Genomic DNA, 41,177 nt, shown 5'->3' with positions numbered 1-41,177 from the left:
GTAGAAGACGTTGTGAACATTGGTGATCAAATTACGGTTAAAGTTACAGAGATTGATCAACAAGGAAGAGTAAATCTTTCACGCAAAGCAACGTTAACTTCACAGGTCTCTGCACAAAGCTAGAGAATCGTAGATCGTGAGTGCGTTTCATTCATAGTTCAGGATAAAGAGTCAGATCTATCTGTCTCTTTTTTGCTTTTCACACTTGCGAGGACATGCAGAGGTTCTACTCTTGTCCCAACCTTCATACAATCAGGAGATGAAGAAAGGGGACCTGTGTATGCTCCACAAAAAATGGATGTTGCTTGGGAGTTTTTTTGCTATGGTTCTATTCAGTGTGAATGCGATCCCAAGTGTAGAAACCTACATACAAAGTGTGAAAATTAATCAGCTTCAAGATGTTAGTGCGCATGTTGGAACAAGGAATGACGTACGTCCAGTTTTTGCTTCTTCCCAAAAATCTACCTTACTAGATACGATAACCAAAGAGGCAGAAAACCGTAAGGTCGCTCCAATTAATGCAAAAGTAGATTCCGTATGGAAAGCTATCCCTGGTTATAATGGTCTTGAAGTGGACATTGAGGAGACTCTGAAGTTGGCAGAGCATCAATTGACACCAAATCAAATTAATTATGTGATGAAGGAAATAGAGCCGCAAATTCAATTAGACGACCTTGGTCCCAATCCAGTATTTAAAGGTAATTCGAAGAAACCAATGGTTTCATTTATGATTAATGTCGCATGGGGCAATGAATACTTGCCTAGCATGTTAGAAACGTTACGTAAGGAAAATGTCCATGCGACATTCTTTTTTGATGGTTCTTGGTTAAAGAAAAATACTGAAATGGCTAAACTTATTCTAAGCGAAGGTCACGAAGTATCGAATCACGCTTACTCACATAAAGACATGCGCACGATCTCACGGAGTAAAGCGGTAGAGGAGATTTCGAAAACAGAAGATTTGCTGAAGCAACTCGGTGTTAGAAACTCATTATTTGCTCCACCATCCGGATACTTCAATCAAGAAACGATTCAAGTTGCTTCAGAATTTAAGCTGCAAACGGTGTTGTGGACTTTTGATACGATAGATTGGAAAAATCCTGGAGCAGGTCGTATTCTCGAACGACTCTCCAGCAATGTTGAACCTGGCACACTTATCTTGATGCACCCAACCGTTTCGTCACGTGATGCGCTGCCAGGAATGATTAATCTGATTAAGAAAAAAGGGTTGGTATTAGGTACCGTATCTGACCTTCTTTCCTCAAAAAGGATCACCGGACAGGGGCAAATCACGAATTAGTCATGATTTACTGCTGCTAATTTGAGTCCTAGGCACATTTTTGTTAGACTGAGGAAGTATAATAGGAGAATTGGACTTTTAGGTGTACCATTTCGAGGAGGAACCTTGGTGATCAAATATCGCTTACATAATGGCTTGAGAGTGGTTATGGAACAAATCCCCACATTTCGATCAGTAACATTCGGGATTTGGGTAAAAACAGGCTCACGCAATGAGTCGCAAACGAACAATGGTATTTCACACTTTATCGAGCACATGTTGTTCAAAGGTACGGAACGTCATTCGGCGAAAGATATCGCAGAAATCTTTGATGGCATCGGCGGGAATGTGAATGCCTTCACGTCCAAAGAATATACGTGCTATTATGCCAAAGTACTCGATGAACATTTACCTTTAGCGATGGATGTACTTTCGGACATGTTCTTTCATTCAACCTTTGACGAAGGTGAGCTTGAAAAAGAGAAGAACGTTATTTACGAAGAAATTTCCATGTATGAAGATACACCGGATGATCTCGTTCATGACTTGTTAGCCAAAGCTTCATATGGCAACCATGCTCTGGGGTATACAATTCTAGGCACGCAAGACAATTTGTCCAAAATGAAGTCAGATGATCTTCGTTCTTATCTCAAACAAAATTACAATACAGAGAATACCGTGCTGAGTATCGCTGGTAATATTGATGATAGTGTAAAGGAATTAATTGAAAAGCATTTCGGCGACTTCTCCCAGTCAGGAGTTGAAACAAGCTATGATGCGCCAGATTTCCTAAGCGAGCTGATTTTCCATGCGAAGAAAACAGAACAAAACCATATTTGTTTGTCGTTACCTGGATTGTCGTTGCAAGAGGAGAATTTGTATCCGATGGTTTTATTGAATAATGCCATTGGTGGCGGTATGAGTTCAAGACTGTTCCAAGAAATTCGGGAGAAACGTGGCTTAGCCTATTCCGTATATTCCTATCACTCTTCTCATATTGATAGCGGGATGTTTACCATTTATACAGGAACGGCGCCTAAGCAAACGGAAGAAGTATTGAAAGTGACGATGGAGCTGCTTCATGATATTGCCGTAAACGGAATGACAGATAATGAACTTAAGAAGGGGAAAGAGCAGCTGAAAGGCAGCCTTATTCTGAGTTTAGAAAGCACGAGCAGCAGGATGAACCGTTTTGGTAAAAATGAATTGATGACAGGTAAGCATTATAGTTTGGATGAAATGATTGAGCGTATTGAAAGTGTGAACATGGATCATATTCGCCAACTGACGAAAACTTTATTTGCAACTCCGTTTGCTCTGTCCATGGTCGGAAATGCGGATGATGTCATTAGCGGTTTCAGGAGGGATCAGCTTGTCTCTCTTTGATTATGAAGTACAAATGAAAAGAATCGAAGGTCAAGAAGATATTCTCTTACCTCAGAAAATGTCTGAAGCAGCTAGCGGCTATGATTTGCATGCTGCAGTTAAAGAGCCAATTGTACTCGCACCTGGTGAGCGTCAATTGATTCCAACTGGTTTCGCGCTAAGCATGCCGCCTGAGCTAGAAGCACAGATTCGCCCTAGAAGCGGGCTTGCTTATAAACACGGTATTACAACGCTTAATTCACCGGGAACCATTGATGCAGATTATCGCGGTGAGGTTAAAGTATTGCTGATTAATCTTGGTCAAGAGCCATTCGTTATTCAGCGGAATGAACGCATCGCTCAGATGGTATTCCAGCGTGTACCACAAATTCATTTGACCGTTGTCAATGAGTTGTCAGAAACGGTACGTGGTTCAGGTGGCTTCGGCCATACAGGGCGCTAATACTGCTGGCTACATAAGGCGAATAAGAAAGAACCTCTTCTTAGGAAGGGGTTCTTTCTTGTTTCAGCGGATGCAAAGTCGGAAGTCACCCATCCTTAGGCGAACGCATACTATAACGTATCGAAACGGACCGAGGAAGGGGTGTAAGCAAGAATGCTTACTGGGATTTCGGTTGCTATTATGGGGGGAGACGCCCGGCAACTTGAAGTAATTCAGAAATTTACTGAGTTAGACGCTACCGTTATATTACTCGGATTTGACAATCTCGGCAGGCAATTTCACGGTGTTACGAATGTGAAGTTAGATCCGGAGTTGTTTGGGCATGTGGATGCACTTATATTGCCAGTTGTAGGTACGGATGAGACAGGACAAGTGGAATCTATTTTCTCAAGTGAAGAGATGATTTTGACAGATGAGCATATAGCTTCATTGCCGAAACATGCCAAGGTATATACAGGTATGGCGAAGAGCTATTTGAAGAAGCTCGTTTCAACACATGACATTGGGCTTGTAGAGTTATTAGATCGTGATGACATAGCCATTTATAACTCGATTCCAACTGCAGAGGGTGCGCTTATGATGGCCATCCAGAACACCGATATTACAATTCATGGATCCGTTTGTATGGTTTTGGGTTTTGGTCGAACAGGGTTCACAATGGCCAAAACTTTGCAAKGATTAGGGGCAACCGTCAAGGTTGGCGTCAGGAAACCGGAGCATTATGCAAGGGCGTGGGAGATGGGTTTTCAGCCTTTTTATACGAAGGATCTGTACCCGGAAGTGGGGAATATTGACTTGCTTTTTAACACAATTCCGACTATGATAGTCACAGCGCAAGTTATTACCAATATCCCACATCGCGCGCTTATTATCGATTTAGCTTCAAAACCCGGTGGAACGGATTTTCGATTTGCCGAGAAGAGAGGCATTAAAGCGATGCTAGCGCCCGGTTTACCTGGAATCGTCGCCCCCAAAACAGCTGGCCGTATTATGGCTAACACCTTAAGTCAGCTGATCGAGGAAGACTTCAAAGACAGGAGCGATGTGGAATGAATTGGCAAGGGAAAACAGTCGGTTATGCATTAACCGGTTCTCACTGTACACTTGAAGAGGTCATGCCTCAAATTAAGAGATTTGTAGATGCGGGTGCTCGTGTCATTCCGATTGTATCGAATACAATTATGACGACAGACACACGTTTTGGTAAGTCTGCTGACTGGCAGCAAATGCTGAAAGATATTACGGGGAATGAAATTATTTCTACCATTGTTGATGCAGAACCGCTAGGTCCATCCAAGTTATTGGATGTGATGGTGATTGCTCCTTGTACGGGTAATACAACTAGTAAACTAGCAAATGCGATGACAGAAAGTCCCGTTCTTATGGCAGCTAAAGCACAAATGAGAAACTTGAGACCGCTCGTATTAGCGATTTCAACGAATGATGGATTGGGTTTAAATGCAATGAATATTGCGAAACTTTTGATTACCAAGAATATTTACTTTGTGCCTTACGGTCAAGATGCACCAGGAGCTAAACCAAATTCGTTGGTGGCCCGGATGGACTTGATTATGGAAGCTTGTGAAGCTGCGCTGGAAGGTAAACAATTGCAGCCCATGATTATTGAGAGATTTCAATACTAACAGATAGATGTCAACTTGAGGGGGAGAAACCAGCATATGTCCAACCAGAAGCTTTTCAACGTTGCAGTTGTAGGCGCTACAGGCGCTGTCGGCGAGCAAATCATCCGTCTACTAGAAGCACGGAATTTCCCCATCAAGGAATTGAAATTACTCTCTTCTGCTCGTTCTGCAGGTGTAAAGATTGCCTTTAAAGGCCAAGAAGTAGTTGTGCAAGAAGCAATTCCGGATAGCTTTCAAGGTGTTGATCTTGCGCTCTTTAGTGCAGGTGGCGATGTTACGAAAGCATTGGCTCCGCATGCAGTAGAAGCGGGCGCGATTTGTATTGACAATACAAGTGCATACCGAATGGACCCAGACACACCACTTGTTGTTCCTGAAGTGAATGTTGAGAAAATCAATGAACATAAAGGGATTATTGCGAACCCGAATTGTTCTACGATCCAAATGGTTGCAGCGCTTAAGCCTCTATATGACCGTTATGGGATTTCACGTATTATCGTTTCCACGTACCAAGCTGTTTCTGGTGCTGGAGCTAAAGCCATTAATGAATTGCTTAGACAGTCCAAAGAAGTACTAGCAGGTAATGAGGCAAAACCAGATATTTTACCAGTTGGCTCCTTGCCAGTAAAGCATCAGATTGCTTTCAATGCTATTCCGCAAATTGACAAATTTCTAGATAATGGATTTACAAATGAAGAAATGAAAATGATTCTTGAAACGAAAAAAATTATGGGCGATGAGTCCATTGAGGTCACAGCTACATGCGTGCGCATTCCAGTAGTTTACGGGCATTCTGAATCCGTCTATGTAGAATTGAAAGAAGATTTCGACATGGAAGACGTGAGAACACTACTCGCAAATGCTCCTGGAATTGTACTCGTTGATAATCCGGCAGAACAACAATATCCACTTGCTACTGATGCTGCAGGTAAGCTTGAAACTTTCGTAGGGCGTGTGCGCCGTGATTTAAGCAACCCTAAAGCGCTTAACATGTGGATTGTTTCAGATAATTTGTTAAAAGGTGCTGCTTGGAATGCCGTGCAAATTGCTGAATATATTGCTATAGAGCAACAATAATCAGCAAACTGCTTATTTGAGCAGTGAAAATGGGGGGAACTCATGCGAATTCTTGTCCAGAAATTCGGAGGTACTTCACTTTCCACCGCACAAGCTAGAGAACACGTTATTGGACATATTCAAGACGCACTAATTCAACATTATAAACTAGTTGTTGTTGTTTCTGCGATGGGAAGAAAAGGGGAACCCTATGCGACTGACACGCTCTTAGACCTCGTTCGGAAGAATGGGGAGGGGCTGCCCGCACGGGAACTCGATATGTTAATGGGATGCGGAGAATTAATATCTGCCGTACTTTTGTGTAGTTTATTGAACAAAACAGGAATTCGATCTACAGTTTTGACGGGTGGGCAAGCTGGTCTGATCACGAATGAGAATCATGGTAATGCTCAGATCATTGCGATGAAGCCTAATCGGATTCTTGAATTGTTAGAGCAAGATCAGGTTGTCATTGTCACTGGGTTTCAAGGGAAAACAAGCAATGATGAGATGACTACATTAGGCCGCGGKGGCAGTGACACATCAGCAACAGCACTTGGTGCCGCTCTCAAAGCAGAAATTGTGGATATCTTCACAGATGTTAATGGTATTTTGACAGCGGATCCAAGAATCGTTGAAGATGCTAAACCGTTACAACGTGTGAGCTTTAGTGAAATTTGTAATATGGCACACAATGGTGCCAAAGTCATTCATCCACGAGCTGTAGAAGTTGCCATGCAAGCGAATATTCCTATTCGTGTGAGATCAACTTTCACCAAGGAAGAAGGAACGCTAGTCACCGCTTCTGACAACACCTCGACAGATATTAACCATGTTAAAGATCGCTTTGTTACGGGGATTGCTCATTTTACGAATATTACACAGATCCAGGTTGCTGCCGTTGATGGCGAATTTGATCTTCAGCTTCGTGTATTCAAAACGATGGCTCAGCATCAGATTAGTGTTGATTTTATTAATGTGAACCCTTCAGGCGTTGTATATACGGTCTTTGATCATGAAGCTGAACGTGCAGTTCAATTACTTAAAGCGCAGGGTTACGAGCCCAAGTTTACGAGTGGCTGTGCGAAAGTGTCCGTGATTGGTGGCGGAATGAATGGCGTACCAGGTATTATGGCGCATATTGTTGAAGCATTAACCGTGGAAGATATCCGAATTTTGCAATCAGCTGATTCGAATACAACCATTTGGGTGCTTGTCCAAGGTGTCGATATGATCAAGTCAGTGCGTGCACTTCATCGGAAATTTAATTTGTTTAAATAAATCAAGAAAGTCAGGAGGCGTACCAAGTGAGTTTTGGAAGAGTAGTCACGGCAATGGTTACTCCATTTGATGATCAGTTGCAGGTCAACTGGGATCAAGTAGAGCCATTAATTAATTATTTAATTGAAGAACAACATTCGGATAGCCTTGTGATTTGTGGTACGACAGGGGAGTCGCCAACGTTATCAGAAGATGAAAAGTTGCGACTTATTGAACTTTCCGTTCGTGTAGCGGCTGGGCGTTGCAAAATCATTGCAGGTACAGGAAGCAACGACACTATCCATACAATTGCTTTTTCGCGTAAAGTAGAGAAGATTGGCGTAGATGCTTTACTTCTAGTTGCTCCTTATTACAACCGTCCTTCACAGGAGGGTTTGTATCAACATTTCAAAGCAATAGCAGAGGCTGTTCATACACCTGTCGTGCTTTATAATGTGCCTGGCCGTACAGGTGTGAACCTGGATGCGGATACAACGATTCGTCTTTCCCAAATACCGAATATCGTGGCGACCAAAGATTGCTCGAATACGGATCAAATGACACGTATACTTACACATGCTGCCCCTAATTTCCTCGTATATAGTGGAGATGATAGTAATACTTTGCCTTCTTTAGCTATTGGATGTGAAGGGATTATCAGCGTAGCGAGTCATGTGATTGGAAAAGAAATGCAAACTATGATAAAGTATTATCTAGAAGGCAACATTCAGCAAGCTGCTGAGCTTCATCGTAAGCTTCATCCTGTATTCACTGGTATCTTTTGTGCACCGAGCCCTGCGCCAATTAAGCATGCTTTGGCACTTAAGGGGATTGAAACAGGCGGCGTTCGACTTCCGTTAGTTCGTGTATCCGAGCAAGAAGGACAATTCATTCAATCACTTTTTGTATGATCATGCCTAATGAATCGGTGCTTCCGGCATCGGTTTTCTTTTTTTGGGAAATCTAAACGTATTCAGTATTAACTTGTATTTGCTGTTTTTTTTCATGTATAATGGTTGCAAGTGACTAGTTCGGTTTTTTCATTTAAAATTCGTCGTCCAATCTATGAAGGAGGTATATTCTTGTCCAAAAAAAATATTGATAAACTTTTGATCTTCGCTCTTGGCGGCGTGGGCGAAATCGGAAAAAATATGTATTGCGTTCAGTATGCGAACGACATTATTGTCATTGACAGTGGTTTGAAATTTCCAGAGGAGGACATGCTCGGAATTGACATTGTCATCCCAGATATCGGGTACTTAACAGAGAATCGGGATAAAGTACGCGGCATCATCATCACTCACGGCCATGAGGATCACATTGGTGGCTTACCTTACGTGCTTAAACACCTTAATGTTCCTCTTTATGCTACGAAGTTAACGATGGGACTTATTGAAGCTAAGCTGAAGGAAGYGAACTTGCTCGGAACGACGAATCGAATTCTAATCAATTCGGAATCTGTTCTTCCCCTTGGCGTTCTTACGGCCACTTTCTTCAAGACCAATCATAGTATTCCGGATTCTGTGGGTGTCGCACTTGATACGCCAGAAGGTGTTGTTGTTCATACGGGAGATTTTAAGTTTGATCAGACTCCAGTTAATGAGCAATACGCAGATTTGCATCGTATGGCTGAGATCGGAAAGAAAGGCGTTCTTGCCTTGCTTTCAGACAGTACGAATGCAGAACGTCCTGGCTACACGGGCTCTGAGCGCGGTGTAGGGATTGAGATTGAAGAAGTGTTTCGTAAAGCGAAGCAAAGAGTTATCATTGCGACATTTGCATCGAATATTCACCGTGTCCAACAGGTGTTTGATGCAGCTGCTGCAACGAATCGCAAAGTGACAGTAATTGGTCGCAGTATGGTCAACGTGGTTTCGATTGCTAGCGAATTAGGCTACTTGCACATTCCAGATGGCATGTTGATTGAGCCAGAGGAAGTTAATAAGCTTGCAGCTGATCGTGTAGTTATCCTTTCTACGGGTAGCCAAGGCGAACCGATGTCTGCACTAACAAGAATGGCACGTTCAACCCATCGTAAAATTGATATTTTACCAGGGGATACGGTTATTATTGCGGCAACTCCGATTCCAGGAAATGAGCGTTACGTTGGCAGAACGGTTGATGAGCTTATGCGCATCGGTGCCCACGTGATTTATGGACCAGGATCAGTAACTGGTGTTCACGTTTCAGGTCACGGTAGTCAGGAAGAATTAAAGTTAATGCTTAACCTGATGAAGCCTAAATACTTTATTCCAATTCATGGCGAATATCGCATGCTGCGTCAACACGCTATCCTTGCCGAAACTGTCGGCATTCCTAAAGAAGACATTTTCATGTGCGATATTGGTGATACGGTAGAAATTCAAAATGGGGCTGCACGCAAAGGATCGAAAGTTCAAAGCGGCAACATCCTAATTGATGGACTAGGTGTAGGGGATGTAGGCAATATCGTGTTGCGTGACCGTAAATTACTGTCGCAAGATGGAATTCTTGTTGTCGTGGTTACACTTAGTAAGCAAGATGGCAAAATTTTGTCCGGCCCAGATATTATTTCACGCKGATTTGTTTATGTTCGTGAATCCGAAGGACTTCTTGAAGAAGCCAATCGAATCGTTACAAATACGTTAACAAAACTTATGAATGAAAATGTAAATGAATGGGCATCTTTAAAAACAAATGTGAAAGATGTTCTCGGACGCTTTTTATATGAACAAACCAGAAGAAGACCAATGATTCTTCCTATCATTATGGAAGTTTAGGTACTCGAACAAGTCACTTGAGCCTATGCAAATAGTAAAGCTCTCTCCAATTGGAGGGAGCTTTTTCTTGTTGCAGCACAGTGAAGTATGCATGAAAGTATACAAGTTTATTCATACTATGGGAGATCTTGAACAACTTGTCTTTGTAGCTTAATTTGAAAGGGGATTATGAAGTGGCATCAGCACCAGGCTCGAAAGAACAGGAACAAGAACCGGTAACAGAGGAAGTCAAGAAAAATGCCGTTCTCGAAAATATCCAGCAATTAGGACAAACGAACACAGTTTCTGGTGAATCCAATATTTTTTGTCTAACGATAATAGGACAGATAGAGGGACATATAGTGCTCCCACCTCAGAATAAAACGACCAAGTATGAACATCTGATTCCTCAACTTGTAGCCGCCGAGCAGAATTCCAAAATTGAAGGTGTCATGATCATATTAAACACTGTAGGGGGCGATGTGGAGGCTGGTTTAGCTATTGCTGAAATGGTCGCGACGTTATCGAAACCAACGATTGCATTAGTCTTAGGTGGCGGACATAGTATTGGCGTTCCAATCGCCGTATCTGCTGACTATTCGATCATCGCAGAAACAGCGACCATGACAATTCATCCGATTCGAATGAATGGCTTGGTGATCGGAGTACCTCAGACCTTTGAATATTTAGATAAAATGCAAGAACGTGTTGTAAGGTTCGTAACGAAACATTCTAACGTAACGGAAGAGAAGTTTAAAGAGTTGATGTTTAAGACAGGTGAACTTACGAGAGATATCGGCACAACGGTAATTGGTATTGATGCTGTTAAATATGGATTAATCAATCAAGTAGGTGGCATCGGCGATGCCATTCGTGAACTGAACAGCCGGATCGAAGCGAAGAAAGTGGCGAACTCTGGGGGGCTTGTTCAGTGATCCATTATTCCGTGATTCCGATGGAGGTTATATTTGAAGGTTTCGATGCGTTTAGCCCACAATACTTAGAGGTTGAAGTAGATGGTTTCATGATGCAAATTGAGCCGTTAAGTGGCTATCAAGCACGTATTGTAAGGTTGTATAGCTGTAATCCACAAGATTATTTGAATGAACTTTATACGCCTGGCAGCATCATTTCCTATCAACCTCAGCTGGCAGTCAATTCAGCTCGTTAGGACTTGTTCCCGTATCATCCCTCGAGTCAAATATGGTATAATGTGGACTTGGGGGTGACAATCTTGGCGAAACGCAGGAAAAAGACGAAGGCTGTAAAAACCAGCTTATTATTCGAGCTGTATGGAATCCTCATCTTGATTTTCTCGGTCATTGCCCTTGCACATCAAGGTCATGTCGGAAATTCTTTGATTTATTTGTTTCGTTTTTTTGTGGGGACTTGGTATTCACTTATACCACTTATTTTCATTTACGTGGCCTTATACGCAATGATCAAACGAGCTTGGCCACAAATGGTTACTCCCAAGAAAGCGGGCATTTTGTTGTTCATTCTTGGCTTATTAATCAAGAATCATATTGATTTATTTGCTCAGCTGTATCCAAACAACGATTTTACATCGGGTAAAGTCATTTCTTCGACATGGTCTGCCATGCTGGAGGGATTGCACCCTACAGAAGCTGGAAGAGCAGCCTTAGAACATGGTATTGGTGGAGGAATGGTAGGCGCTTTTTTATACAGCATCCTCTATTTCCTATTCGATTACCTTGGAGCCAGATTAATCCAATATATGCTTTTTGTTATGGGTTTTATTCTAGCGACAGGTGTTTCTTATGTGGATCTAGGTAATATCGTGAAGGGTCGTTTCAGTAATGTAGGACAAAATTTTAAAGACAGAATGAAAGAATGGCTACAGGACCGAGATGGTCGTGGGCCGCAGGCTCAGGCTGCATCAGCGGGAAGTGCGCCTGCTAAGGTGAAGAAGCCGGCCTACGTACCGGTTGATGATGAATTTGATGAAGAAGTGTTTCAACCAGTTAAGCGGGCGAAGAAAACGCCTTTGTTTATGGAGCTCCTCCGACCAATTAAGGAGAACCGGAAGAAATCTGCGGCAAGAGAACGGGATGATATCGAGGATAATTTGTCAGAGGGCGAAGCTGATGTGGCCGGGGAGGAAGTTGTTTACTCGAACCCTGTACATCCAACGGCTGAACCAATACATAATACAGATGAACCTGCTGGAGCACCGATTATTCGTGATTTTCAAGAACAAGTTATTCAAGAAGCACAACAAGTTGTTAGACCTGCAACTCCTTCAGTAGCCAATAGTACAACAACAGTTCCAACTAGTGTGGATGGAGATGAGAATGAGCCAGTCACAATTGAGTTTCAAGATGCTCCTGTCATTGTGACTCGTCCATATGAAATACCTTCGCTTGATTTATTAGCAAGGCCAGCCCTAGGCAAAGGAAGCGAAATGGMGGATTACAAAGCCAATGCAAGAAAGCTTGAAGCAACATTAGAGAGCTTCGGAGTTCGAGCAAAGGTTCTCGAGGTAGTAAGAGGTCCTGCGGTAACGCGCTATGAAATCCAACCTGATGTGGGTGTGAAGGTTAGCAGAATTGTTTCTTTAACCGACGATATTGCACTAGCACTTGCAGCAAAGGATATTCGGATGGAAGCACCTATACCAGGAAAATCTGCGATAGGTATCGAGGTGCCAAACTTAGAAGTTTCCATTGTTACGATGCGAGAAGTCATGGAAACGACTGCTTTTCAGGAGTCTAGCTCACGACTATCCGTAGTTCTTGGACGAGATATTTCGGGTCAACCGATTGTTGGGAATCTGGCAAGGATGCCCCATTTACTAGTTGCTGGTGCAACCGGATCTGGTAAATCGGTTTGTATCAATGGGATTATCACTAGCATTTTGTATAAAGCAAAGCCAAATGAAGTGAAGTTCTTAATGATCGATCCGAAAATGGTTGAGTTGAATGTGTATAATGGCATTCCGCATCTATTAGCACCTGTAGTTACGGATCCGCGGCGAGCATCTCTAGCGCTCAAGAAAATCGTTGTCGAGATGGAGAAACGCTATGAGCTATTCTCCAAGAGCGGGACACGAAATATTGAAGGCTATAACGCGATGTTGACAGAGAGTGGCACTGCACCGCCGCTGCCTTACTATGTGATTATCGTGGATGAGTTAGCAGATCTCATGATGGTAGCAGCTAATGACGTCGAGGATTCCATCTGTCGTCTTGCTCAGATGGCACGGGCTGCGGGAATTCACTTAATTATTGCGACACAACGTCCCTCCGTTGACGTTATTACTGGTGTTATCAAGGCTAACATTCCATCCCGTATCGCTTTTGGTGTTTCTTCGCAAGTGGATTCACGCACGATTTTGGATATGGTAGGAGCGGAGAAATTACTAGGTCGTGGTGATATGCTGTACTTGCCAGTTGGTGCATCCAAGCCTGTACGTATCCAAGGGGCATTCCTCTCGGATGGTGAAGTTGAACAGGTTGTTGGGTTCGTACGAACACAGGAACAAGCAAATTATCGGGAGGAACTCGTACCACAGGTTGAAGAAATGCCAGAGCAGCAGAATGAATTTGAGGACGAGCTGTACGATCAAGCCGTTCAAATTGTTTTGGAAGCGAAGCAAGCATCTGTATCCTTACTTCAACGGCGAATGAGAGTCGGTTATACACGTGCTGCTAGGCTTGTCGATGCAATGGAAGCTAAAGGGGTTGTTGGCCCTTATGAAGGCAGTAAACCGCGTGAAGTACTGATCTCTCTTGAACAATATCATCATAACCGGATTAGCTCATAATCCATTTTAGACAAACACTCCCTTAGGGGAGTGTTTTATTTGTATAATCATGGACTCACTTTCTCATAATAAGCAAGAAAAGGTTGTAATTTGAAAAGTGAGGTTGAGAAGGGGAATGAATAAACGACTAATTGTCATTACATTTTGTATCGTATTTGTCTTGGTAGTTTCTTTTCAATTGAAGGGCAAATTCAATCCGCCGACGGAAGAAACATTTAGTAAGAATGAAGTACGCTATGGCGCCACTGGATCAGATGTATATGAACTTCAAGGTAGGCTGAAATTCATTGGCTTTTATAATGGCGGTATCGACGGCGACTATGGGTACAAGACATTAACAGCAGTGAAGCGATTCCAAGGTGAGTTTGGCATGACGGTAGATGGTATTGTTGGACCGAAAACCAAATTAAAGTTATGGGAAGCAACAAAGAGTTGGAAACCTTCAGCACCAGAAACAGCGAATAACAATCAGGGAGCTAACAATAATGGTACAGGTACGAATACACCTGCCAATCTAACGCCCTCCAACAATCTTGGTTATTCGGAACAGGATATTAACTTAATGGCTAATGCTGTCAATGGTGAAGCGCGTGGTGAACCATTCATTGGACAAGTTGCTGTAGCGGCAGTAATTTTAAATCGAGTGAAATCGGCAAGTTTTCCGAACACAGTTTCTGGTGTTATTTTTCAACCAGGTGCTTTCACCGCTGTTGCTGATGGTCAAATATGGCTAACACCGAATGAATCATCGAAAAAAGCCGTGAGGGATGCTTTGAATGGACTGGACCCAACTGGTGGTTGCATCTATTACTTCAACCCAGAAACGGCAACGTCCAAATGGATTTGGACAAGAAAACAAATTAAAAAAATTGGCAAACACATTTTCTGTGTGTAAATTGGACAAGGAGAAGGAACCACAATTGGTTGCTTCTCCTCTTCGTATAGGAATATAATGGATTTATCACACGGACATAGAAGKGAGACTGACCTTTGAAGCCTATTCAATTTGAGCGCAGCAGTTGGAAGCACATCCGTATACACGTTCTACCGACAGATCGTTTCAAAACATTTGCCATTTCCGTATACATAGGACGCCAATTAGATGAAGAAACGGTCACAAGTACGGCAGTAACACCTTTTATCCTTCGCAGAGGTACAGAGCTACGTCCTGAAACGAAGCAATTCCGGGAGTATTTAGATGATTTGTACGGTGCAGGGTTTGGTTTTGATATTTATAAGCGAGGCGATTACCAAATCGTTCAGTTACGAATGGACATTATCAATGATCGATTCGTGAAATCAGCGGATTCTTTGCTGAAACAAGGGCTTGATTTTGTGGGTGAAACGTTAACTCGTCCAGCATTAGAAGATCAACATTTTCGCACGAAATATGTAGATGCAGAGAAGCAAACACTTCGTAAACGAATTGAATCGGTTATTAATGATAAAATTCGTTATGCTGCCGAACGTTGTATGGAAGAAATGTGCAGCGATGAAYCGTATCGACTGCATCCTATGGGTAAAATAGAAGATATCGACGGTATGAATGCGGAGAAGCTTTACGAACAATATAAAGTATGGCTCCAAACTTCACCGATGGATATATATGTTGTTGGCAACACAACGCTAAGTGAAGTTGAAGAAATTGTGAAGCAATCGTTCGCGATTGAGCGGAATGCTGATGCTAGCTATGTCACATCTGCGCCGCGTGGCGTAACAGGTGAAGTGAAAACGATCGTAGAACGATTGGATGTAAACCAAGGGAAGCTGAATATGGGTCTTCGTACAAACCTATCATACAGCGATGATCAGTACCCGGCTGCACTTATGTATAATGGAGTTCTAGGCGGATATCCGCATTCCAAATTATTTACGAATGTTCGTGAGAAAGCAAGTCTAGCCTATTATGCTTCTTCTCGTTTTGATGGACATAAAGGCATTTTGACCATTCAGTCCGGTATTGAGATGGCTAACTATGAGAAAGCCGTGGATATCATACGTAAACAACTGAAAGCTTTGGAACAGGGAGAAATCACTGACATTGAATGGAGTCAAACAAGAGCGATGATTTCCAATCAGTTGCGTGAAATACAAGATTCAGCGTTTGAGCTGATCTCGTTTGATTTTAATGCCATTTTGTCAGGAAAAGAGCGTACGGTAGCGGGTTTAATTTCTGCAGTCGAGCAAGTGGATATACCGGCAATAGCAGAAGTTGCGAAACGAGTGCAATTGGACACGATATATTTTTTACGGGATCAGAAGGGGGAGTAAACCATGCAGAGTATGCCATATCCACATCTTGATGAAACCATTTATCATGAAAAGCTTGATAATGGGCTGCATGTGTTCGTGTTACCCAAACCAGGTTTCCAGAAAACGTATGCAACTTTTACAACCCAATATGGGTCAATTGATAATCATTTTCAAGTTCATGGTAAAGATGTCGTGCGAGTACCGGACGGTATTGCGCATTTCTTAGAGCACAAAATGTTCGAGGAACCGGAAGGAGACATTTTTGCAACGTTTGCTACGAATGGTGCATCGGCCAATGCCTTTACAAGTTTTGACCGGACTGCTTACTTATTTTCATCGACGGATCGCTATTTAGAAAATTTAACGACATTAATTAATTTCGTGCAAAACCCTTATTTTACGGATGAGAATGTTGAAAAGGAAAAAGGGATTATCGGGCAAGAGATTAAGATGTACGAGGATAATGCGGACTGGAGAAGTTATTACGGCTTAATTGAATCTTTGTATGCGAAGCATCCGATTCATATTGATATTGCCGGAACTGTTGCGTCAATTGCAGAAATCACCAAAGAGACGTTATATGAGTGCTATAACACGTTCTATCATCCGAGCAACATGAGTTTATTTGTTGTAGGAGGCGTAGATCCTCAAGAGGTTATTACGTTAGTGAAAGATAATCAAGCTGCTAAAACTTTTCCGCCACAAGGCGAGATCCAAAGGTTCTTCCCTGAAGAGCCAGTCGAAGTCAAGGAAGCTCGCAGGCTTATCTTACTTCCAGTTTCTTTGCCGAAATGTTTAATGGGCTTCAAGGAAGCCGCACCAGCGGTGACAGGCAAGCCTTTACTGGTAAGAGAATTAACGACCAAATTAATGTTGGATATCTTATTTAGCTCCAGCTCTGATATTTATCAAACACTGTATGATGATCAGTTAATTTCTGATAATTTCGGTCATGAGTATAACTGTAGTGATGGGTATGCTTTCTCCATTGTTGGAGGGGATACCAAGGATCCGGAACAGCTTATTGCAAGGATTCGTGACGAGGTTGAAAAAAGGAAAGAAGCTGGACTCGATAGTGTCACTTTCGAACGCAGTCGTAAGAAGAAGATTGGCAGTTTCTTGCGCATGATGAACTCACCTGAATCCATTGCGAATGAATATACCAAATATCGGTTCAAAGGGATCGATCTCTTCGATATCTTGCCTGTTTATGAACAGCTAACGCTTGAAGATGTGAATCGTCGCTTCCGTGAGCATTTTGATTGGAGTAAGCTCGCAGTATCCATTGTACAGAGTCGTGAACCATCGTGAGTGTTGGTAAACCATTTAGTGAACAGACCGTGCTGATTACGGGAGCTAGCAGGGGAATTGGTGCTGCAATAGCCCAACGGTTCGCCGCGGTAGGTATGCAGATTGTCATTCATTATCGGGATTCACATGAAGCAGCCAATGAAATTGCCCGTTCTTGCATGAAGCAAGGGGCAACGGTATTGACGGTATCCGCGGATATTCAATCGCATGAGCAGATTCTCAAAATGAGAGATAAGCTTGATCAAATGAACATGGTACCAGACATCATCGTTAATAATGCAGGTATTTCTCACTATGGGATGCTAGCTGATGTGACAGAAGAAGATTGGGATCGTGTTATGAATGTTAATCTTAAGGGTTCTTTCCTTTGCACTCAAGCTTTTATGTCTGCTATGGTTAAACAAAAGTATGGTCGCATCATTAACGTATCCTCAATATGGGGCATCTCTGGTGCTTCGTGTGAAGTACTATACTCAACGGCCAAGGGTGGCCTTAATGCGTTTACGAAAGCGCTAGCCAAAGAACTCGCTCCATCGGGTGTTACGGTGAATGCCGTAGCACCGGGGGCTGTTCAAACCGATATGATGGCCGGCTTCCAGGCTGACGAGATTGATGCTATTACCAACGAAATACCTGTTGGACGGCTCGCATCTCCACATGAGGTAGCATCGCTTGTTTATTTCTTAGCCTTGCCTGAATCCGGTTATATTACAGGTCAAATCATCTCACCCAACGGGGGCTGGCTTACTTAATTACAAGTATCCATGGTAGAGAAGTCCACGCATAATTCTGTTTTGAGAAGCGCATATTACGTATGTAATGACCATTTCTCATAACTCAAAGGAGGCTTCTTACTATGGCTACTGTACTTAAAGTGTTCGACAAATGGAAAGAATTTTTGGCTGAACGCGTGAGTCAGGCTGGACATGCAGGGATGAATGATGAAACCATCTCCAAGCTCGCTTTTCAAATTGGGGAGTTTTTGGCAGATAAGGTAGATCCTCAAAATGAGCAAGAACGAGTTCTCAAAGAGTTGTGGGATGCTGGGGATGAACAGGAAAAGCATACTCTTGCGCGCCTCATGGTAAAATTAGTAGACAAAGGTTAATAACCGTTTTACAATTCAATAGGGTATGATGTGAAAGCCTCCTCTTTCGGAGGCTTTTGCATGCTTTTAAGCTGGAAAGGAATTATCCAAGTATGCATAAGACGCGATTATTACTTATTTTAACCTTATTATTATCACTACTTGCTGGTTGCGGGAATCGTGGAATTCCAGTTATTAAGCAAGAACTGCTCGATCAGAAAATGTCTGTTCTAATGCTCTCAAGTAGCGGGTTATCAGCATCAGCCAAAGACGTGCTAGGTCAAACTCTAAAAAATTGGCGAGACGGAAATTCGATTGCTTATGAATGGGTCAAAGATTTAAATGCACTGGATGATAATGTGGATTCGAAACTAAAATCGAAAACATATGATTACATATACGTTGTTGGAAATGAGCTATTCCCTTCAGCTAATGAGAAGATGGCATTAGGTCTTACAACGGGTAAATGGACTTTTTTACAAAGTCAGCCGTTTACAGAAGGCAGCGCAATTACCGTGAATGAGCAGGCATCTTTACTTCAATTGGACTTGCAACAGATGGAAACCATGAAGAATAAGGCGATTCAAGATCTTCTGTTTCAAAATGCGGTTATCGAATGGGTGACGCAAAGTGAGCGTCCAATTCCATCTGCATGGGCGCCTTCCGAGGAAGCCGATCACATTGTTTTGCTAAATAATAACAACCAATGGTTTCAGCAGTTGACTTTTCAAGTACATCAACATCGTGCAGCATGGGTTATTTTTTACAGCCCAGTAAGTGAAGATCAGTTGCAGAGAGCTAAATCTTTGGGTGTATCCGTAATGGATTTTGCCGGGGCGCTAAGCGCAGATCTGAATTGGACACAAATTTTTGATAACCGGCTCGCCATGATGAAAACGCATGCTTGGCAAAAAGGAATACAAAATTACAATCCGCAAGAGCTAAAGGAACTAAAAATGAAATAATATCAGGGTAGTTTGGTTTTTGAGAAGGATTATGGCGGAATTTGTAGAAATTAATTAAATGGACATGAACAGTCTGGTTCATTTACAGATATGAGTGACAGAGATGATGATGAGGTGGAAGAATTGGACGTTAAAGAATGGTATATGGAGTACAAAATTCACAAGAACCGTCCCGGTTTATTAGGTGATATAGCTTCATTAATGGGTATGCTGGATATTAACATCGTGACGATTAATGGGGTTGAAGATCGTACGCGTGGCATGCTTCTACAAACAAATGATGAAGAAAAAATTGATTTAATGGGTAAAATGTTGAGAAAAGTAGATAATATTACTATTACTGCTTTGAGACCTCCAAAATTAGTTGATATTTTGGCTGTTCGCCACGGCAGATATATAGAGCGCGATTCCGACGATCGCAAAACATTTCGCTTTACGCGAGACGAGTTAGGCTTGTTAGTTGACTTCCTGGGTGAAATATTCAAACGTGAAGGCAATCAAGTTGTTGGACTTCGTGGCATGCCGCGTGTTGGCAAAACGGAATCAATTATTGCAGGCAGTGTTTGTGCGAATAAACGTTGGACATTTGTTTCTTCCACTTTATTGAGACAAACTGTTCGCAGTCAGCTTTCTGAGGATGAAATGGCCCCAAACAATGTCTATATCATTGACGGTATTGTTTCGACAATTCGTTCCAACGAGAAGCATTACAGTCTTTTGCAAGATATTATGGCTCTGCCTTCAACAAAGGTTATCGAGCATCCAGACATTTTTATTCGCGAATCGGAATACACCTATAATCACTTCGATTATATTATTGAGCTCCGGAATAGCCCGGATGAAGAAATTAACTACGATTCATTCACGTATACGTCCGAACCTTTTTAATGTTTCAAACGTCAATAACAGGATGAATAATTCCTTCGGGGAGGTGACCATATGTCTGACTTAGGCTACATTTTGCGCAAAACTCGACTGGAAAAAAAGATTTCACTGGATGATCTCCAGGAAGTTACTAAGATCCGCAAGCGTTATCTAGAAGCCATCGAAGAAGGAAACTACAAGGTGCTGCCAGGAAGTTTCTATGTGAGGGCTTTTATTAAAAGTTATGCGGAAGCATTAGGGCTTGATCCGAATGAAGTTCTGATTATGTATCAGTCAACGCTTCCAGCTCCAACGATTGAGAAGCCCGTTGTGGAAGCGATTCGCAAGAATAGATCAAGTGTTCGCAACACAGAAAAGATGAGCCGCTGGGCTTCGAGCCTGATGTTTATCTGTTTTATTTTGCYCATATTCGGGATCGTATACTATTATACATATAAGAATTATAAGGGAACGCCAGCGGATGAGAAGCCAACGCAAACGCAATCGCCGCGTATTACAGACTCGACGAACCCTTCGCCGAGCACGTCTGTTAATGCTACTGGGGATGGTAAAGCAACAGTGCTTTCAACGCCAAGCCCAACACCAGCTCCGACCCCAACACCGCCTGCTGTGCAGGTGAAATTTAGCGCAACTGAAAAGGGTGTAGATAATTACATCATTACAGGTACTGCAAATTTGAATATTCAATTCAAAATTACCGGTTCTTGCTGGATCGCTGTTAATGCACTTACCCCTGAGGGTGAGAAGGGGGAGTTGCTAAGACAGAAACTGTATAATTCCGGTGATACGGATACATTTGATTTAGCAAGTTCAGCTTTTTTGAATGTTGGTGCAGCTAGTGCATTGCAGCTCATGGTCAATGGCACTCTCGTACCTGTTGGCGATACGCCGAATCCGAAGCGGGTTCAACTGAATTTGCAGAAAAGCTAGCAATTTGCCAGTTCCTGCGCTTTCCCGGGTAATGAAAATAGTTTGATGGGAAATATTCGATGCCATTGGCGGTTGGATATTTCCTTTTTTATGTGTTCTTGCTATAATGCTATTGTAATTTGATGGAAGGGATGTTGGGATGTAGATGAGTTCAGAGAGTTCATTTGATATTGTATCCAAAGTGGATATGCAAGAACTGAATAATGCGATTCAACAAGCGGAGAAAGAGATGTTGACCCGTTTTGATTTTAAAGGAAGTAAAAGTAGCATTAAATTAGATAAAGATCAGCTTGTTGTCACTTCGGATGATGAGTTTAAGCTTCAGAACGTCCTTGATATTATGCATGCAAAAATGACCAAACGTGGAATCTCGATTAAAAATCTCGAATATTCCAAAGTAGAGCCAGCAGCTGGTTCTACAGTTAGACAGAAAATCAGCATGAAACAAGGTGTCGATCAAGACAACTCCAAGAAAATTAATATACTGATTCGTGATTCAAAATTGAAAGTGAAAACTCAAATTCAAGGGGATCAAATCCGTGTAACCGGGAAGAGCCGTGACGATTTACAGGCTGTTATCGCGTTGCTTCGGAAAGCAGATATTCCATTGGATTTGCAGTTTGTTAATATGAAATAATCAGGAATATATGCTTACTTGAAGGAAAACCCCCTGGATGCAGGGGGTTTTTACATTTTGACACCCCTATTGGCTTGTATTATACTGGTAGGGAGTGTTTTTTAGGACTATTGGAGGTTGTTTCTTTCATGACAGAAAAGGTTAAAGTAGTTACTCTCGGATGCGAGAAGAATTTAGTTGATTCCGAGATTATGTCAGGTTTAATTCATGGCCGGGGTTTCCAACTTGTAGACAACAAGGAAGATGCTACAGTCATTATCGTGAACACTTGCGGGTTCATTGATGCAGCTAAAGAAGAATCCGTAAATACAATTTTGGATATGGCAGAACTGAAACAAACAGCGAATCTCAAGGCGCTAATCGTTTCAGGCTGTTTAACACAACGATACAAAAAGCAGTTAATGGAAGAGATGCCTGAGATCGATGGCATTGTAGGTACGGGTGATTTTGATAAAATTAATCACATTGTGGACGAAGCGCTTAGAGGGAAGAAACCGGTTCTAGTAGGGAATCCGGTATTTAACTATGACGCTGACCTTCCTAGACTGATGACGACTCCTCGTTATACAGCCTATGTGAAAATTGCAGAAGGTTGCGATAACGCTTGTACATTCTGCTCCATTCCAATTATGCGCGGTGCTTTTAAGAGCAGAAGCATGGAATCGGTCGTTGCAGAAGTTGCTAACCTTGCGGCTCAAGGCGTTAAGGAAATTAGCTTAATTGCCCAAGATTCCACAAACTATGGAACGGATATTTATGATAGCTTCATGCTTCCTACCTTGCTGAACAAAGTAAGTGAAGTTGAAGGCATTGAGTGGGTACGTCTGCACTATGCATACCCGGGCTTCTTCAGTGATGAACTGATTGAAGTGATGGCAACGAATCCTAAAGTATGCAAGTACATTGATATGCCTTTGCAGCATAGTGAAGATTCTATTCTTAAGCGTATGCGTAGACCAGGCCGCCAAAAGGATACGCGAGAACTCGTTCGTAAAATTCGCGAAGCGATTCCAGATGTTGCTTTGCGTACGTCGCTTATTGTTGGTTTCCCAGGTGAGACTGAACAAGATTTTGAGAACTTAAAACAATTCGTGCGTGATGTTCAGTTCGATCGTCTTGGTGTGTTTGCCTACTCCAAAGAAGATGATACGCCAGCAGCAAGACTGCCGGATCAAGTGCCTGATGATGTGAAAGAATACCGGGCTAACGCAATTATGGAAATTCAACGTGAAATTTCAAATATTCGCGGCGGTCGACGTATTGGGCAAGAAATTGACGTGCTTATTGAAAGATACGATGGCAGAAGCGACGTATATATTGGGCGCTCCCAATTCGACGCACCTGAAATTGATGGTGAAGTATTCGTTTCGAATGCCAAATTGAACATTGGAGAACTTGCGAAAGTTCGTGTTACCCACTCCTATGAGTTTGACTTATCCGGGGAGGTAATTGCATGAACTTAGCTAACCGCATCACCGTAGCGAGAATTTTATTAGTACCCATCATCATGTTCTTTTTGTTGATTAAGGTAAAATTTCCTCAAATACGGATAGAGGAGTTTAGCATAACGTATAATCAAATTATTGCTGCTTTAATTTTTATTATTGCTGCGAGTACAGATAGCTTAGATGGTTACATTGCTAGGAAACGTAATCTTGTTACGAATTTGGGCAAGCTTTTGGATCCATTGGCAGACAAGCTGCTTGTTACCGCTGTACTTGTTTCATTAGTAGAAATGGATAAAGTTGATGCTTGGATCGTTATTGTCATTATTAGCAGAGAATGGGCTGTGACTGGACTTCGTCAAATTGCCCTCTTAGAGGGTACAGTCATGGCGGCCAGCAAATGGGGCAAAGCGAAGACCGCGGCTCAAATTACAGCCATCATTGCACTGCTGATTAATAATTTTCCATTTACGTTTCTAGATTTTCGCTTTGATGTTATAGCTAGTTGGGCTGCAGCAATTATTACCGTTTATTCAGGTGTGGAATATTTCGTTAAAAATAAACATGTCATAGACTTTTCTGAAAAGTCATAGTTCCATTAAACTTTACCTCTAAACGCGGTCGATCAATAACGAGCGATCACGTTAGAGGTTTTCTCATTTTAAGGAGGGTGCATAAATGAAAGCAGAAATCATTGCGGTAGGAACAGAACTGTTGCTTGGTCAAATCGTGAATACCAATGCGCAGTTTATTTCTAGAGAATGTGCAGCACTAGGGATTGATATGTACTTTCAAACGGTTGTTGGAGATAATGAGCAGCGCTTGTTGGACAGCCTTCGATTAGCTGCTTCTCGAGCTGATGTTGTGATCTGTACAGGAGGATTAGGGCCAACGCAGGATGATCTGACTAAGGATGTATTAGCTACACTGACTGGCCGTAATCTGGTGCTTCACGAGCCTTCTATGGAGGCTATTTCTGAGATGTTTGCTTCTAGAGGGATTCATATGGTGGAAAGCAATCGTCGTCAAGCGCTTATGCTAGAAGGAAGCGATCCCTTACATAACGAGACAGGTTTGGCTGTTGGAAATGCGCTCACATTCGAGGGGGCACATTTCGTGCTTTTACCGGGACCTCCGAAAGAAATGAAGCCGATGTTTACCAAATATGCGATGCCTTGGCTTCAATTACGAATGACAAATGAAGTTCCGCTGTATTCGAAAATGTTGAAGTTTGCAGGCATAGGTGAGTCCAATTTGGAGCATCAGTTGTTAGATTTGATTCAATCACAGACTGACCCGACAATTGCTCCTTACGCCAAAGAAGCTGAAGTAACAATACGATTAACAACGCGTGCCCATGCGGCAGCAGAAGGCGAGCTGAAGCTGGAAGCGACGGAAGCCGAAATTAAGAAGCGCCTTGGTGAGTATCTATATGCGGATCAGGACGTCCCTATTGAAACGGTAGTCTTGCAATTGCTGGCAGCCCGCAAGAAGACGTTAACAGTCGCTGAGAGCTGTACGGGAGGTTTGCTCAGTGATTTAATAACGACAGTACCAGGTAGCTCAGAAACTTTCTTAGGCGGGATTATCGTTTACTCAAACGCGTTAAAACATAAGCTGCTCGGTGTGCCAATGGATATTTTGGAGGGGGAAGGTGCTCCGGGTGCTGTTAGCAGCGAAACAGCGGTCATTTTAGCCGAACAGTTGCTAGTTAGGACTGGTAGTGACTTTGGCATCTCCGTGACCGGTGTGGCGGGTCCAAGCCCGTCTGAAGGGAAGCCTGTAGGGCTGGTCTATGTGGGATTAGCACAAAAGCATGCGAAGACGGAAGTGTTTACTCTCCAACTTTCAGGCAATAGGGAGTCAATTAAATTAAGAGCTGCTAAACGTGCACTCTATCAATTATGGAAACAGTTGAAAGAAAACTAGAAATCCTCTATAATCAGAGTTAGTTAACGGAAGAACCGTAGCAAAGCGATAACTTTGTTACGGTTTTTTGTTTGTTCGCAAAAAAACGAATGTATGTTCGAAAAAATGCTTGGCAAACATGCCAAAACAAGTTATCATATACCTATAATGATAGAAGGAAGTGGTCGTTTTGTCAGATCGTCGTGCCGCGCTAGATAATGCATTACGTCAAATTGAGAAACAGTTCGGAAAAGGCTCCATTATGAAACTTGGAGAATCTACTCATATGCAAGTTGAAACGATTTCTTCGGGCGCACTTGCTCTGGATATCGCACTTGGAATAGGTGGATTCCCACGCGGAAGAATTATTGAAGTTTACGGACCAGAGTCATCAGGTAAAACAACTGTAGCTTTACATGCGATTGCTGAAGTTCAAAGAGTGGGTGGACAAGCTGCCTTTATCGATGCGGAGCATGCGTTAGATCCTTCTTATGCAAGCAAGCTTGGAATTAATATAGATGAATTATTGCTTTCACAACCAGATACAGGTGAGCAAGCACTTGAAATCGCTGAAGCGCTTGTTCGTAGTGGTGCGGTAGATATTATTGTTATCGACTCCGTTGCAGCACTAGTACCGAAAGCAGAAATTGAAGGCGACATGGGGGATTCTCACGTAGGTCTTCAAGCACGTTTGATGTCACAAGCGCTTCGTAAGCTGTCTGGTGCAATCAATAAATCTAAAGTTATCGCTATCTTCATCAACCAATTGCGTGAAAAGGTTGGCGTTATGTTCGGAAATCCAGAGACTACTCCGGGTGGACGTGCATTGAAGTTCTACTCTTCCGTTCGATTGGATGTTCGTCGTATTGAAACGATCAAGCAAGGCAATGACATGGTTGGTAACCGTACGAGAATTAAGGTTGTTAAGAATAAAGTAGCACCTCCATTTAAACAAGCTGAAGTCGATATTATGTACGGTGAAGGTATCTCACGCGAAGGTAGCATTATTGATATCGGAACTGAGCTGGATATCGTGAATAAGAGCGGCGCTTGGTATTCGTATGAAGGTGAGCGTCTTGGCCAAGGACGTGAGAACGCGAAGCAATTCTTGAAAGATAACAAAGCGATCTCCGAAACGATTGAGCTAAGAATTAGAGAAAATAGTAATTTGATTAAAGTTGTTGGTCCGAACACGGATGAAGAAGAAGACGAGTTGGAAACAGCTTTTGAATAGGTTTGAAAAATAGGATGGATGAAGCACCTTAACCTTGTGTTGGGGTGTTTTTTCTTCATTTGGGGGATTGTTGAGATGAATCACGAAGAGGAAGAATTACAAGTAATAACCAAAGTGGAAAAACAAAAACAAGGAAGACATCGCTATAACATTTATCTGAATGAGGAGTACGCTTTTTCTGTTCATGAAGATATTCTGATCAAGCATCGTTTGAACAAAGGAGAATCCCTATATCAGCAAGCGATTGAAGCTATCATTTTAGATGAAGAGCGAAATATGGCCTATGTAAAAGCTCTCCATATGGTAGGGAGACGTCCGCATTCCCTATCTGAGGTGAAACGTAAATTGAAAGAGAAAGGTTTTGAAGCGCCTATTATTGATTGGGCGAGTGACAAGCTAATTGAAAATAAATACGTCAATGATGAAGAATTCGCTAAGATGTGGACGGACAACCGAGTAATTTCTCAACGCAAAGGACGTAATCTGATTCGACAAGAACTTCAACAAAAAGGGATTCATCAAGATGTGGTTAAAAGTACCATGGAGTTGATTAATCCAGAGGATGAGTATGTCGGGGCACTGAAAATAGCGAGAACGAAATGGAAGCAAACTTCGGGAAAACTAATGGATAGAAAGCGTAAAACTGCGGCATTTCTAATGCGAAGAGGTTACACGGGTGCCATAGTTACTAAGGTTTTGGGGCTCATAAGTAATGAATCAGACGAGGAAGAGATGGAGTTTATGGAGGATGGATTCGAGGATAATTAATCACGTTAATTAGTTTTGAAGAAACTTAATGACATTAACTATTTGCGATTGTGTTTTGGGTCTAAATAATCAACTCTAGGACATTCGCTTGACAAGCTTCTTCGACAAAAGATAAAATAACAGTGTATATTTTCATAATGTATTCAAAATCATACTAAATTTCATTGATTTTGAGAAGACAGCTGTAAAAACCGCCAATTTTTACACTGTTGATTATGGATTATTAGCACTATGGTGCCCTAACGCACTGTGCGCATTCATTTAAAAGCCATACTCTTACATTTTAAGGGTATGTATGACTAGTCAAACAATTGAATCGGATTAAAAAACCGAAGGTACCCCAGGCTAACACCTTGGAGAAACCAACGAGGAGGTGAACAAGATGATGACTGCCATCTGGATCGCGATCATTCTCGTTGTTGGAGCTGCATGCTTAGGGATTGGTTATTTTATCCGTAAATCTCTTGCAGAAGCGAAAATTTCCAGTGCTGAAACAGCCGCTGAGCAGATAAAAGAATCTGCCAAAAAGGAAGCAGAAGCACTGAAAAAAGAAACGGTTCTGGAAGCAAAGGACKAAGTGCACAAACTACGATCCGAAGCTGAAAAAGACATTCGTGAACGTCGGAATGAAATTCAACGACAAGAAAGACGATTGTTGCAAAAAGAGGAATCGCTGGATAAAAAATTAGAGTCTCTCGAGCGTAAAGAAGAGCTAGTAGCCAACAAAGAGAAGCGAATCGAGGATACACAAACACAAATTGATCAGCTCTATAAAAGTCAAGTTTCCGAATTGGAACGAATTTCTGGTCTTACAATGGAAGAAGCTAAGAGCATCATTCTTACTAATGTAGAGCAAGAAGTTCGTCATGAAACTGCTCAGCTAATCAAAGAGATTGAACAACAAGCCAAAGAAGAAGGCGATAAGAAAGCACGTGAGATCATCACACTTGCTATTCAGCGTTGTGCGGCAGATCACGTAGCGGAAACTACGGTATCCGTTGTCTCGTTGCCTAATGAAGAAATGAAGGGTCGCATTATCGGTCGTGAAGGTAGAAATATCCGAGCATTGGAAACTTTGACCGGTATTGACCTTATTATTGATGATACACCTGAAGCAGTAATCTTATCTGGTTTTGACCCAATCCGTCGTGAAATTGCTCGCACATCACTTGAGAAACTTGTGGCGGATGGACGTATTCATCCCGCACGTATCGAAGAGATGGTTGAGAAGTCTCGCAAAGAAGTGGACGAACGTATCCGCGAATATGGAGAACAAGCGACGTTTGAAGTTGGGGTACATGGTTTGCATCCTGACTTGATCAAAATTTTGGGGCGCCTGAAGTTCAGAACAAGTTACGGACAAAACGTGTTGAAACATTCCATGGAAGTAGCGTATCTGGCTGGTTTAATGGCCGGAGAGCTCGGGGTAGACGTAACTTTGGCGAAACGTGCCGGGCTGCTTCATGACATTGGTAAAGCGTTAGACCATGAAGTGGAAGGGTCTCACGTCGAAATCGGTGTTGAGATAGGCAAGAAATACAAAGAGCATCCTATTGTAATTAATAGTATTGCTTCACATCACGGTGATGTGGAAGCAACTTCAGTAATTGCCATGTTAGTCGGTGCTGCGGACGCATTGTCAGCGGCGAGACCAGGTGCTCGAAGAGAAACGCTAGAAACGTATATTAAACGTCTTGAGAAGCTGGAAGAGATTTCAGAATCATTTGAAGGTGTTGAGAAATCCTACGCCATTCAAGCAGGTCGTGAAGTACGTGTCATGGTGCAGCCAGAGAAAGTGGATGACACCGAAGCGTTCCGTTTAGCCCGTGATATTACGAAGAAAATCGAAGGTGAACTCGATTATCCAGGACATATTAAGGTTACGGTCATTCGTGAAACAAGAGCGGTTGAATACGCTAAATAAGAAGCAAATGCGAAAAGTGGCTATTATAGCCACTTTTCCTTATTTTCAAGGCCGAATAGAATTGGGTCATATAAAGGAGCTCGTTTTACGTTATGAAAATTGTGTTTATTGGTGACATCGTAGGTTCTGTGGGAAGAAAAGCATTGAAAAATATCATGCCAAGACTTAAGCAATTACATCCGCATGCTGTCTTCATTGCCAACGGTGAGAATGCAGCCGCGGGTAAAGGGATTACGCAAGCAATTGCCAAAGAAATATATGAAATGGGTATTCAGGCCATTACGATGGGAAACCACACCTGGGATCAGAAAGAAATCTTCGATTTTATTGATCGTGACGATAAAATGGTGCGTCCTGCGAACTTCCCGCCAGGTACGCCAGGCAAAGGTCATACAGTCATCAAAGTGAAGGACCAAGAACTTCTTATTATTAATTTGCAAGGACGAACATTCTTGCCGCCAATTGATTGTCCATTCCGTAAAGTGGATGACATATTGGAAGCTGATAAGAAAAAACATAAGTTTGTTTTTGTGGATTTCCATGCGGAAGCCACTTCGGAGAAAATTGCGATGGGTTGGCATTTGGACGGGAAGGTGTCTGCGGTCGTTGGCACGCACACACACGTTCAAACAAATGATAATCGTGTATTGCCTCAAGGTACTGCATATGTGACGGATGTGGGGATGGTAGGGCCTCGTGATGGCATCCTAGGGGTAGAACGCAACGCAGTGCTTCAGAAGTTTAAGACGCAGCTTCCCGTACGTTTCATTACAGATGAAGGCAAATGGCATTTCCATGCCGTTGTTATAGAATTAAACGATCAGACAGGTTTAGCTAAAGGGATTAACTTGATTAGATATGATGAAGATCAAGTATTTATGGATTAGTAGTAAAGATACTAGTGGTATCCGTATAAATGGGATGAGGTAGCATGTTTCGTGCATCTCGTGAATATGATGGGTATTGGAAGCTATCCATCATTTCCGAGGAGGTACTATTCATGGATGTGTTAAAAGTTTCAGCAAAATCCAATCCAAACTCCGTAGCAGGTGCATTGGCAGGCGTATTGCGTGAGCGTGGAGCCGCTGAGCTTCAAGCGATAGGTGCAGGCGCATTGAACCAAGCCATCAAAGCAGTAGCTATCGCAAGAGGGTTTGTGGCGCCTAGTGGAGTCGACTTAATATGTGTACCAGCCTTCACGGATATCGTTATTGATGGGGAGGACCGGACAGCTATTAAATTGATTGTCGAGCCTCGGTAGACGGTAAGGCAACTGTATAAGTGTTGACTTTCATGACTGACAGCCAGTTAAATCGAAATGTTATCACAGTACCTATGAAACCTCTGTATAGAGGTTTTTGTGCTGTTTGGACATAAAGTGCGATGTGTGGAGGCGGGTTATAATGAAAATTGTAGATGGACATTGTGACGCACTAACGAAGTTATATCAGAATGGTAAACTGGATTTTAACCAGGATGTATTAGAATTGGATGTAAGCTTTCCGAAGCTGCAGCAGGCAGGTGTTAAAGTACAATGTTTTGCGATCTATCTTTCGGAATCGATCCCTAACCCTAGCTTTGAGCATATTCTGCAAATGGTAGATATTTTTCATCGAAAGATTATTAGTCACCCGAAAATGAGATTTATTCGTACGGCTTCGGATTGGTTAGACGTGGAGCAAACACAGGAGATTGGTGCTATTTTGACATTAGAAGGTATGGATGCGCTTGCTGGTAATCTAACCAACTTGCGAATTCTCGAATACTTAGGCGTTCGTTGTGCAGGACTTACGTGGAACTACGCAAATTGGGCTGCGGATGGCGTCATGGAACAAAGAAAAGGCGGATTTACAAAAAAAGGGAAGCTCATGTTAAAAGAATTAGAAACTATGGGTATAATAGTCGATGTGTCCCATCTTTCTGTTGAGGGCTTCTGGGAGCTAGTGGAGGTTTACAAAAAACCGTTTATCGCGTCACATTCAAACGCTTATCATTTATGTCCTCATCCAAGAAATTTATCAGACGATCAGATTAAAGCTATCATACAATGTAAAGGTATAATGGGAATTACTTTTGTTCCTTACTTTCTGGAGAACTTGAAAACGACAGTAGAGATTTCAGCGATTCTGAAACATATCGATCATATCTGTGCATTAGGCGGGGAGTCCCAAATAGGTTTTGGTTCGGATTTTGATGGGATTGAACAATGGGTAAAAGATTTAAGACATGTTGGAGATTACGGAAATATTATAGAAGCTTTGTGTAAAAACTATACGGAGTCGCAAGTGGAGGCGTTTTTGTATGGGAACTGGCGAAATTTCATGTTGCGGAACCTTCCGCAATGAATAAGTGATAATCAATCTAATATTGATATGGATACAATCTAAAAACTCTATCTGTTAGAAACAGTGAAACCTCTTGCAATTTACTCTGTAAAGGCATAGAATTTGGATGACAAGTGAAAGAAATTTTTTATTGCAACATCTTAAATTACTAAACAATCAGCTTATCAAATTTTCTTCACGCAGCTACAATCAAAAGGAGTGGACGTACGGTGATTAGTCAGTTATCTTGGAAAATCGGAGGTCAGCAGGGTGAAGGGGTCGAAAGTACAGACCGCATTTTCTCTACTGCATTGAACCGTCTCGGTTACTATTTGTATGGGTACCGTCATTTCTCTTCACGGATTAAGGGGGGACATACAAATAACAAGATTCGCATCAGCACCAAACCGATTCGCGCAATCTCAGACGATTTGGATATTCTTGTTGCTTTCGACCAAGAAAGTATCGATTTCAACGCTCACGAACTTCGCGACAATGGTGTCATCGTTGCGGATGCTAAATTTAACCCTGTTTTACCAGAAGGGATCAAAGCTAGATTGTTCCCAGTACCGATCACTGCAATTGCAGAGGAATTAGGAACTTCCCTATTTAAGAACATGGCCGCGTCAGGCGCTTCATGGGCTCTTCTTGGCTTGCCGATTGACGTGTTTAATAAAGCTGTTGAAGAAGAATTTGGCCGTAAAGGTGCAGCTGTCGTTGAGAAGAATATTGAAGCGGTTCGCAAAGGTGCAGAATCTGTACTTGAACTAGCTGGCGGTCCTATCGCTGACTTCCAACTTGAGCCTGCAGACGGACAACAAAAATTGTTCATGATCGGAAATGATGCAATCGCTCTTGGAGCAGTTGCTGCAGGTTGCCGCTTCATGCCGGCTTATCCTATTACACCAGCTTCCGAAGTTATGGAGTATTTACAAAAAGTACTTCCTAAATTGGGTGGGACAGTTATTCAAACGGAAGATGAAATTGCAGCATGTACAATGGCTATCGGCGCTAACTACGCTGGTGCTCGTGCGCTTACAGCTTCAGCTGGTCCTGGTTTGTCCCTCATGATGGAAGCAATTGGCCTTGCAGGTATGACAGAGACTCCAGTAGTAATCGTTGATACGCAACGTGGTGGTCCAAGTACAGGACTTCCTACTAAACAAGAGCAATCTGATTTAAATGCAATGGTTTACGGAACGCACGGTGAAATTCCAAAAATCGTTCTTTCTCCAAGTACGATTGAAGAGTGCTTCTACGATACAATTGAAGCTTTCAACCTTGCTGAGAAGTATCAAGTGCCTGTTATTCTTATGACAGATCTTCAACTTTCACTAGGTAAACAATCCGCAGAAATGCTTGATTACAACCGCATCGTGATTGACCGCGGCGCACTAGTAACTGAAGCACCTGAACAAGAGCCTAACCAATTGTTCAAACGTTATGAGTTCACGGAGAAAGGTGTTTCTCCTCGTGTAATCCCTGGCGTGAAGAACGGTATTCACCATGTTACAGGCGTAGAGCATGATCAAACAGGTCGTCCTTCTGAAAGCACTGAAAATCGTCAACGTATGATGGATAAGCGTCTTGAGAAGTTGAAACATATTCAAGTGACAGATGCTATCAAATTTGATGCTCCTCACGAGAATCCTGATCTTCTTATTATCGGTATGGGTTCAACAGGTGGAACAATTGATGAAGCAAGAAGTCGTGTTGAATTGGAAGGCATCAAAACCAACCACGCAACAGTACGATTGATTCATCCGTTCCCAGCTGACCAGCTTCGTCCGCTTGTTGAAAAAGCGAAACAAGTTATCGTTGTAGAAAACAACGCTACAGGTCAATTAGCTGATCAAATTAAATTGCATGTTGGCCATGCAGATAAAATTAAAAACGTACTTAAATACAACGGTAACCCGTTCTTGCCAGCAGAAATTGAACAAAAATGTAAGGAGTTGACTTTAGCATGGCAACATTAAAAGACTTTCGTAACAATGTAAAGCCTAACTGGTGTCCTGGATGCGGAGATTTCTCCGTACAAGCAGCTATTCAGCGTGCTTCAGCTAACGTTGGTTTAGAGCCAGAAAACTTAGCAATCGTTTCAGGTATCGGATGTTCTGGACGTATTTCGGGTTACATCAATGCATACGGATTCCACGGTATTCACGGAAGATCCTTGCCTATCGCACAAGGCGTGAAAATGGCTAACCGCGATTTGACAGTTATTGCTTCTGGTGGAGACGGAGACGGCTTTGCAATTGGTATGGGGCACACTGTTCATGCTATTCGACGTAACATTGATGTTACTTACATCGTAATGGACAACCAAATCTACGGCTTGACAAAAGGTCAAGCATCACCACGTAGTGCGGAAGGTTTCAAAACGAAAAGTGTACCATCCGGTACAATTGAGTCCGCAATTTCTCCACTTGAAATTGCAATGGCTGCAGGTGCTTCGTTCGTAGCACAATCCTTCTCCAGTAACTTGAAACAGTTAACAGCTGTTATTGAAGCYGGTTTGAATCACAAAGGTTTCTCCTTGATCAACGTATTCAGCCCTTGTGTTACTTTCAACAAAGTAAACACATATGACTGGTTCAAAGAGAATATCGTTGATTTGGATGAGATTCCAGACTATGATTACACAAACCGTGTGATGGCGATGACAAAAATCATGGAAACAAACTCCATGTTGACAGGTATCATCTACCAAAACAAAGATAAAAAGAGCTATGAAGATTCCATTCCAAGCTTTGCTAAAGAAGGTCTAGCGAAACAAGATCTTAAGCTTTCCGAAGCTGACTTCAGCAAACTGCTTACTGAGTTTAAATAACAATTTTCTAAGAAGGCATACGGTGATATTCCGTATGCCTTTTTTGATGAGCGGTAATACTGACAATTATGATCTAAATGAGAGKATGAATACTACCATGCCTATGATTCCAATTGGTGTTTCAGCGAGACATATACATCTTTCACAATCTGATTTAGTTGCACTATTCGGTGAGGGATATGAGTTATCGAATTTCAAGGATCTATCGCAGCCAGGCCAATTCGCAGCACAAGAAACGGTTGCTGTAATAGGACCGAAAGGACAATTCGATAAGGTCCGAATTCTCGGTCCGATTCGACCACAAACGCAAATCGAGGTCTCACGCACAGATGCTTTCACACTGGGCATCCATCCGCCAGTGCGCGAATCAGGTAAAATTGAAGGAACACCTGGATTGCGTGTTATTGGCTCTAAAGGAGAAGTTACATTGGAGCAGGGAGTCATTGTAGCGGCGAGACATATACACTTTCATACCTCTGATGCCAACCAATGGGGAATTCAGGACAAACAACTTCTACGCGTTCATTTGCGGGGAGAAAGGCCATTAATATTTGAAGATGTGATTGCCCGAGTGTCGGACCAATTTGCGTTGGATATGCATATTGATACAGACGAAGGAAATGCAGCGGGTGTGAAGACAGGTGACAAAGCAGAATTGTTATTATGATATTGATTAATGACATTAATCATTTATGAGGTTAATATATACAAAAAKAGTATCCTTTACAAAGATGTGTAAAGGATGCTTTTTTGCGCTTTTTTTGCATGAAAATTACGTTGAGATGTAAGTTTTGCATTTTTCGAGTATTTTCGACGTAAACGTATAGAGGCACTAAGAAAATCATGGTAAAATGGTTTTTATTAGATTCAAAATACATATTATTTGCTTAGGCTTATCGAACGGATTAAATGCCTCCTGTAGATATCATTATCATTGCCTTAAGTTAGGAGACATTCTGTGGAAACGATCTCAAGTACGTATCACATCCCCTTTGTCATTTTTTCTATTCTCATTGCTATTATTGCATCATTTGCTGCATTGGATCTTGGAATTCGAATCCATAAGGCCAAAAGTTCCGCGAAGCAAGCCTGGTTGGCAGGCGGTGCTTTTGCTATGGGAATGGGTATTTGGTCGATGCATTTCGTCGCGATGCTAGCTTTTCATTTATCTATTTCTGTCACATACCAATTATCTACTGTGATTTATTCCATAGTTCCAGCGTTGCTAGCTTCTTGGTTAGCCTTATATATTATAAGTAGACCTGTAATGCGCAAACCACATGTGTTTATTGGAGCTACTTTTATTGCTACAGGAGTCGTATCCATGCACTACATTGGCATGGAAGCCATGGTGATGGGGGCAACGATTGAATATAATCCCTATCTATGGGCTCTTTCTGCAATCATTGCATACGTTGTCTCTTTAGTTGCACTCCTATTGCTATTCTCTGTAAAACAGAATGCCAGCTCACCTCGTATTCTGTTAAGGAAGCTAGTTAGTTCGTTGGTCATGGGCATTGCAATAAGTGGTATGCACTATACAGGGATGGCAGCAGCAACATTCAAGCATGATCATTCACATATCGCTTCAGATCTTACATTGGATACGAAATTGCTAGCCTATTTAATAGGTTTTGGCATTTTATTCATACTAGGACTAGCGTTCATCAGTACATTCATCGATAGACGTTTTGAAACACAGATGATAATGTCGGAGAAAAGATTCCGTTCCGTTGTAGAATCAGCCCATGATGCGATTATCTTGGCTGATCATAATCGGACAATTATCTCTTGGAATAAGGGTGCAAAGCTTATTTTTGGCTATGAAGAACATGAGCTTATTGGAGAAAAATTACATCGTATTTTCCCTGAACGGTTCTTTGCATCGCATAAAGAGCGATTGGAGAGTTTCCTTGCCACTGTCACTGGTGAAATGGATGAGCTCGGATTGACTTATGAATTAATAGGGTTACGTAAAGATCAAACTGAGCTTCCAATTGAACTTTCACTTGCAGTCTGGAAAGAAGAAGGCAACACATACTTTAGCTGCATAATTCGAGATATCTCGGAAAGAAAAAGGACAGAAGAAAAAATTAATCAGATGGTGTATCGTGATCCTTTAACGGGTCTGCCGAATCGGCTTTTATTAAATGATCGTMTGAATCTAGCTTTAGACCAAGCGTATGAAAACCAACAAAGTATGGGGATCATGTTTATTGATTTKGATCGGTTTAAATTTATTAATGATACGCTTGGCCATGCTATGGGAGATAAATTATTGATTGAGGTCGCGAAGCGGTTCGAAGCTTGCATCGGTAAAGGAGATACGGTTTCTCGGCAAGGCGGCGATGAATTTATTATTCTTTGGGCACATACTACTGCTGATGAGATGATAAAAAATGCGAATAAAATTGTTCATATCTTCTCGCATTCTTTTACTATCCTTGAACACGAATTATTCGTTACGCCTTCCATTGGTATTAGTCTCTATCCATCTGATGGAGGGGATATCGATACGTTGATTAAAAATGCAGATACCGCGATGTACCGTGTGAAAGAACAAGGTAAAAATAACTTTCAGTTTTATACACCAGAGATGAATGAAGCGGTCACCAAGAAAATGCAAATGGAAATTGGACTGCGCAAAGCATTGGAGCGAAATGAATTTAAAGTTTTTTATCAACCGCAGATTGATGTGAATACGGGGAAGATTACTGGAGCAGAGGCATTGATTCGTTGGCAGCATCCTGATTGGGGGCCGATATCACCAGCGGATTTCATTCCACTCGCAGAAGAAACCGGATTAATTATTCCAATTGGTGAATGGGTGCTAAATGAGGCTTGTCGCCAAAATAAAGAATGGCAGAACCAAGGCTATGCACCGTTTCGTATCGCTGTGAATATATCTTCCAGGCAATTTAAGCAAAGTAATTTAATCGAAATGGTAAGTAAAGCTTTGGATGAGTCTGGATTAGATCACCAGTATCTAGAACTGGAGTTAACAGAAAGTATTATTCAAGATACCAAGTACGCCATTGAGACTATGCATAAACTAAAAACGATGGGGATCTTTTTGTCGATCGACGATTTTGGAACGGGATATTCATCTTTGAATTATTTAAAGTTGTTCCCTATTGATAGTTTAAAGATTGACCAATCGTTTACTCGAAATATGTTTGAGGATGCGAAAGATGCTGCTCTCGTACATACAATCATTTCAATGGCACATAATTTGGATCTGAAGGTCATAGCAGAAGGAGTAGAAACGAGAGAGCAGCTTCAATTCCTACTACTCAAAGAATGTAATGAAGCGCAAGGGTATTTATTTAGCCGCCCATTACCTGCGCGGGAAATGACGGGTATCATTAAGCAACAATATACATTTGGGTAAAAGTGTTTTCAGAGCCTTCTCTTTGGAGAAGGTTTTTCTCATTAATTTGAAACGGAAGCCAATATGGATATACAGGTATCTTTTGTGCTATAATTTGATATTAGGTTAATACAAGTTAGAGCTATACTTATAGATAAAGGGAAGTGAATTCATCATGTCAAAGGAGAACCCAAATACATCGGACTTAAAATCCGACAAGGTTAAGGATTACTCCAAATACTTTGACTTCTCGGATGCGAAAGTGTTAAGCCAAGAAGAGGGCAAAACGACTTATCGAATTAAAGGTAGAAACATCCAAATTAATTCTGCACCTAATTACAAAGATGAGAAGCAACGTGGTAAAGAGGACATTCAAGTTCATTACGATTTTGCGATTCCAGAAGATATGCAGGAGTTTGGTAAGGACAAATATTATTTAATCACGACTTATGGATGTCAGATGAATGAGCATGATACCGAAGTCATGAGAGGTCTTTTCGAGCAAATGGGTTATACGCCTACGGAAGACAAGCAGATCGCAGATGTGATCCTACTCAATACGTGTGCGATTCGTGAGAATGCGGAAGACAAGGTGTTCGGTGAACTGGGTCATTTGAAGACGCTGAAAGCACAGAAGCCAGGGCTTATTCTTGGTGTTTGCGGTTGTATGTCGCAAGAAGAGTCCGTGGTTAATCGCATTATGCAGAAACATGCATTTGTCGATATGATTTTCGGCACTCATAATATTCATCGCTTGCCAAGCCTATTGAAAGATGCCTTTTTCAACAAAGAAATGGTTGTGGAGGTATGGTCAAAGGAAGGCGATATCGTAGAAAATCTCCCCAAAAAACGGGAGGGTATCCGTGCTTGGGTTAATATTATGTACGGCTGCGATAAGTTCTGTACCTATTGTATTGTGCCATATACACGTGGTAAGGAACGAAGCCGTAGACCGCAGGACGTCCTGGCAGAAGTCAGAGATCTGGCTCGTCAAGGCTTTCAGGAAATTACGCTACTTGGACAGAATGTCAATGCCTATGGCAAAGACTTTGAAGATATAACGTACACGTTCGCTGATCTGATGGACGATATTCGTAAGATTGATGTTCCACGCATTCGTTTTACAACCTCACATCCGCGAGATTTCGATGATCGTTTGATTGAGGTATTAGGGAAACGTGGCAATCTCGTTGAGCACATCCATTTACCTGTGCAAGCTGGTAACACAGATGTCTTAAAACGGATGAGTCGGAAGTACTCGAGAGATCATTATTTGCAGCTTGCAAGTAAAATCAAGGCAACGATGCCTGATGTCGTATTAACGACAGATATTATCGTTGGTTTTCCCGGCGAGACGGATGAGCAATTCGAGGATACGATGACGCTGTACGAGGAAGTAGGCTTTGACTTTGCATTTACGTTTATCTATTCACCGCGTGTAGGTACGCCTGCAGCTGAGATGGAAGATAATGTTCCGATGGAAGTGAAGAAACAGCGTTTATATAGGCTGAATGAGCTAGTGAATAAGCTGAGTAAAGACAGCAATGAACGTTTGCTAGATCAAACTGTCGAAGTCTTAGTGGAAGGCGAGAGCAAGAACAATACCGATGTGCTTGCAGGCCGTACCCGGACGAATAAGCTAATTCACTTCACAGGAAATCCATCCTTGATAGGACAAATGGTTCATGTCAAAGTTACACATGCACAAACTTGGATTTTGAAGGGTGAGATTGTACATAAGCCTCTTCAGATGTCTGTATAAAATTACGAACAGGATAAATAGGAGCGTGTTAAGAAATGTCCCAATGTGATCATGCACATGATGATAACCAACCTCATGCATTTCAAGTAGAGGAATTTACGAATACAGAAATGATCGTCCGCGAAGATATTCTGGCGAAAGCGAAGGAACTAGCTGCGTTGCTTACTACTTCCAATGAAGTTCAGTTCTATCAAAAAGCGGAAAAGCAAATTGCAACGAATCCTGATATTCAAGGATTGATTAGCGCAATTAAGAAGAAGCAAAAAGAGATTGTTGCTTTTGAAACGTTCCAAAATAAGAAAATGGTGGAAAAAATCGAGAATGAAATCGAAGTTCTGCAAGATGAATTAGATGGCATTCCCATCGTTAATGAGTTCAAGCAAACCCAAGAAGATATCAACTATTTGCTGCAATTGGTTATGTCCGTAGTTAGAGACACGATTTCAGATAAAATTAATGTTGAAGCAGGCGCGGCAGAAGCACCAACTTCGTGCGATTAATTTTGACATGTAAATAAGAAGGAAATCGCCCTCAACGAGCAGTTTAATAGCCCCAGTTGAGCGGCGATTTACTATTTCTTATGAATGACCACTAGGCTTACGTGAAGGAGAGTTGTCATGCTGACAGTTCGAAATTTGAGTAAAGTATTCCCTCCGGACAATCAGGTCCTATCGCAAATTAGCTTTCAAGTAGATGCAGGAGAGTTTATCGCGGTAATCGGCAGCAGTGGTAGTGGGAAAACAACGCTGCTTCGTTGTATTAGTCATCAAGAGAAATGGACAAGCGGTCAGCTCATATATAACTCGATTGATATAACGAAGCCAGGTCCCTGGGACCGGTTCAAATTGGGTAAGGATTTCGCTTACCTGGAGGAGAAGCCTTTTCTAAATCGGAATAAAAGCGCTGTCAAAAATGTGTTGATGGGCAGGGTGTATCAAGCCCCTCTTCGGATGGTTACAGGATTGTCGTCGAGAAATGAGAAAATCGATAGCATGGACTTTTTAGAAAAGGTCGGCCTTTTGGATAAAGGTGAAAAGAAGGTTGGTCAGCTTAGCGGGGGTGAACAACAACGTGTCGCCATTGCGAAAGCGTTGATTCTTGGTCCCAAAGTGCTAGTAGCAGATGAACCCGTATCCGGTCTTGATCCTAAATCAACGGAATACATCCTTCAGGATTTGAAATCGTTATGCAAAGAACGGAACATGAGCGTTATTGCGACGCTTCATAAGGTTGAACTTGCCGAGCGTTTTGCAACACGCATCTGGGGGGTATCGGAAGGTCGGATTGTTTTGGACATTCCAGCTAGACCCCTCACGTTGAATGAAAAAATGCTTGTGTTTGGTCAAATATGATTAGGGTCTTATTCGTTTGTTTGGGCAATATTTGCCGATCACCAATGGCGGAAGCGGTGTTTCGTCATCAAGTGAAGGAAGCTGGTCTTGAAGATGTCATTTCAATTGATTCAGCGGGTACTGGGGATTGGCATATCGGGCATCCTCCCCATCAAGGAACTCGGGATATTCTTGACCGATATCAGATTGGTTACGATGGCTTAAAAGCCAGACAAGTTCGTCCTGATGATTTCTATCAATTTACTTATATAATCGCTATGGATGACAGTAATGTCGTGAACCTAGCTGCATTTGCTCCGGAATTTGTGGGGAATGAACAACGCGCATCGATACATAAATTGTTAGACTTCTCTAGTAATCAAGCAATTACTGAAGTGCCCGATCCCTACTACACGGGAAAATTCCAAGAAGTATATGAGATGGTTGAGGAAAGTTGTAGTCGCTTGCTTGCCTATATCGTGGATCAACATGAGCTGACGAAGTAAGGGGAATACAAAACATCAAAAAGCAAGCTAGATAAGAGTGAGCCTCTTGTCTAGCTTGCTTTTTGCGTTTGTTCAGTATTGTTGAAAAATAATAGAACATTTCGTTCCGTGAT

General features: G+C 42.1%; 39 protein-coding genes. All 39 read left to right on the top strand.

Annotated elements, in window-relative coordinates:
• The coding region (locus tag AB4114_RS31885; protein WP_441992014.1) for a S1 RNA-binding domain-containing protein at positions 1-123 on the top strand (123 nt) is incomplete at its 5' end.
• A gap of 199 nt (positions 124-322) precedes the next feature.
• Positions 323-1,300: a polysaccharide deacetylase family protein gene (locus AB4114_RS31880; protein WP_441992012.1), complete on the top strand. Its 978-nt coding sequence runs from the start codon at positions 323-325 to the stop codon at positions 1,298-1,300.
• 108 nt (positions 1,301-1,408) lie between these two features.
• Positions 1,409-2,665: a M16 family metallopeptidase gene (locus AB4114_RS31875; RefSeq protein WP_441992011.1), complete on the top strand. Its 1,257-nt coding sequence runs from the start codon at positions 1,409-1,411 to the stop codon at positions 2,663-2,665.
• Positions 2,666-2,678: 13 nt separating this feature from the next.
• Positions 2,679-3,107, top strand: a complete 429-nt coding sequence (gene dut / locus AB4114_RS31870) for a dUTP diphosphatase (protein WP_441992013.1) — start codon at positions 2,679-2,681, stop codon at positions 3,105-3,107.
• A 153-nt stretch (positions 3,108-3,260) separates the two neighbouring features.
• Complete coding sequence (gene dpsA / locus AB4114_RS31865; protein WP_441992010.1) at positions 3,261-4,160, top strand: dipicolinate synthase subunit DpsA; 900 nt, start codon at positions 3,261-3,263, stop codon at positions 4,158-4,160.
• Positions 4,157-4,750, top strand: a complete 594-nt coding sequence (locus tag AB4114_RS31860) for a dipicolinate synthase subunit B (RefSeq protein ID WP_056625070.1) — start codon at positions 4,157-4,159, stop codon at positions 4,748-4,750. The genes dpsA and AB4114_RS31860 overlap by 4 nt, the downstream gene beginning before the upstream one ends.
• Positions 4,751-4,786: 36 nt before the next feature.
• Positions 4,787-5,827 (top strand): aspartate-semialdehyde dehydrogenase, encoded by a 1,041-nt coding sequence (locus AB4114_RS31855; RefSeq protein WP_441992009.1) that lies wholly within the window; start codon positions 4,787-4,789, stop codon positions 5,825-5,827.
• 42 nt (positions 5,828-5,869) lie between these two features.
• Positions 5,870-7,087 carry an aspartate kinase gene (dapG, locus tag AB4114_RS31850; protein WP_441992008.1) on the top strand — a complete coding sequence of 406 codons (1,218 nt, stop codon included), beginning with the start codon at positions 5,870-5,872 and terminating at the stop codon, positions 7,085-7,087.
• Positions 7,088-7,113: 26 nt separating this feature from the next.
• Positions 7,114-7,977, top strand: a complete 864-nt coding sequence (dapA, locus tag AB4114_RS31845; RefSeq protein WP_441992007.1) for a 4-hydroxy-tetrahydrodipicolinate synthase — start codon at positions 7,114-7,116, stop codon at positions 7,975-7,977.
• Between the two features lie 171 nt (positions 7,978-8,148).
• Positions 8,149-9,825 (top strand): ribonuclease J, encoded by a 1,677-nt coding sequence (locus AB4114_RS31840; RefSeq protein WP_441992006.1) that lies wholly within the window; start codon positions 8,149-8,151, stop codon positions 9,823-9,825.
• Between the two features lie 173 nt (positions 9,826-9,998).
• Positions 9,999-10,739, top strand: coding sequence for a ClpP family protease (locus AB4114_RS31835; RefSeq protein WP_436242817.1), 741 nt, complete (start codon positions 9,999-10,001; stop codon positions 10,737-10,739).
• Positions 10,736-10,975, top strand: a complete 240-nt coding sequence (locus tag AB4114_RS31830) for a YlzJ-like family protein (protein ID WP_441992005.1) — start codon at positions 10,736-10,738, stop codon at positions 10,973-10,975. Before AB4114_RS31835 ends, AB4114_RS31830 begins: the two co-directional genes overlap by 4 nt.
• A 63-nt stretch (positions 10,976-11,038) precedes the next feature.
• Positions 11,039-13,591, top strand: a complete 2,553-nt coding sequence (locus tag AB4114_RS31825) for a DNA translocase FtsK (protein ID WP_441992004.1) — start codon at positions 11,039-11,041, stop codon at positions 13,589-13,591.
• Between the two features lie 115 nt (positions 13,592-13,706).
• On the top strand, positions 13,707-14,486 hold the full coding sequence (sleB, locus tag AB4114_RS31820) for a spore cortex-lytic enzyme (protein WP_441992003.1): 780 nt from the start codon (positions 13,707-13,709) through the stop codon (positions 14,484-14,486).
• 95 nt (positions 14,487-14,581) lie between these two features.
• Positions 14,582-15,862 carry an EF-P 5-aminopentanol modification-associated protein YfmF gene (yfmF, locus tag AB4114_RS31815; RefSeq protein WP_441992002.1) on the top strand — a complete coding sequence of 427 codons (1,281 nt, stop codon included), beginning with the start codon at positions 14,582-14,584 and terminating at the stop codon, positions 15,860-15,862.
• Between the two features lie 3 nt (positions 15,863-15,865).
• Complete coding sequence (gene yfmH, locus AB4114_RS31810; protein WP_441992001.1) at positions 15,866-17,155, top strand: EF-P 5-aminopentanol modification-associated protein YfmH; 1,290 nt, start codon at positions 15,866-15,868, stop codon at positions 17,153-17,155.
• Positions 17,152-17,907 (top strand): elongation factor P 5-aminopentanone reductase, encoded by a 756-nt coding sequence (gene ymfI / locus AB4114_RS31805; RefSeq protein WP_441992000.1) that lies wholly within the window; start codon positions 17,152-17,154, stop codon positions 17,905-17,907. Before yfmH ends, ymfI begins: the two co-directional genes overlap by 4 nt.
• 104 nt (positions 17,908-18,011) lie before the next feature.
• The gene (locus AB4114_RS31800) at positions 18,012-18,263 is read left to right on the top strand and encodes a DUF3243 domain-containing protein (RefSeq protein WP_441991999.1); all 252 of its coding nucleotides are present in this window, start codon (positions 18,012-18,014) and stop codon (positions 18,261-18,263) included.
• Positions 18,264-18,355: 92 nt separating this feature from the next.
• Positions 18,356-19,207, top strand: a complete 852-nt coding sequence (locus tag AB4114_RS31795) for a hypothetical protein (RefSeq protein ID WP_441991998.1) — start codon at positions 18,356-18,358, stop codon at positions 19,205-19,207.
• 90 nt (positions 19,208-19,297) lie between these two features.
• Positions 19,298-20,095, top strand: coding sequence for a DUF3388 domain-containing protein (locus AB4114_RS31790; protein ID WP_441991997.1), 798 nt, complete (start codon positions 19,298-19,300; stop codon positions 20,093-20,095).
• Positions 20,096-20,146: 51 nt separating this feature from the next.
• Positions 20,147-21,022 (top strand): RodZ domain-containing protein, encoded by an 876-nt coding sequence (locus tag AB4114_RS31785; protein WP_441991996.1) that lies wholly within the window; start codon positions 20,147-20,149, stop codon positions 21,020-21,022.
• Positions 21,023-21,167: 145 nt separating this feature from the next.
• The gene (locus tag AB4114_RS31780; RefSeq protein ID WP_056625112.1) at positions 21,168-21,659 is read left to right on the top strand and encodes a YajQ family cyclic di-GMP-binding protein; all 492 of its coding nucleotides are present in this window, start codon (positions 21,168-21,170) and stop codon (positions 21,657-21,659) included.
• 128 nt (positions 21,660-21,787) lie between these two features.
• A complete protein-coding gene (rimO, locus tag AB4114_RS31775; RefSeq protein WP_441991995.1) occupies positions 21,788-23,116 on the top strand; it encodes a 30S ribosomal protein S12 methylthiotransferase RimO in 1,329 nt (442 codons plus the stop codon).
• The gene (gene pgsA / locus AB4114_RS31770; protein WP_441991994.1) at positions 23,113-23,697 is read left to right on the top strand and encodes a CDP-diacylglycerol--glycerol-3-phosphate 3-phosphatidyltransferase; all 585 of its coding nucleotides are present in this window, start codon (positions 23,113-23,115) and stop codon (positions 23,695-23,697) included. Before rimO ends, pgsA begins: the two co-directional genes overlap by 4 nt.
• A gap of 85 nt (positions 23,698-23,782) precedes the next feature.
• Positions 23,783-25,033, top strand: a complete 1,251-nt coding sequence (locus tag AB4114_RS31765) for a competence/damage-inducible protein A (protein ID WP_441991993.1) — start codon at positions 23,783-23,785, stop codon at positions 25,031-25,033.
• A gap of 169 nt (positions 25,034-25,202) precedes the next feature.
• Positions 25,203-26,246, top strand: coding sequence for a recombinase RecA (gene recA, locus AB4114_RS31760; protein WP_436236116.1), 1,044 nt, complete (start codon positions 25,203-25,205; stop codon positions 26,244-26,246).
• 75 nt (positions 26,247-26,321) lie between these two features.
• Complete coding sequence (locus AB4114_RS31755; protein WP_441991992.1) at positions 26,322-27,014, top strand: regulatory protein RecX; 693 nt, start codon at positions 26,322-26,324, stop codon at positions 27,012-27,014.
• 382 nt (positions 27,015-27,396) lie between these two features.
• The gene (gene rny / locus AB4114_RS31750) at positions 27,397-28,938 is read left to right on the top strand and encodes a ribonuclease Y (protein ID WP_441991991.1); all 1,542 of its coding nucleotides are present in this window, start codon (positions 27,397-27,399) and stop codon (positions 28,936-28,938) included.
• A gap of 92 nt (positions 28,939-29,030) precedes the next feature.
• Positions 29,031-29,825: a TIGR00282 family metallophosphoesterase gene (locus AB4114_RS31745; RefSeq protein ID WP_171635886.1), complete on the top strand. Its 795-nt coding sequence runs from the start codon at positions 29,031-29,033 to the stop codon at positions 29,823-29,825.
• Between the two features lie 113 nt (positions 29,826-29,938).
• Positions 29,939-30,199 (top strand): stage V sporulation protein S, encoded by a 261-nt coding sequence (locus AB4114_RS31740; protein WP_028558349.1) that lies wholly within the window; start codon positions 29,939-29,941, stop codon positions 30,197-30,199.
• Between the two features lie 142 nt (positions 30,200-30,341).
• A complete protein-coding gene (locus tag AB4114_RS31735; RefSeq protein WP_441991990.1) occupies positions 30,342-31,283 on the top strand; it encodes a dipeptidase in 942 nt (313 codons plus the stop codon).
• A gap of 209 nt (positions 31,284-31,492) precedes the next feature.
• A complete protein-coding gene (locus tag AB4114_RS31730) occupies positions 31,493-33,241 on the top strand; it encodes a 2-oxoacid:acceptor oxidoreductase subunit alpha (protein ID WP_441991989.1) in 1,749 nt (582 codons plus the stop codon).
• Positions 33,229-34,095, top strand: coding sequence for a 2-oxoacid:ferredoxin oxidoreductase subunit beta (locus AB4114_RS31725; RefSeq protein WP_056625142.1), 867 nt, complete (start codon positions 33,229-33,231; stop codon positions 34,093-34,095). Before AB4114_RS31730 ends, AB4114_RS31725 begins: the two co-directional genes overlap by 13 nt.
• Before the next feature lie 97 nt (positions 34,096-34,192).
• Complete coding sequence (gene pduL / locus AB4114_RS31720) at positions 34,193-34,762, top strand: phosphate propanoyltransferase (protein ID WP_441991988.1); 570 nt, start codon at positions 34,193-34,195, stop codon at positions 34,760-34,762.
• A gap of 291 nt (positions 34,763-35,053) precedes the next feature.
• On the top strand, positions 35,054-37,486 hold the full coding sequence (locus AB4114_RS31715) for an EAL domain-containing protein (protein WP_441991987.1): 2,433 nt from the start codon (positions 35,054-35,056) through the stop codon (positions 37,484-37,486).
• Positions 37,487-37,640: 154 nt separating this feature from the next.
• Positions 37,641-39,227: a tRNA (N6-isopentenyl adenosine(37)-C2)-methylthiotransferase MiaB gene (gene miaB / locus AB4114_RS31710; protein WP_441991986.1), complete on the top strand. Its 1,587-nt coding sequence runs from the start codon at positions 37,641-37,643 to the stop codon at positions 39,225-39,227.
• Between the two features lie 35 nt (positions 39,228-39,262).
• A complete protein-coding gene (locus AB4114_RS31705) occupies positions 39,263-39,727 on the top strand; it encodes a RicAFT regulatory complex protein RicA family protein (RefSeq protein WP_056625149.1) in 465 nt (154 codons plus the stop codon).
• A 117-nt stretch (positions 39,728-39,844) separates the two neighbouring features.
• Entirely contained in the window at positions 39,845-40,579 is a 735-nt protein-coding gene (locus AB4114_RS31700) for a phosphonate ABC transporter ATP-binding protein (RefSeq protein ID WP_056625152.1), read from the top strand.
• Complete coding sequence (locus tag AB4114_RS31695) at positions 40,576-41,064, top strand: low molecular weight protein-tyrosine-phosphatase (RefSeq protein WP_441991985.1); 489 nt, start codon at positions 40,576-40,578, stop codon at positions 41,062-41,064. Before AB4114_RS31700 ends, AB4114_RS31695 begins: the two co-directional genes overlap by 4 nt.
• The last annotated feature ends 113 nt before the right edge of the window (positions 41,065-41,177 follow it).

The organism is Paenibacillus sp. 2RAB27 (assembly GCF_052115445.1).
Taxonomy (GTDB): domain Bacteria; phylum Bacillota; class Bacilli; order Paenibacillales; family NBRC-103111; genus Paenibacillus_E.
The sequence above is the reverse complement of the archived record's forward strand: the minus strand, read 5'-3'. Positions and strand labels throughout refer to the sequence as shown.

Excerpts from the sequence above, each read along its gene's own strand:
- AB4114_RS31880 (WP_441992012.1), top strand. The coding sequence starts at position 323 with ATGGTTCTATTCAGTGTGAATGCGATCCCAAGTGTAGAAACCTACATA.
- dut (WP_441992013.1), top strand. The coding sequence starts at position 2,679 with ATGAAAAGAATCGAAGGTCAAGAAGATATTCTCTTACCTCAGAAAATG.
- AB4114_RS31860 (WP_056625070.1), top strand. The coding sequence starts at position 4,157 with ATGAATTGGCAAGGGAAAACAGTCGGTTATGCATTAACCGGTTCTCAC.
- AB4114_RS31855 (WP_441992009.1), top strand. The coding sequence starts at position 4,787 with ATGTCCAACCAGAAGCTTTTCAACGTTGCAGTTGTAGGCGCTACAGGC.
- sleB (WP_441992003.1), top strand. The coding sequence starts at position 13,707 with ATGAATAAACGACTAATTGTCATTACATTTTGTATCGTATTTGTCTTG.
- yfmH (WP_441992001.1), top strand. The coding sequence starts at position 15,866 with ATGCAGAGTATGCCATATCCACATCTTGATGAAACCATTTATCATGAA.
- AB4114_RS31800 (WP_441991999.1), top strand. The coding sequence starts at position 18,012 with ATGGCTACTGTACTTAAAGTGTTCGACAAATGGAAAGAATTTTTGGCT.
- AB4114_RS31795 (WP_441991998.1), top strand. The coding sequence starts at position 18,356 with ATGCATAAGACGCGATTATTACTTATTTTAACCTTATTATTATCACTA.
- AB4114_RS31790 (WP_441991997.1), top strand. The coding sequence starts at position 19,298 with ATGAGTGACAGAGATGATGATGAGGTGGAAGAATTGGACGTTAAAGAA.
- AB4114_RS31780 (WP_056625112.1), top strand. The coding sequence starts at position 21,168 with ATGAGTTCAGAGAGTTCATTTGATATTGTATCCAAAGTGGATATGCAA.
- rimO (WP_441991995.1), top strand. The coding sequence starts at position 21,788 with ATGACAGAAAAGGTTAAAGTAGTTACTCTCGGATGCGAGAAGAATTTA.
- pgsA (WP_441991994.1), top strand. The coding sequence starts at position 23,113 with ATGAACTTAGCTAACCGCATCACCGTAGCGAGAATTTTATTAGTACCC.
- AB4114_RS31765 (WP_441991993.1), top strand. The coding sequence starts at position 23,783 with ATGAAAGCAGAAATCATTGCGGTAGGAACAGAACTGTTGCTTGGTCAA.
- AB4114_RS31755 (WP_441991992.1), top strand. The coding sequence starts at position 26,322 with ATGAATCACGAAGAGGAAGAATTACAAGTAATAACCAAAGTGGAAAAA.
- AB4114_RS31745 (WP_171635886.1), top strand. The coding sequence starts at position 29,031 with ATGAAAATTGTGTTTATTGGTGACATCGTAGGTTCTGTGGGAAGAAAA.
- AB4114_RS31740 (WP_028558349.1), top strand. The coding sequence starts at position 29,939 with ATGGATGTGTTAAAAGTTTCAGCAAAATCCAATCCAAACTCCGTAGCA.
- AB4114_RS31735 (WP_441991990.1), top strand. The coding sequence starts at position 30,342 with ATGAAAATTGTAGATGGACATTGTGACGCACTAACGAAGTTATATCAG.
- pduL (WP_441991988.1), top strand. The coding sequence starts at position 34,193 with ATGCCTATGATTCCAATTGGTGTTTCAGCGAGACATATACATCTTTCA.
- miaB (WP_441991986.1), top strand. The coding sequence starts at position 37,641 with ATGTCAAAGGAGAACCCAAATACATCGGACTTAAAATCCGACAAGGTT.
- AB4114_RS31705 (WP_056625149.1), top strand. The coding sequence starts at position 39,263 with ATGTCCCAATGTGATCATGCACATGATGATAACCAACCTCATGCATTT.
- AB4114_RS31700 (WP_056625152.1), top strand. The coding sequence starts at position 39,845 with ATGCTGACAGTTCGAAATTTGAGTAAAGTATTCCCTCCGGACAATCAG.
- AB4114_RS31695 (WP_441991985.1), top strand. The coding sequence starts at position 40,576 with ATGATTAGGGTCTTATTCGTTTGTTTGGGCAATATTTGCCGATCACCA.